This is a genomic window from Mesorhizobium sp. WSM3879, from assembly GCF_002294915.1.
In the GTDB taxonomy this organism is placed as follows: domain Bacteria; phylum Pseudomonadota; class Alphaproteobacteria; order Rhizobiales; family Rhizobiaceae; genus Mesorhizobium.
This window is the reverse complement of sequence record NZ_NSFZ01000015.1, coordinates 1-56415: the sequence shown is the minus strand read 5'-3', so window position 1 is coordinate 56415 and position 56415 is coordinate 1. Positions and strand designations below refer to the sequence as shown.

At 63.4% G+C, this 56415-nt stretch carries 54 protein-coding genes, 1 tRNA gene, 1 pseudogene and 1 riboswitch (1 of these 57 only partly in view); of the genes and pseudogenes, 27 read left to right on the top strand and 29 right to left on the bottom strand.

All coding sequences use genetic code 11. The annotated features are described in order from the left end of the window. A protein-coding gene (gene dnaE, locus CK218_RS25900) for a DNA polymerase III subunit alpha (protein WP_095829346.1) crosses the window boundary here: on the bottom strand, positions 1-1583 show its 5' end (the start). 1945 nt of this gene lie to the left of the window's left edge; only the first 1583 of its 3528 coding nucleotides appear in the window; it begins with the start codon at positions 1581-1583; the stop codon falls past the left edge of the window. Positions 1584-1700: 117 nt separating this feature from the next. Continuing rightward, positions 1701-3713, bottom strand: a complete 2013-nt coding sequence (locus CK218_RS25895; RefSeq protein WP_095829345.1) for an acetyl/propionyl/methylcrotonyl-CoA carboxylase subunit alpha — start codon at positions 3711-3713, stop codon at positions 1701-1703. 266 nt (positions 3714-3979) lie between these two features. On the opposite strand from CK218_RS25895, the gene CK218_RS25890 reads away from it, so the two are divergent. The 10 genes from CK218_RS25890 to gcvP all read left to right on the top strand — a co-directional run bounded on the left by CK218_RS25890 (position 3980) and on the right by gcvP (position 13561). Continuing rightward, positions 3980-5107 carry an S-(hydroxymethyl)glutathione dehydrogenase/class III alcohol dehydrogenase gene (locus CK218_RS25890; RefSeq protein WP_095829344.1) on the top strand — a complete coding sequence of 376 codons (1128 nt, stop codon included), beginning with the start codon at positions 3980-3982 and terminating at the stop codon, positions 5105-5107. 67 nt (positions 5108-5174) lie between these two features. Further along, the gene (gene gfa, locus CK218_RS25885) at positions 5175-5744 is read left to right on the top strand and encodes an S-(hydroxymethyl)glutathione synthase (RefSeq protein ID WP_095779248.1); all 570 of its coding nucleotides are present in this window, start codon (positions 5175-5177) and stop codon (positions 5742-5744) included. 62 nt (positions 5745-5806) lie between these two features. Then, complete coding sequence (locus CK218_RS25880; protein ID WP_095779247.1) at positions 5807-6274, top strand: YaiI/YqxD family protein; 468 nt, start codon at positions 5807-5809, stop codon at positions 6272-6274. A gap of 24 nt (positions 6275-6298) precedes the next feature. Continuing rightward, positions 6299-6976, top strand: a complete 678-nt coding sequence (locus CK218_RS25875) for a DUF1345 domain-containing protein (protein ID WP_095779246.1) — start codon at positions 6299-6301, stop codon at positions 6974-6976. Positions 6977-7079: 103 nt separating this feature from the next. After that, complete coding sequence (locus CK218_RS25870) at positions 7080-7961, top strand: cytochrome b/b6 domain-containing protein (protein WP_067000217.1); 882 nt, start codon at positions 7080-7082, stop codon at positions 7959-7961. 1 nt (position 7962) lies between these two features. Beyond that, on the top strand, positions 7963-8754 hold the full coding sequence (locus tag CK218_RS25865; RefSeq protein ID WP_095829343.1) for a molybdopterin-binding protein: 792 nt from the start codon (positions 7963-7965) through the stop codon (positions 8752-8754). After that, positions 8754-8882: a hypothetical protein gene (locus CK218_RS31445; protein WP_259979720.1), complete on the top strand. Its 129-nt coding sequence runs from the start codon at positions 8754-8756 to the stop codon at positions 8880-8882. The genes CK218_RS25865 and CK218_RS31445 overlap by 1 nt, the downstream gene beginning before the upstream one ends. A 139-nt stretch (positions 8883-9021) precedes the next feature. Next, positions 9022-9108: riboswitch (glycine riboswitch) on the top strand. 149 nt (positions 9109-9257) lie between these two features. Further along, positions 9258-10358: a glycine cleavage system aminomethyltransferase GcvT gene (gene gcvT, locus CK218_RS25860; RefSeq protein ID WP_095829342.1), complete on the top strand. Its 1101-nt coding sequence runs from the start codon at positions 9258-9260 to the stop codon at positions 10356-10358. Positions 10359-10365: 7 nt separating this feature from the next. Continuing rightward, positions 10366-10734 (top strand): glycine cleavage system protein GcvH, encoded by a 369-nt coding sequence (gene gcvH, locus CK218_RS25855; protein WP_067000208.1) that lies wholly within the window; start codon positions 10366-10368, stop codon positions 10732-10734. Positions 10735-10750: 16 nt separating this feature from the next. Continuing rightward, positions 10751-13561, top strand: a complete 2811-nt coding sequence (gene gcvP, locus CK218_RS25850; RefSeq protein ID WP_095829341.1) for an aminomethyl-transferring glycine dehydrogenase — start codon at positions 10751-10753, stop codon at positions 13559-13561. Positions 13562-13575: 14 nt separating this feature from the next. On the opposite strand, the gene CK218_RS25845 is transcribed toward gcvP, so the two are convergent. From CK218_RS25845 to cpaB, 9 genes are all read right to left on the bottom strand, one after another. Continuing rightward, a complete protein-coding gene (locus tag CK218_RS25845) occupies positions 13576-14748 on the bottom strand; it encodes a GGDEF domain-containing protein (protein WP_095829340.1) in 1173 nt (390 codons plus the stop codon). Between the two features lie 172 nt (positions 14749-14920). Then, positions 14921-15394: a hypothetical protein gene (locus tag CK218_RS25840; RefSeq protein WP_095780694.1), complete on the bottom strand. Its 474-nt coding sequence runs from the start codon at positions 15392-15394 to the stop codon at positions 14921-14923. Positions 15395-15527: 133 nt separating this feature from the next. Continuing rightward, positions 15528-16490: a type II secretion system F family protein gene (locus CK218_RS25835; protein ID WP_067000198.1), complete on the bottom strand. Its 963-nt coding sequence runs from the start codon at positions 16488-16490 to the stop codon at positions 15528-15530. A 1-nt stretch (position 16491) separates the two neighbouring features. Further along, positions 16492-17457, bottom strand: a complete 966-nt coding sequence (locus tag CK218_RS25830; RefSeq protein ID WP_095829339.1) for a type II secretion system F family protein — start codon at positions 17455-17457, stop codon at positions 16492-16494. Between the two features lie 3 nt (positions 17458-17460). Beyond that, positions 17461-18882 carry a CpaF family protein gene (locus CK218_RS25825; protein WP_067000192.1) on the bottom strand — a complete coding sequence of 474 codons (1422 nt, stop codon included), beginning with the start codon at positions 18880-18882 and terminating at the stop codon, positions 17461-17463. Continuing rightward, a complete protein-coding gene (locus tag CK218_RS25820; RefSeq protein WP_095829338.1) occupies positions 18879-20093 on the bottom strand; it encodes a response regulator/pilus assembly protein in 1215 nt (404 codons plus the stop codon). The genes CK218_RS25825 and CK218_RS25820 overlap by 4 nt, the downstream gene beginning before the upstream one ends. Before the next feature lie 13 nt (positions 20094-20106). Further along, on the bottom strand, positions 20107-20382 hold the full coding sequence (locus CK218_RS25815; protein ID WP_095829337.1) for a hypothetical protein: 276 nt from the start codon (positions 20380-20382) through the stop codon (positions 20107-20109). A gap of 4 nt (positions 20383-20386) precedes the next feature. Next, positions 20387-21781, bottom strand: coding sequence for a type II and III secretion system protein family protein (locus tag CK218_RS25810; RefSeq protein WP_245435196.1), 1395 nt, complete (start codon positions 21779-21781; stop codon positions 20387-20389). Between the two features lie 81 nt (positions 21782-21862). After that, entirely contained in the window at positions 21863-22801 is a 939-nt protein-coding gene (gene cpaB / locus CK218_RS25805; protein ID WP_095829335.1) for a Flp pilus assembly protein CpaB, read from the bottom strand. A 254-nt stretch (positions 22802-23055) separates the two neighbouring features. Here cpaB and parE point away from each other — a divergent pair, with 254 nt between their 5' ends. Then, entirely contained in the window at positions 23056-25110 is a 2055-nt protein-coding gene (parE, locus tag CK218_RS25800) for a DNA topoisomerase IV subunit B (RefSeq protein WP_095829334.1), read from the top strand. A gap of 43 nt (positions 25111-25153) precedes the next feature. Then, on the top strand, positions 25154-27220 hold the full coding sequence (locus tag CK218_RS25795; RefSeq protein ID WP_095829333.1) for an FUSC family protein: 2067 nt from the start codon (positions 25154-25156) through the stop codon (positions 27218-27220). A gap of 72 nt (positions 27221-27292) precedes the next feature. Here CK218_RS25795 and CK218_RS25790 read toward each other — a convergent pair whose 3' ends face one another. Further along, entirely contained in the window at positions 27293-28414 is a 1122-nt protein-coding gene (locus CK218_RS25790) for a DUF2336 domain-containing protein (protein ID WP_067328054.1), read from the bottom strand. Between the two features lie 150 nt (positions 28415-28564). Between CK218_RS25790 and CK218_RS25785 the strand changes: the two genes are divergently transcribed. Then, positions 28565-29017 carry a MaoC family dehydratase gene (locus CK218_RS25785; protein WP_067000165.1) on the top strand — a complete coding sequence of 151 codons (453 nt, stop codon included), beginning with the start codon at positions 28565-28567 and terminating at the stop codon, positions 29015-29017. Next, positions 29017-29898, top strand: a complete 882-nt coding sequence (locus tag CK218_RS25780) for a CoA ester lyase (RefSeq protein ID WP_095829332.1) — start codon at positions 29017-29019, stop codon at positions 29896-29898. Before CK218_RS25785 ends, CK218_RS25780 begins: the two co-directional genes overlap by 1 nt. Before the next feature lie 62 nt (positions 29899-29960). Here the strand turns inward: CK218_RS25780 and CK218_RS25775 are convergent, their stop codons facing one another. Continuing rightward, positions 29961-30569, bottom strand: coding sequence for a flavin reductase family protein (locus CK218_RS25775; RefSeq protein WP_095829331.1), 609 nt, complete (start codon positions 30567-30569; stop codon positions 29961-29963). Position 30570: 1 nt separating this feature from the next. Continuing rightward, complete coding sequence (locus CK218_RS25770; RefSeq protein WP_095829330.1) at positions 30571-31155, bottom strand: nitroreductase; 585 nt, start codon at positions 31153-31155, stop codon at positions 30571-30573. A 163-nt stretch (positions 31156-31318) separates the two neighbouring features. Between CK218_RS25770 and CK218_RS25765 the strand changes: the two genes are divergently transcribed. Continuing rightward, complete coding sequence (locus CK218_RS25765; RefSeq protein WP_095829329.1) at positions 31319-32284, top strand: hypothetical protein; 966 nt, start codon at positions 31319-31321, stop codon at positions 32282-32284. 4 nt (positions 32285-32288) lie between these two features. Here the strand turns inward: CK218_RS25765 and CK218_RS25760 are convergent, their stop codons facing one another. From CK218_RS25760 to CK218_RS25740, 5 genes and pseudogenes are all read right to left on the bottom strand, one after another. Continuing rightward, positions 32289-33230 (bottom strand): lysophospholipid acyltransferase family protein, encoded by a 942-nt coding sequence (locus CK218_RS25760; RefSeq protein WP_095829328.1) that lies wholly within the window; start codon positions 33228-33230, stop codon positions 32289-32291. A 95-nt stretch (positions 33231-33325) separates the two neighbouring features. Next, a complete protein-coding gene (gene thrS, locus CK218_RS25755) occupies positions 33326-35299 on the bottom strand; it encodes a threonine--tRNA ligase (protein ID WP_095829327.1) in 1974 nt (657 codons plus the stop codon). A 226-nt stretch (positions 35300-35525) separates the two neighbouring features. Next, positions 35526-35717 (bottom strand): annotated as a pseudogene (locus CK218_RS25750) (class D beta-lactamase); the annotation flags it as partial. A 142-nt stretch (positions 35718-35859) separates the two neighbouring features. After that, positions 35860-36234 (bottom strand): membrane protein insertion efficiency factor YidD, encoded by a 375-nt coding sequence (gene yidD / locus CK218_RS25745; protein ID WP_095780707.1) that lies wholly within the window; start codon positions 36232-36234, stop codon positions 35860-35862. A gap of 180 nt (positions 36235-36414) precedes the next feature. Beyond that, positions 36415-36861 carry an iron-sulfur cluster assembly scaffold protein gene (locus CK218_RS25740; RefSeq protein ID WP_095780708.1) on the bottom strand — a complete coding sequence of 149 codons (447 nt, stop codon included), beginning with the start codon at positions 36859-36861 and terminating at the stop codon, positions 36415-36417. Positions 36862-37097: 236 nt separating this feature from the next. On the opposite strand from CK218_RS25740, the gene folE reads away from it, so the two are divergent. From folE to CK218_RS25725, 3 genes are all read left to right on the top strand, one after another. Further along, positions 37098-37724, top strand: coding sequence for a GTP cyclohydrolase I FolE (folE, locus tag CK218_RS25735; RefSeq protein ID WP_067000141.1), 627 nt, complete (start codon positions 37098-37100; stop codon positions 37722-37724). 93 nt (positions 37725-37817) lie between these two features. Beyond that, positions 37818-38276, top strand: a complete 459-nt coding sequence (gene hisI / locus CK218_RS25730; protein WP_067000908.1) for a phosphoribosyl-AMP cyclohydrolase — start codon at positions 37818-37820, stop codon at positions 38274-38276. An 84-nt stretch (positions 38277-38360) separates the two neighbouring features. Further along, positions 38361-39332 (top strand): patatin family protein, encoded by a 972-nt coding sequence (locus CK218_RS25725; RefSeq protein ID WP_067000906.1) that lies wholly within the window; start codon positions 38361-38363, stop codon positions 39330-39332. 13 nt (positions 39333-39345) lie between these two features. On the opposite strand, the gene recJ is transcribed toward CK218_RS25725, so the two are convergent. The 5 genes from recJ to CK218_RS25700 form a co-directional block, all read right to left on the bottom strand. Beyond that, positions 39346-41130 carry a single-stranded-DNA-specific exonuclease RecJ gene (gene recJ / locus CK218_RS25720; protein ID WP_095829325.1) on the bottom strand — a complete coding sequence of 595 codons (1785 nt, stop codon included), beginning with the start codon at positions 41128-41130 and terminating at the stop codon, positions 39346-39348. 140 nt (positions 41131-41270) lie between these two features. Further along, positions 41271-42254, bottom strand: coding sequence for a class II fructose-bisphosphatase (gene glpX / locus CK218_RS25715; RefSeq protein ID WP_082980638.1), 984 nt, complete (start codon positions 42252-42254; stop codon positions 41271-41273). 148 nt (positions 42255-42402) lie between these two features. Further along, the gene (locus CK218_RS25710) at positions 42403-43716 is read right to left on the bottom strand and encodes a homoserine dehydrogenase (RefSeq protein ID WP_095779222.1); all 1314 of its coding nucleotides are present in this window, start codon (positions 43714-43716) and stop codon (positions 42403-42405) included. Between the two features lie 47 nt (positions 43717-43763). Further along, complete coding sequence (locus CK218_RS25705) at positions 43764-44981, bottom strand: LL-diaminopimelate aminotransferase (protein ID WP_095779221.1); 1218 nt, start codon at positions 44979-44981, stop codon at positions 43764-43766. Between the two features lie 49 nt (positions 44982-45030). After that, the gene (locus tag CK218_RS25700) at positions 45031-45441 is read right to left on the bottom strand and encodes a hypothetical protein (protein WP_164748201.1); all 411 of its coding nucleotides are present in this window, start codon (positions 45439-45441) and stop codon (positions 45031-45033) included. Positions 45442-45538: 97 nt separating this feature from the next. Here CK218_RS25700 and phaC point away from each other — a divergent pair, with 97 nt between their 5' ends. The 5 genes from phaC (at position 45539) to CK218_RS25675 (ending at position 50331) form a co-directional block, all read left to right on the top strand. Further along, the gene (phaC, locus tag CK218_RS25695) at positions 45539-47380 is read left to right on the top strand and encodes a class I poly(R)-hydroxyalkanoic acid synthase (protein WP_095829324.1); all 1842 of its coding nucleotides are present in this window, start codon (positions 45539-45541) and stop codon (positions 47378-47380) included. A gap of 270 nt (positions 47381-47650) precedes the next feature. Beyond that, complete coding sequence (locus CK218_RS25690) at positions 47651-48883, top strand: YcbK family protein (RefSeq protein ID WP_245435195.1); 1233 nt, start codon at positions 47651-47653, stop codon at positions 48881-48883. Between the two features lie 138 nt (positions 48884-49021). Beyond that, positions 49022-49096 (top strand) — tRNA-Glu (locus tag CK218_RS25685). An 81-nt stretch (positions 49097-49177) separates the two neighbouring features. Beyond that, positions 49178-49678 (top strand): hypothetical protein, encoded by a 501-nt coding sequence (locus CK218_RS25680; RefSeq protein WP_095829322.1) that lies wholly within the window; start codon positions 49178-49180, stop codon positions 49676-49678. A gap of 107 nt (positions 49679-49785) precedes the next feature. Then, on the top strand, positions 49786-50331 hold the full coding sequence (locus CK218_RS25675; protein WP_143749705.1) for a hypothetical protein: 546 nt from the start codon (positions 49786-49788) through the stop codon (positions 50329-50331). Here CK218_RS25675 and CK218_RS25670 read toward each other — a convergent pair. Then, a complete protein-coding gene (locus CK218_RS25670) occupies positions 50304-50846 on the bottom strand; it encodes a hypothetical protein (protein WP_095829320.1) in 543 nt (180 codons plus the stop codon). The genes CK218_RS25675 and CK218_RS25670 overlap by 28 nt on opposite strands. A gap of 993 nt (positions 50847-51839) precedes the next feature. On the opposite strand from CK218_RS25670, the gene CK218_RS25660 reads away from it, so the two are divergent. Beyond that, a complete protein-coding gene (locus CK218_RS25660) occupies positions 51840-52307 on the top strand; it encodes an SAM-dependent methyltransferase (RefSeq protein ID WP_245435194.1) in 468 nt (155 codons plus the stop codon). On the opposite strand, the gene CK218_RS25655 is transcribed toward CK218_RS25660, so the two are convergent. Then, positions 52280-52939 (bottom strand): hypothetical protein, encoded by a 660-nt coding sequence (locus tag CK218_RS25655; protein WP_143749704.1) that lies wholly within the window; start codon positions 52937-52939, stop codon positions 52280-52282. The genes CK218_RS25660 and CK218_RS25655 overlap by 28 nt on opposite strands. Before the next feature lie 828 nt (positions 52940-53767). Here CK218_RS25655 and CK218_RS25650 point away from each other — a divergent pair. Next, a complete protein-coding gene (locus CK218_RS25650) occupies positions 53768-54046 on the top strand; it encodes a hypothetical protein (RefSeq protein ID WP_095829317.1) in 279 nt (92 codons plus the stop codon). A gap of 345 nt (positions 54047-54391) precedes the next feature. Here the strand turns inward: CK218_RS25650 and CK218_RS25645 are convergent, their stop codons facing one another. Further along, positions 54392-54712 carry a hypothetical protein gene (locus CK218_RS25645; RefSeq protein ID WP_095829316.1) on the bottom strand — a complete coding sequence of 107 codons (321 nt, stop codon included), beginning with the start codon at positions 54710-54712 and terminating at the stop codon, positions 54392-54394. A 36-nt stretch (positions 54713-54748) separates the two neighbouring features. Continuing rightward, the gene (locus CK218_RS25640; protein WP_095829315.1) at positions 54749-55414 is read right to left on the bottom strand and encodes a hypothetical protein; all 666 of its coding nucleotides are present in this window, start codon (positions 55412-55414) and stop codon (positions 54749-54751) included. Between the two features lie 90 nt (positions 55415-55504). Here CK218_RS25640 and CK218_RS25635 point away from each other — a divergent pair, with 90 nt between their 5' ends. Beyond that, the gene (locus tag CK218_RS25635; RefSeq protein WP_095829314.1) at positions 55505-55747 is read left to right on the top strand and encodes a helix-turn-helix transcriptional regulator; all 243 of its coding nucleotides are present in this window, start codon (positions 55505-55507) and stop codon (positions 55745-55747) included. Between the two features lie 64 nt (positions 55748-55811). Then, a complete protein-coding gene (locus CK218_RS30380; protein WP_143749703.1) occupies positions 55812-56012 on the top strand; it encodes a hypothetical protein in 201 nt (66 codons plus the stop codon). A gap of 8 nt (positions 56013-56020) precedes the next feature. Here CK218_RS30380 and CK218_RS25630 read toward each other — a convergent pair whose 3' ends face one another. Further along, positions 56021-56275, bottom strand: coding sequence for a hypothetical protein (locus CK218_RS25630; RefSeq protein ID WP_095829313.1), 255 nt, complete (start codon positions 56273-56275; stop codon positions 56021-56023). Between the last annotated feature and the right edge of the window lie 140 nt (positions 56276-56415).

The following is a 56415-nucleotide window of genomic DNA, read 5'->3' as shown; positions in this document are numbered from 1 at the left end:
GGCTCCTTTTCCGCCTCCTCGGCGAAGCGCGGCTCGTTGGCGATGGCGTCCGCCAGCTTGACCGGGTTGGCCGGGTTCTGCGGCACCATCTTGGAGAGCTTGTCGACCTGGCCATAGGGCATCTGCAGCACGCGGCCGACGTCGCGCAGCACGGCGCGCGCCTGCAGCGTACCAAAGGTGATGATCTGCCCGACCTGGTCGCGGCCGTATTTCTGCTGGACGTAGCGGATGACCTCCTCGCGCCGGTCCTGGCAAAAGTCGATGTCGAAGTCCGGCATCGAGACGCGGTCCGGGTTGAGGAAGCGCTCGAACAGCAGCGAGAAGCGCAGTGGGTCGATGTCGGTGATGGTGGTCGAATAGGCGACAAGCGAGCCGGCGCCCGAACCGCGCCCCGGTCCGACCGGGATACCTTGCGCCTTCGCCCATTTGATGAAGTCGGCAACGATCAGGAAGTAGCCCGGGAACTTCATCTTCTCGATGATGCCGAGCTCGAATTCGAGCCGCTCGCGATATTGCTCGACCGTGTAGCCGGGCGTCGGTCCGTGCGCGGCAAGCCGCGCCTCCAGGCCCTCGCGCGCCTGGCGCGCGAGCTCGGCGGCTTCCGCCTTCTCGGCGGCGTCCTTGTCGGCGGAGTCGGCGCCGGTGAAACGCGGCAGGATCGGGCTGCGGTTCTTCGGATAATAGGAGCAGCGCATAGCGATCTCGACCGTGTTGTCGATCGCTTCCGGCAGGTCGGAGAACAGACGCGCCATCTCGGCCTGGCCGCGCAGGAAATTGTCGGGCGAAAGCCGCCGGCGATTGTCGGCGGCCACCACCGAGCCTTCGGCGATCGCAATCAGCGCGTCATGCGCCTCATAGTCTTCGCGCTTGGAGAAGAAGGCCTCGTTCGTCGCGACCAGCGGCAGTTCGTGGGTATAGGCAAGGTCGAGCGTCGACTTTTCGACCATGCGGTCATAGCCGGCGACCCGTTCCAACTCGACATAGAGACGGTCGCCGAAAAGCTCTTTGAGGAACAGCAGTCGCTGTTCGGCAAGGTCGCGGCGGTCCGCCTTCAGCGCGCTGCCGATCGGGCCGCGCGGGCCGCCGGTCAGGCATAGCAGGCCATCGCAATGGCTCTCCAGCATGGCGCTGGTCATGTGCACCGGCTCGCCGGGCGGCGTTTCCAGATAAACCTTGCTGATCAGCCGGACCAGATTGGCATAGCCGGCCTCGCTGGCGGCGATCAGCACGATCGGCGACGTCTCGGGACCGTGCCGGCGGCGGTCGCGTTGGGCGTCGCTCGTTTCGCCGGAAAAGACGAGGTCGACCTGGCAGCCGATGATCGGCTGGACGCCGTCCTTGACCGCTTTCTGGGCGAATTCGAGCGCGCCGAACAGATTGTTGGTGTCGGTCACTGCGATCGCCGGCGCTTCATCCTTGACCGCGTGGCCGACGATGGCGCCGAGCTGCAGGGCGCCCTCGAGCAGCGAATAGGCTGAATGCACGCGCAGATGGATGAACCTCCGTGCAGGCGTCTCCGGCTGCGTGGCCTTCACGAGAGCTTCGCGCTGCAAAGGGTCGCGTGGAAGTCGTTCATCCGCCATATTTTTTCGCGCTATCTCAAGGACTCATCCGTGCAGATGTATTGTCCCGGACGCTGCGATGCCAGTCCAGTACAATCGATCGCGAACCACAAGCTTGCGGCCACTGTCGCCCTGTGCTCAGGCGAACTCCATGATCACAGCGTCGACCGCCAAGCTGTCGCCCGGTTTGGCGTTTAGCTTCGCCACGGTGAGGTCGCGCTCCGCGCGCAGCACATTCTCCATCTTCATCGCCTCGACCACGGCCAGCGTCTCGCCGGCCTTGACTTCTTGGCCCTCGGCGACGGCGATCGACACCACCAGTCCTGGCATCGGGCAAAGCAGCATTTTCGAGGTATCCGGCGGCAGCTTTTCCGGCATCAGCCTTTCCAGCTCCGCCGTCCGCGGCAGCATGGCTTGAGCCGTCACCGACATGCCCTTCCAGGCGATACAAAGGCCGTTCAGCACCGGCCGGACTTGCGCCGCGATCCGGCTGCCGCCGACCGTGCCGCGCCAGATCGCGTCCCCTGGCCGCCAGTCGGAAGCGACCGTCAGCGGCTCGCTGCCATCGATCGACAGATCGATCTCCATCGGGATCGAGACCATGCCGTCCAGGATGCCGGCGCAAAGATAGTCCGCGCCGATCTTCACCACCCAGTCGCGCTTGAGATGGCCCGAATGCGGTGCCAACCGGCCGCTGAGCCGGTCGAGCCGGTCCCGCCGCAGCAGCTCGATTGCGGTGGCGATCGCGGCGAATACCGCCCTCTCCTCACCGTCCGGTTCGACCGGCGCGAAACCGTCCGGATACTCCTCGGCGATGAAGCCGGTGGAAAGCCGCCCCTCGCGCCAGCGCGGATGCTGCATCAACGCAGCGAGGAACGGAATGTTGTGCTCTATGCCGTCGACGACAAAACCGTCCAGTGCTTCGGACATGGCATCGATAGCCTCGAGCCGCGTCGGCGCCCAGGTGCAGAGCTTTGCCACCATCGGGTCGTAGAACATCGATATCTCGGCGCCTTCGGCAACGCCGGTGTCGTTGCGGATCACCACATCGCCGAACATGCCCTCTTGCGGCGGCCGGTAGCGCGTCAGCCGGCCGATCGAGGGCAGGAAATTGCGGAACGGGTCCTCGGCATAGAGACGGCTTTCCACCGCCCAGCCGTTCAGCTTCACCTCGTTTTGCCTGATGCCGAGCTTTTCGCCGGCGGCGATGCGGATCATCTGCTCGACCAAATCGATGCCGGTGACGAGCTCCGTCACCGGATGCTCGACCTGTAGTCGCGTGTTCATTTCAAGGAAATAGAAGTTCCTGTCCTTGTCGACGATGAACTCGACCGTGCCGGCGCTCTGGTAATCGACGGCTTTCGCCAGCGCCACAGCCTGCTCGCCCATGGCCTTGCGCGTCTTGGCGTCGAGGAACGGCGACGGCGCCTCCTCGACCACCTTCTGGTTGCGGCGCTGGATCGAGCATTCGCGCTCACCCAGATAGATCGCATTGCCATGCGCGTCGGCCAGCACCTGGATCTCGATATGGCGCGGGTCAACGACGAATTTCTCGATGAAGACGCGGTCATCGCCGAAGGAGCTTTTCGCTTCCGAACGCGCGCGCTCGAAGCCGTCGCGCACTTCCGCGCTGCTCCAGGCGATGCGCATGCCCTTGCCGCCGCCGCCGGCCGAGGCCTTGATCATCACCGGATAGCCGATCTCGCCGGCAATCCTTTCGGCGTGGTCGGCATTTTCGATGACGCCCAGCCAGCCGGGCACGGTCGAAACCTTGGCCTGGCTGGCGAACTTCTTCGATTCGATCTTGTCGCCCATTGCGCGGATCGCCTTGGGCTTCGGTCCGATGAAGATGATGCCTTCCTTTTCCAGCGCTTCGCAGAAAGAGGCGCGTTCCGACAGGAAGCCATAACCCGGGTGCACCGCTTCGGCGCCGGTTTCCTTGCAGGCGGCGATGATCTTCTCAGGCACTAGATAGCTCTGCGCGGCCGGCGACGGGCCGATATGCACAGCCTCGTCGGCCATTTCGACATGCACGGCGTCGCGATCGGCGTCCGAATAAACCGCGACCGTGGCGATCCCCATCTTGCGCGCCGTCTTGATCACGCGGCAGGCGATCTCGCCGCGATTGGCGATCAGGATCTTCTTGAACATTCGGATGTCGTTCCTCCGGCGAAGCGGTCCAGTTCTATGGACAATCCCGACGCGCCTCAAGTGTCTCCAACCCCTGCCCTTCGGCACTCGATGCTTTTGCAGAAACGGCGTCGAAAAACGTCGCAACAGACGTTGGCCGCCACCTTCGAACCCGGTAAGGTGGTGGCGAGCGCAAGAAAATGGCAGGCGGTATTCGCCTCGCCGGGCAGGCTCGGCGGCCTGCCATAAAGCTGAGACTTTTAAGATTGCCTTGGGAGGAATGCCTCATGAAAACGCGTGCCGCAGTTGCCGTTGGTGCCGGAAAGCCGCTGGAGATCATGGAGGTAGACCTTGAGGGGCCGCGCGAGGGCGAGGTGCTGGTCGAGGTCAAGGCGACCGGCATCTGCCACACCGATGAGTTCACGCTCTCGGGCGCCGATCCGGAAGGCATCTTTCCGGCGATCCTCGGCCATGAAGGCGCCGGCATCGTCGTCGATGTCGGCAAGGGCGTCACCTCGGTCAGGAAGGGCGACCATGTCATCCCGCTCTACACGCCCGAATGCCGGCAGTGCCCGTCCTGCCTGTCGCGCAAGACCAATCTGTGCACCGCCATCCGCGCCACGCAGGGCCAAGGCCTGATGCCCGACGGCACCTCGCGCTTTTCGGTCGGCGGCGAGAAGCTGTTCCACTATATGGGCTGCTCGACCTTCTCCAACTTCACCGTGCTGCCGGAGATCGCGGTCGCCAAGGTCAATCCGGACGCCCCCTTCGACAAGATCTGCTATATCGGCTGCGGCGTGACCACTGGCATCGGCGCCGTCATCAACACGGCCAAGGTCGAGCAGGGCGCCACCGCGGTCGTCTTCGGCCTCGGCGGCATTGGCCTCAACGTCATCCAGGGCCTTCGCCTGGCCGGCGCCGACATGATCATCGGCGTCGACTTGAACAACGACAAGAAGGCCTGGGGCGAGAAGTTCGGCATGACGCATTTTGTCAATCCGCAGGAGATCGACGGCGACATCGTGCCTTACCTAGTCAACCTGACCAAGCGCGGCGCCGACCAGATCGGCGGCGCCGACTACACCTTCGACTGCACCGGCAACACCAAGGTGATGCGCCAGGCGCTCGAGGCCTCGCATCGCGGCTGGGGCAAGTCGGTCATCATTGGCGTTGCCGGCGCCGGCCAGGAGATTGCGACGCGGCCCTTCCAACTGGTCACCGGCCGCACCTGGATGGGCACCGCCTTTGGCGGCGCGCGCGGCCGCACCGACGTGCCGAAGATCGTCGACTGGTACATGGAGGGCAAGATCCAGATCGATCCGATGATCACCCATACGCTGACGCTCGACGACATCAACAAGGGTTTTGACCTCATGCATGAGGGCAAGTCGATCCGCAGCGTCGTGGTTTACTGAAGCAATGCCGCATCGGTCGTGGGCTGGAGCCCGCAACCTTTGCGGCTCAACATGGGAGGAAGGACGAATGGCGGAAAAATTGCATCCGAAGATCGACAACGGGCTGCCGAAGGAAAGTGCTGCCTTTTCCGGCGGGACGCTGGTCTGTCTCTGCACCAGCAATCCGGTGAAGGTGAAGGTCAAGGGCCAGATCGCCCACAACCATGCCTGCGGCTGCACCAAATGCTGGAAGCCGGAGGGGGCGGTGTTCTCGGTCGTGGCCGTTGCCGGCACCGGCGACGTCACTGTCACCGAGAATGGCGACAAGCTGAAGGTGGTCGACCCGGCAGCGCTGATCCAGCGCCATGCCTGCACCAGCTGCGGCGTGCACATGTACGGCCCGGTCGAGCGCGACCATCCCTTCAAGGGTCTGTCCTTCATCCATCCCGAGCGTTTCGAGGAGGACGGCTGGTCGCCGCCCGGCTTTGCCGCCTTTGTCTCCTCCATCATCGAAGCCGGCGTCGACCCGAGCCGCATGGACGGCATCCGCGGCCAGCTGAAGTCGATCGGGCTCGAACCCTATGACTGCCTCAACCCCGCCCTGATGGACTACATCGCCACCTGGACGGCGAAGAAGTCGGGAGCCTTGGCGGCCTGACAATTGCGGGATTTCTGGTAAAGGGCCGGCCAACGCCGGCCCTTTGCACATTTGGAGAGACGATGCCAGCACCCATCATCTATGTCGATGCCGATGCCTGTCCGGTGAAGGCCGAGGTCGAGAAGGTGGCGGAGCGGCACGGCGTCGTGGTTACCTATGTCTCCAATGGCGGCCTGCGCCCGTCGCGCGATCCGATGATCCGCAATGTCGTCGTCTCCAAGGGCGCGGATGCCGCGGACGACTGGATCGTCGAGAACGCCAAACCCAACGATGTCGTGGTGACGGCCGATATCCCGCTTGCCGCGCGCACGGTGGCGCTCGGCGCGCATGTGCTGGGACCTACGGGCCGTCCCTTCACGCACGAGACCATCGGCATGGCGGTGGCGATGCGGGATTTGAAGCAGCATCTGCGCGAGACCGGCGAAAGCCGCGGCTTCAACGCCGCCTTCACGGCGAAGGACAGGTCAAACTTTCTCGGCGAGCTCGACCGCATCTTGCGGCGGGCGCTCAAATCCGCCACACCCGGCTGACCCGAAGCCCTTTGAGAACCGGCCATGGGCGACGACATATCCCTCAACACGCCGATCCACCGGCACGTGCAGTTCGCTTTGGCTGCGGCCATCGGCATTGTCGCGCTGCTTCTCGCCCTGATGCTGGGGGCGCCGCTGCCCTACTCCATCGGCGCCAACCTCTTCTTCGCCGCTTACACTCTTCTGGTGCTGGTCGCGATGCCGAGGCTCACCGGCCGTTACCTGAGCAAGAACGCGCGTGCCACGGACCTGCCGGTGCTGCTGATTTTTGCGGTCACGCTCCTGGTCGTCGGCCTCGCCATCGGCTCGCTGTTTCAGCTCATCAACCAAAAGGCTGCCGCGCATCCGCTGGAGGTTCTGTTCGCGATGCTGTCGATCCCGCTTGGCTGGTTCACAATCCATGCCATGGCGGCGCTGCATTATGCGCATGTTTACTGGATGGACGGCGACGAGATCGACGAGAAAACCAGGAAGAAGAATCCGGTCGGCGGCCTCGATTTTCCCGGCGGCAAACGCCCGGAAGGCTGGGATTTCCTGTATTTCGCGACCGTCATCGGCATGACTGCGCAAACCGCCGACACTGGGATAACGACCTCGCGCATGCGCCAGGTCGTGCTCGTCCATTCGATCCTGAGCTTTTTCTTTAACACGGTGATCGTCGCCGCCGCGGTCAATCTCGCGGTCAGCCTGGGCAGTCCATAATAAATCCGTGATCGGATGAAACAACGCTTGGGCCGGAGACGTATTGGGAGGAGAACAAGGCTCTGAGAGGCCGCAGACGAGCGAGCCGGGAGGACATCCAGATATGGAGACCGTCGCCAGAAGCGAACCCTCCACCGAGGTAGAAGCATCCACGCCGAAGGACCCGACGCTGATTTACCGGCAATCGGGCTGGACGCGCCTGACCCATTGGCTCTGGGCGTTCTCGCTGTTCTTCATGCTGCTTTCGGGCCTGCAGATCTTCAACGCGCGCCCGCAACTCTACATCGGCAAGGAATCGGGCTTCCAATACAACAATACGATCCTCGAGATCGGCGCCGAAAACACAGACGGCGGACCGCGCGGCTTTGCCAAAATCTTCGGGCATCGCTTCGACACCACCGGCGTGCTCGGCTGGTCCGGCCCTCCCGGACAGGAAACGCCGCGCGCCTTTCCGTCCTGGGCGACGATCCCGTCCTACTACGACCTCGGCACGGCCCGCGTCGTGCATTTCTTCTTCGCCTGGGTGCTGAGCGCAACCCTGCTCCTTTGGCTGATCGCGAGCCTGATCAACGGCCATATCCGCCGCGATCTTGCCCCTCGCCTGGATGACTTGCGCAAGTTGCCGCGCGACATCGTCGACCATGCGAAGCTGAAATTCCACCACGCGCGCGAATACAACACGCTGCAGAAAATGGCCTATGGCGGCGTGCTCTTCGTGCTGTTGCCGCTGATGATCATCACCGGGCTTGCGATGTCGCCGAGCATGAACTCGGTGCTTCCCTGGCTCAATGAAATCCTGGGCGGTCGGCAGACGGCTCGCACCATCCACTTCATTGTCATGGTGCTGCTCGTGCTCTTCTTCGTCGTCCATATGCTGATGATCGTGGCTGCCGGCCCGATCAACGAGCTGCGCTCGATCATCACCGGCTGGTACCGCACCGACCCGCCCGCAAAGCACGACCAGGCAACCGAGAGGAGCGCCTGACATGGCAAAATTCCAGATTAGCCGCCGGAAGTTCTTAACCTCCGCCAGCCTCGGTCTGTCAGGCATCGCGCTGTCGGGCTGCGATGCCTTCGACAGCGGTCTGGGCGTCGGCAGCGGGCTGCGCAGCTTCCTCGAAAATGCCAACGGGCTGACATACCGCGCACAGCGCCTGCTTGCCGGCCGGGACGCGCTGGCACCGGAATTCAGCGAGGCCGACATCCGCCAGCCGCAGCGGCCGAACGGCGTCACCGCGCCTGACGACGACACCTATAAGGGTCTTCTCGCCAATAATTTCGCCGACTGGCGCCTGGAGGTGACCGGCCTCGTCGAAAAACCGCTGTTGCTCACCCGCGAGCAGTTGCAGAACATGCCGAGCCGCACCCAGATCACCCGCCACGACTGCGTTGAAGGCTGGAGCTGCATCGCCAAATGGACCGGCACGCCGCTCTCGCTGGTGCTCGATCAGGCCATCGTCAAGCCGCAGGCGCGCTACGTCATGTTCCATTGCCTCGACACGATCGAGCAAAGCCTGTCTGGCGACATCAAATATTACGGCAGCATCGACCTGATCGATGCCCGCCATCCGCAAACGATCCTGGCCTACGGCTTGAACGGCAAGCCGCTGCCGGTCGAGAACGGCGCGCCGCTGCGGGTGCGGGTCGAGCGCCAGCTCGGCTACAAGATGCCGAAATATCTCTACAAGATCGAGCTGGTCGACGGCTTCGCCAATGTCGGCGGCGGTCGCGGCGGCTATTGGGAAGACAATGGCTACGACTGGTATGCCGGTATTTGATGGCGCTTCGCCTGCAGGCCGAGCACGATCTTGCGTCAGCCGAGTTCAACGCGATTGAGAAAAGCCTCACGGCGACAATCGGCCATTCCAACATCATCCTTTGCAAGACGATGGCCTCGGGCGACTAGGCCGCCTTGCTGGGCCGCCGTTCAGACCAGATCGGGTGTTGTCATCGGCGTCGGCTGCCGAGAGATATGTCGCTGGGAGGTGACAAGGTGTCGCCGACGGGCTATGGATGGCGCGTCGAGGGCTCAGGTGACTGAGTCCTACCTGTTTGCGGGAGAGAACAGCGCAAGCTGTCGCCGAAGGGGAAATCGCCCGAAATCTCTCAGGCAAAAGAACCGTGGACGGGAAAGACAACTCTGGAAAGTCGGGAATCTTCCCGCGCCGAAGGTGTAAGCGCTGCCGACAGAGTTACGGGGCGCGAGTCTCTCAGGCTTCAGACAGAGGGGCACGGACTGGACCGCCAATGGCGGTCGATTGCGTGCGACTCTGGAGAAGACATGACCGGCGAAGACACTAAACATCTACCCCTCGAGGATTTGCATAGCGCCGCGGGCGCGCGTTTCGGCGCTTTTGCCGGCTGGTCGATGCCGCTGACCTATCCGGCGGGCGTGATGAAGGAGCACCTCCACACGCGCGAGCATGCCGGCCTGTTCGACATCTCGCATATGAAGCTGTTCGAGGTCGGCGGCCCGGGCGCCGCCGCCCTACTCAACCGCGCCTGCCCGCTCGACGCCGGCGCGCTGGAGATTGCCCAATCCAAATATACCTTCTTCCTCAACGAGGCCGCCGGCGTCATCGACGACTTGATCGTCACGCGTCTTGGCGATAGCCGATTCATGGTGGTGGCCAACGCCGGCAATGCGGCCGAGGACGAAAGGCATCTGCGTGCGTTGGCCGCGGATTTCGATGCCAAGGTCGAGCCGCTCGACCGCGTCTTCCTGGCGATCCAGGGCCCGGATGCCTGGGCGGCCCTTTCGCGAGCCGGTATCGAAACGGGCTCGCTGCTGTTCATGCATGGTGTCGAGCCCCGGCAAAACTGGTTCATGAGCCGCTCCGGCTACACCGGCGAGGATGGATTCGAGATCGGGCTGCCGGAAGCGGATGCCCGCGATCTCGTCGGCAAGCTGCTGCAGGATGAGCGCGTGCAATGGATCGGCCTTGCCGCCCGCGATAGCCTGCGGCTCGAGGCCGGGCTCTGCCTGCATGGCCAGGATCTGACACCCGAGATCGATCCGGCGAGCGGCGGTTTGATGTGGGCGATCCCTAAGGAGCTCCGCGCTTCCGGTCACTTCATCGGCGCCGACGCGCTGCGCTCGATCCTCGAGCGTGGGCCGTCGCAGAAGCGCGTTGGCCTGAAGCCCGATGGTCGTCAGCCGGTGCGCGCCGGCGCCGCGCTTGTCGATGCCGACGGCAATGCGGCAGGTCACGTGACCTCGGGCGGCTTCGGGCCGTCGACGGGCCACCCGGTCGCCATGGGCTATGTCGACAATGCGCTGGCCAAGCCCGGCAACAGACTGTTCGCCGACGTCCGCGGGACCAGGATCCCGATCGACGTCACTTCGCTGCCCTTCACGCCACATCGCTACCGCAAAGGATGATATTCCGATGGCAAATACCTATTTCACCGAGGATCATGAATGGCTGCGCGTCGAAGGCGGCGTCGCCACCGTCGGCATCACCGACTATGCGCAGGAGCAGCTCGGCGATCTCGTCTTCGTCGAGCTGCCGGAAATCGGCCGCAAGCTCGCCAAGGGCGACACTGCAGTAGTCGTCGAATCCGTCAAGGCGGCCTCTGACGTCTACGCGCCGGTCGACGGCGAGATCACCGAAGCCAACACAGCACTGTCGTCGGACCCTTCATTGGTCAATTCGGCGGCGACCGGCGATGGCTGGCTCTGGAAGATGAAGCTTTCCAACGCAAGCCAACTCGACAGCCTCATGGACGAGGCCGCCTACAAAGCCCATATCGGCTGATACCAGGATCTTTGAAATGACCGCAGCACCCATTCCTTTCTCGGCCCGTCACATCGGCCCCAGCGTCAACGATGTCAGGGCAATGCTCGCCACCATCGGCGTTCCATCCGTCGAAACGCTGATCAGCCAGGCCGTGCCGAGATCGATCCGCCTCGACCTGCCGCTCAACCTGCCCACTCCGGCCAGCGAGGCCGAAGCACTGGCCGAATTGTCGGCGATGATGGCGAAGAACACGGTGCTGAAGAGCTTCATCGGCGCCGGTTATCACGGCGTTCATGTGCCGCCGGTCATCCAGCGCAACATGTTCGAGAACCCGGCCTGGTACACGGCCTACACGCCTTACCAAGCCGAGATCAGTCAGGGCCGGCTGGAGATGCTGTTCAATTTCCAGACCCTGGTTGCCGAGCTGACCGGCCTGCCGGTGGCTTCGGCATCGCTGCTCGATGAAGCCACCGCCGTTGCCGAAGCGGTCGGCATCGCACTGCGCCATCACCGCGACAAGCGCACCAAGGTGGCGCTTGCCGGCACGCCGCATCCGCAGACGCTCGATGTCGTGCGCACCCGCGCCGAACCGCTCGGCACCGAGGTCGACGGCGAGACCATCGACGACAACACCGCTGCGCTGCTCGTCTCCTGGCCGGACACTTTCGGCGTCTATGGCGACCACAAGGCGGCGATCGAGAAGGCCCGCGCCGCCGGCGCTCTGGTCGTCTTCATCGCCGACCCGCTCGCGCTTACGTTGACGGATGCGCCGGCCAAGCTCGGTGCCGACATCGCCGTCGGTCCGATGCAGCGCTTCGGCGTGCCGATGGGCTTTGGCGGCCCGCACGCGGCCTATTGCGCCGTCTCCGAAAAGCTCACCCGTCTTATGCCCGGCCGCCTCGTCGGCCAGTCGACCGACAGCAAGGGCCGCCCGGGCTATCGCCTGGCGCTGCAGACGCGCGAGCAGCACATCCGCCGCGACAAGGCGACCTCCAATATCTGCACCGCGCAGGCGCTGCTCGCCAACATGGCGACGGCCTATGCGATCTGGCACGGTCCCGCCGGTTTGCAAGCGATCGCCGAGCGCGTGCACACTCTCGCCGACCGCCTTGCGGCGGGGCTGAAGACAGCGGGCGTGGCCGTTCTCGGAGCACACCGCTTCGACACCGTGACGGCCGAAGTGAAGGGCAAGGCAGCGGCAATAGCCGCAGCCGCCGAGAAGACCGGCCGGCTGCTGCGCGTCATCGATGCCGACCGCGTCGGCATCGCCTTCGACGAGACCTCGACCGAAGCCGACCTCGAAGCGATCGCGGCGCTATTCGGCGCCAAGCCCGGCACGGTGGCAGCCGGCTCGATGCCCGGTAAGCGGCGCGGCAAGGAGTTCCTCACCCAGCCGGTTTTTCACGAGAACCACTCCGAGACCGAGATGATGCGCTTCCTGCGGCGGCTGGCCGACAAGGACCTCGCGCTGGACCGCGCCATGATCCCGCTCGGATCCTGCACCATGAAGCTCAACGCCGCCGCCGAGATGATGCCCGTGAGTTGGGTGAATGTCGCCAACCTGCATCCCTTCGCGCCGGCCAGCCATTCGGCCGGCTATCGGGCCATGGTCGGCGACCTGGAGGCCTGGCTGTCGGAGATCACCGGTTTCGACGCGGTCAGCCTGCAGCCCAATGCCGGCAGCCAGGGCGAATATGCCGGCCTGCTCGCCATCCGCGCCTATCACCGCGCGCGCGGCGAAGGCCACCGCACCGTGTGCCTTATCCCGTCCTCCGCGCATGGCACCAATCCGGCGAGCGCGGCGATGGCGGGAATGAGTGTCGTCGTCGTGCGCTGCGCCGAGGACGGCAGCATCGACATGGATGACATGCGGGCCAAGGCCAACGAGCATTCCAAGAACCTCGCGGCGCTGATGTTCACCTATCCCTCGACGCATGGCGTCTACGAGGAAGGCGCGCGCCATCTCTGCGCCCTCATCCACGAGCATGGCGGCCAGGTCTATTTCGACGGCGCCAACCTCAACGCCCTGGTCGGCCTCGCCCGCCCCGGCGATATCGGCGCCGACGTCTGCCACATGAACCTGCACAAGACCTTCTGCATCCCGCATGGCGGCGGTGGCCCGGGCGTCGGCCCGATCGGCGTCAGGGCGCATCTGAAACCCTATCTGCCGGGCCATGTCACGGAAGGTTCGGCGCATGCCGTCGCCGCCGCGCCCTTCGGCAGCGCTTCGATCCTGCCGATCACCTGGATGTATATCCGCATGATGGGCGGCTCCGGGCTGAAGCAGGCCACCGAGACGGCGATCGTTTCGGCCAACTATGTGGCGACGCGGCTCGCGCCGCATTTCCCCCTCCTCTACAAGGGCAGGAGCGATCGCATCGCCCATGAGTGCATTCTCGACACCCGCGTGCTCAAGGAGAGCGCCGGCATCAGCGTCGACGACATCGCCAAGCGCCTCATTGACTACGGCTTCCACGCCCCGACCATGTCATTCCCGGTCGCCGGAACGCTGATGGTCGAGCCGACGGAATCCGAGCCCAAGCGCGAGCTCGACCGATTCTGCGAGGCGATGATTGCGATCGCCGGCGAGGCGGCGAAGGTGGCGAAGGGCGAATGGCCGCTCGACGACAACCCGCTGGTCAACGCCCCGCACAGTGCCGCCGAGGCATTGGCAGGCGCGTGGCCGCATCCATATTCGCGGATGGAAGCAGCGTACCCAGCGGGCGACGTAGATCTGGCAGCAAAATACTGGCCGCCGGTTTCGCGCATCGATAATGTCGCCGGCGACCGTAACCTGGTCTGCTCCTGCCCGCCGCTGTCGGAATATCTCGGCGCCGCAGAGTAGACGGTCAGGGCAAGTTAGGCCGAGCGCAGGGCTGGCCCGCTATCGGGCTGGTCCTCCCGGCGTTGGGCGATCACGCGGTTTCGCCCGGCGCGCTTTGCGGCGTAGAGCGCGGCGTCCGCCTCAGCCAGCACCTCGTCCAGGGTGCGACCATCGGCGGCACCAAATCCCATGCCGCCGCTGACGCTGCTGCGCAACGGACCACGTTGGGTCGGGACGATTTCGGTGCCGAAAGCGACCCCGATCCTGCTTGCCATATCGTGCGCCCTTTCAGGCGTCATGCGCGATAGGACGAGCGCGAACTCCTCACCGCCGAGCCGAAAGGCATCGACCCCGGCCCTGCCATATTTCTTGATCACCGCCGCGAACCGGCAAAGCACCTGATCGCCGACGGGATGGCCGAAGACATCGTTGGTCGTCTTGAAATGGTCGAGGTCGAACATCGCGATCGCCATGAACGGACCGAAGCTGCGACCGCCGTAAAGCTCGCTGAGCGCCCTGCGGTTCATCAGGCCGGTGAGCGGATCGGTCATCGTCGCGGCCTTGAGCTCGATCTGCGCCTGCAGATGGTGCAACGAAAGCGTCAGCGCGCCGAGGCCGGTCATGCAGGCGACCGCGACGACGGAGTTCAACCGCTCCGCCCAGTTGTCGGGCGCGGCGCCGAGAACCCATTGCCCTTGCACCAGCAGCACCAGGCCGCACAGGCCGAAGGATATCCCGCAGGCGCCGCTGAGAAACGAAACGACGAGCAGTATCCGGCGGTCGTGATCGCCCTTGATCCAGAACATCGTTCCGATCGCGGCGAGCAGAGCCGTCACCGTCGAATAGGTGATCAGAAAGCCGACGCCATCGAAGCCGAAATAGGTGACGAGGGCGCAGGCCGCCATCGCTGCCAGCGCCGGCACGATGGCGCGGCGATAACTGCGGATGCCGAGATACTGCATCGCCGACAAACAGATGACGAGGAACCCCAGGCTGAGCAGGGCAAGCACCATCTGGCAGAGCCACGGGTTGGCGTCCTTGGTATAGCGCCAGAACAGGACGACATGGGCAACGAGTACGAGTATGCCGCAGGCGACCGTAAGCACGAAACGCGCCCGCGGCGCGCTGAACCAGATCGCGAGCATGGTGACGCTGAGGCATGTGCCCGACAGCGCCGCCGCGAGCAGGAGCGAGCTGAAATCCAACATCTCTGAGGTTCTCGATGGGGAGTCTCGTTGCTTCCTCAATGTAGCCTGTAGACGCGTGGCGCAAACCGTTTTCGGCCGGTGTCCGCTGCTCGCTCGACAAAGGGTTTACAAAGCGTCGACATGTCCGCTGAAACTACGGCACGGTTCCGCGGCGGGACGAACCGGAAGCGGATCAGCTCTTGTCGAGCAGCGCCAGGTTTGCGTTGACCACCGTCTGGTCGGCGAGACCGGCCTTGGCTTCTAGCAGCAGGGCCCTTGCCTTCTTCTTGTTGCCGCGCAGGAGCTGCGAATAGCCCATATTGTTGACGATCTGCGGCTTGCGCCCGGCGACCCTCAGCAATTGCGCATAGGCGCGGTCGGCGAAGTCGAAGCGGCCGAGCTCGTCATAGGAGGCGGCAAGCCCCATCCAGGCTTCGGCATTGTCTGCCTTGAGCTCCACCGCTTTGCGGAAATGCTGTTCTGCGAGACCGAAATTCGCCTCCCGGAATTGCGCCTTGCCCTCCGTCAGGTCGGCGGCACTGATATCCTTGGCCGTCGCCTGGATTGCGGTGGTCTTGGTCGTGTCGACGCTGCTATTCGTCGTGCAGCCGGTGATCATCAAGACGGCCGCCGATACCGCCGCTGCCGTGGAAAGTCTGTGACGCATGCCCTGCCCCGTCGCCCGATTTGCCGGGTCGTTCTTCAGCAAGGACCATACAGGAGAGCGATTAAGCTTCGGTGCCGAAATGCGCCTAAATTTCAGTTGCTTGCAAAGGATGCGTTAACCAGCACCGCCGGCCTCAGTGCGACGTCAGCCTTACGACGATCGGGATGATGGCGACCATCAGCACCACCGGCAGGATGCACACCGTCACCGGCACCGACATCTTGGCCGGCAAGGCATGTGCCTTCTCCTCGGCAAGCGACATGCGCTTGTGGCGCATTTCGTCGGAAAAGACACGCAGCGCTCCCGACAGGCTGGTGCCGAGCTCCTTGGACTGCTGCAGGAGCGTCGCGAAGGAGCGCACTTCGTCGAGGCTGAGGCGATCGGCGAGCGCCTTCAGCGCATCGTCGAGGCTGCGGCCGGCCCTCAGCTCCAGCGACACCAGCTGCAGGTTCTGGCTGAGCGACGGATAGGTCCTGGCGAGTTCCTTCGAGACCCGCTCGATGCCGGCCTCCATGCTCATGCCCGCGTCGGAGCAGACGATCATCAGATCCATGAAGTCGGGAAAGCCATTGCGGTATTCGCGCATCTTTTCCCGCACCTTCTGCGTCAGCACCAGGCCGGGCAGGAAATAGCCGGCCGCTCCCGACAGGATGATGAAGGTCCAGCGGCTGGTCACGGTCGATTCGGCGCTGGCCGCCCAATGGTTGACCAGGAATGCCCCAAGCGCCATTCCGACCAGCGCGGCAAAACGGATCAGGAAGAACGTCCCGACGGCGCGCGGCTCCATGTAGCCGGCCTGGATGAGCTTCATGCGCAATCGCGCGACATTCTCCGGATCGCTCTTGGCATAGAATTCCTGCGCCCGCCTCACCGCCTTCTCGCGCACGGCGTTCGCGTTTTTCCTGGGTGCCGGCTCGGGCTGCTCGATCGGCTGCGCCGCCTCGACCTTCAGCCGGCGCTTGACCTCGTTGCGGTCGCCCTGCGCAACGACCAGCGGCCATGCCACCGCGCCGCCGCCCATCACCAGCAGCAGCACCGCCACCGGCATCAGCGATGTCGGCGCTAGCGAGGCAAGGAAGCGGATGACCTCTTCCATTTCAGAACCTGAAATTCGACATCTTGAACATGATGGCATTGCCGAGCAGGAGCCACAGGATCGAGCCGCCCAGCATGTACCAGGTCTTCGGTATCCCCCACACTTCGCGATAGAATTGCGGCATCAGCACCATGATGGCGGTGAACAGAAGTACCGGCACGGCGGTCAGGATATAGGCCGACATGCGGCCTTCGGTCGAAATGGCGCGCACCTTGCGCCGCAGCTTGCCGCGCTCGCGGATGGTCGACGACAGCCCGTCGAGGATCTCGCGCAGATTGCCGCCGGAGCTGCTTTGGATCGACACAGCGGTGACGAACAGCGGCAGGTCCTCATGGCCGACGCGATCGAACAGGTTGTTGAGCGCTGAAACCAGGTCCGAGCCATAAGTCACCTCGTCGGCCACGACGCCGAACTCGGTGCCGATCGGATCGGCCATCTCGCGCGCCACCATCGCGATCGCCACCGGCACCGGGTGGCCGGCCTTGAGGCCGCGCGTGATCAGCTCTAGCGCTTCCGGCAGTTGCATGCCGAAGCGCTTATGCCGGCGCTTGCGCAGAAAACGCATCGCCATTACCGGCAAGACCGGCACCAGCACCAGAAGCAGGATCAGCCCGAACAGCAAAGGCAGGCCGTACCAGACGGCCAAAAGCGTCAGAGCGAACGCTATCCCCGACGTGATCGTGAGGAATTTGGGCATCGGCATGATCATGCCGGACTGCGTGCGCAAGGCGCGAAAGCGATCGAAGGAAAGGAGGGGCGTGCCCTCTTCCATGCCGCGCTCCTTGCGCAGCTGGATCAGCACCTGCTCCTGGCTGATCTTGTTCTCCGCCAGCTTCATGCGGCGGTTGATCGCCGTGCGCTTGTCGCTGCGGCCGGCATAGAGCAGGTAGCAGCCTTCGGCGATCATGATGCCGGTGAGCGCCGCCGCGGCGTAGACGGCGTAGATCGGGCTGAATCCCTCGAGCACCGGCTACTCCTGCGGCCGGCCGGGTTCGAAATACTTGCCCGGAAATTCAATGCCCATGTTGCGCAGGTCCTCGAGGAAGCGCGGTCGGATGCCCGTCGCCTCGAAATGGCCGACGATCTTGCCGTCCGCCTCCATGCCGGTGCGCACGAAGCGGAAGATCTCCTGCATCTGGATCACATCGCCTTCCATGCCCGTGACTTCGGCGACGCTGGTCACCTTGCGCTTGCCGTCGGACAGGCGCGTCAGCTGCACGATGATGTCGATGGCGCTCGCGATTTGGCTGCGGATCGACTGCACCGTCATCGGCATGCCGGTCATGCCGAGCATCTGTTCGAGGCGCGATATGGCGTCGCGCGGCGTGTTGGCGTGGATGGTCGCCATCGACCCTTCATGGCCGGTGTTCATAGCCTGCAGCATGTCGAAGGCTTCCTCGCCACGGCACTCGCCAAGGATGACGCGGTCGGGCCGCATGCGCAGCGCGTTCTTGACCAGATCGCGCTGCTTCAGCTCGCCATGACCCTCGATGTTTGCCGGGCGCGTTTCCATGCGCGCGACATGCGGCTGCTGCAGCTGCAACTCGGCGGCGTCCTCGATGGTGATCAGGCGCTCGTCCTCAGGAATGAAGGCCGACAAGGCATTGAGCATCGTCGTCTTGCCGGTGCCGGTGCCGCCGGAGATGATCGTCGTCTTGCGCGCATGCACGGCCGCCGCCAGCACCTCGGCCATGTTCTGGGTGATGGCGCCGAACTCTACCAGTTTGTGCAGGCCGAGCTTGTTCTTGGAGAATTTGCGGATCGATACCAGCGGCCCGTCGACGCCGACCGGCCTGATCGCGGCGTTGAAACGCGATCCGTCGAGCATGCGGGCGTCGACCATCGGCTGCGATTCATCGACGCGGCGGCCGACGGCCGCGACGATTTTGTTAATGATCCGAAGCAGATGCGCCTCGTCCTTGAACGGGATATGGACCTGCTGCAGCTTGCCTCGCTTTTCGACGAAACAGTTCTGATGGCCGTTGATCAGAATATCGTTGATCTCCGGATCCTTGAGCAGCGGCTCCAGCGGGCCGAGGCCCACCATCTCGTCGACGATGTCATCCACCAGCGCGTCCAGCTCGGCGGTGTTGATCGCCATTCGCTCCTGACGCGTCTTTTCCGAGACGAACTCATGCACCTGGCGGCGCATTTCGTCCTTGGGCAGCCGCTCCAGCGCGACGAGGTTGATTTCTTCGAGCAGCATGCGGTGGATGCGCACGCGCGCGTCGAGCACCTTGTTGGCGCTCTTTGCGGGTGCTGCTTCCGGCTTCGGCGGCGCCGGCTTGCGGGTCGTCGGAATGACCACGGCGTGATGCGCAACGGGCGCGGGTTCGGGCGCCCGCAGCGGACGAACATCGCGATTCTGCAGGTTGGAGAAGCGGCTGCTCATCCTGCTTTCCTCTTCAAGAGGCCCTTGCCGAGGCCGAACAGCGACTTCGATTTTGCCGTCGTCGCCACCGCCTCCTCGGGCAGGATGATTTTCTTCAGGTCATTCACAACATTGGCGTTCGGATCGATGTCGTGCAGCGGCACGCCGCGGTCGACGGCCTCGCGCACCAGCCGGTAGTTGTTGGAGATGCCGCCGACGAAGTGCTCGCCGAGGATATCCTGGACGTCGGCCTGCTTGATGCCGCTGTCGAACATCTTCTGCTCGAAACGGTTGACGATGACGTTCGGCTTCACTTCCTTGCCGGCCGTCTCGTAGATGGCCTGGATGAGACGCTGCGTGTGGCGCAGGCAAGGTACCGTCATCTCGGCCACGATATAGAGCTTGTTGGAGCCGAGCAGCACCGTCTCGGTCCACGGGAACCAGGTGCGCGGCATGTCGATGACGACATTGTCGAAATAGGCCGAGACGAGGTCGAGCATGCGCACCACGACATCGGTCTTGAACGAGCGCATTTCCGAAGGGCGCGTCGGCGCCGCCAGCACGCAGAGCCCGCTTGCATGCTTGGACAGCATGACGTCCAGCAGCTGCCGGTCGAGGCGTTCGGGCTGGTTCTCGATTTCGGTGATGTCGAAGCGCGGCTCGAGGTCGAGATATTCGGCGCAGGCGCCTTGCTGGAAATTGAGGTCGACCACGCAGGTCGAGGCGCCGCGCGTCACCGAATGGTGCAGCTGGAAGGCGGTCTGCAGGGCAAGCGTGGTGGTGCCGACACCGCCGGCGGCCGGCATGAAGGTGTAGATTTGCGATTCGGAGTTTTCCTCCCGCCCCGGCCCCTGCAGCGCGCGAATGACGGAACGCACCAGATCGGCGGTGGTGATCGGCTTCACCAGGAAGTCGGCGACTTGGAGCTGAACCAGGATGCGCACCGCCGCCGCATTGAATTCCTGCGTGACGACGACCACGGGCACGCGGCCTTCGATCCGGCGCATGATGCGCTGCAGCGACTCGATCTCTTCGAGTTTGGCCGCGTCCATGTCGACAATGACGGCGCCGAAATCGGTCTCCTGGACCTCGCCGCGCAGTTCGTTGACGCTTTTCTCGACCGTCAAAAGCTCGATGACCTCGGATGCAGCGAAAGCCGTCCGCGTGTCCTGCGAAAACGCCCGGTCGGTCGAAACGAGCAGGATCTTCTTGGTCTTGGTGCCCGATGCCATGGTCGTCAGCCCATCAGTCTGCTGTCGTTGATACCGATGTCGTTGAAGCCGGCGCCGCGCCGCCCTTCGCGCCCGCGGCAGTGGCCGTGGAGCTCATGCTTGGAGCCGGCACCAGAAGCCTGGTGTTCTGGACGCCGTACTGCCAGGGATCGACCATCTGCATGGCCGTGTTGGACGCCTGCGCATTGCCGGCGGCCGGAGACACGCCTTCGGTGCGCACATAGTCGTCGCTGGTGCAGCCGGAGAGCGCGCCGGCGAGCAGCAGAGCGATGCAAGGAGCCAGACGCATGGCTTCAGTCCTTCGGCAGATCGAGGAAATGGCCCGACGTGGTCGCCGCCACCGGACGGGCCCCGCTGCCGTCGGCCAGCGCCAAGGGGCGCTTGGGAGCGGAAGCGTCGACTTCCTCGGTGTTGTTCAGGAAATAGTCGGCATTGCTTGGCGGCCGCGTTCCGTCGGTGGGCTCGACCATCTTCTTCGACGGGTCAACCGGTTTGACCAGGTAGGGCGTGACGATGATCACCAGATCGGTCTCGCGCCGCTGATAGGATTTCGAGGAGAAAAGCGGACCGAGAACCGGCAGCTTGCCGAGCCCTGGCAGGCGCGACGTGGTGATGTCGTTCTGCGACTGCAGAAGGCCCGCGATCATGAAGCTCTGGCCGTTTTTCAAGTCGACCGACGTCTTGGCGCGACGCACGATGAAGGCAGGAATGGAAATGCCGCTGCTGACTTCGATCGACGCGGAGGGATCGATCGACGAAACTTCCGGCGCGATATCGAGGCTGACCAGTCCACCCTTGAGCACGGTCGGCGTGAAATCCAGACCGACGCCGTATTTCTTGTAGCTGACGCTGATCTTGCCGTTGTCCTCGGACACCGGGATCGGGAACTCGCCGCCGGCAAGGAAGCTCGCGGTCTGGCCCGAGCGGGCGATCAGGTTCGGCTCGGCCAGTCGCCGGGCGAGACCGCGCTCTTCCAGCGCCTTGATGGCGATGTCGATCGAAACCCCGTTGGAAAGCAACCGGCCGATGATCTCGCCGGTCCCGGCGGTTGGCACGGTGCCCGGGTCGATGATGACGTCGCGACCGCCGACGCCGAAGGCAAAATTGGCCCCGTATTTGGCGCCGAGATCCTGTCCCGCCTGCCGGTTGATCTCGACGAAACGGACATTGAGCTGAACCTGCTGCGAGGACGAGATGTTGACCGAGTTGATCACTTCCTCATTGCCGGAGAAGCGCGACGCGATCTTGCTCGCCTTGTCGGCCGCGACCGCGTCTTCCGCCTCGCCCGAAAGCACCACGCGGCCGTTGGCCGAACCGACCTTGATCTTGGCATCCGGCACGCTGGCGCGGATGGTGTTGGCCAGTTGGTCGGTGTCCAGCGTCACCTCGATGTCGATGGTGCCGACGAGCTGCTTGTTCTGATCGAACAGCGCGATGCCGGTGGTGCCGAGATTGTTGCCCAGCACATAGAAGGACTTGTCGGTCAGCGGATTGACGTTGGCGATCTCCGGATCGCCGATGACGATCTGATAGAAGGCCGCGTTCGTCATGATCGTCTTGGGCTTGCCCTTGGCGACTTTGATCGAGGCGTTCTTGGTCGCCGAGACGTATACGACGTCGTTGTTTGCCTGGGCCGGCGCCCCAAAGGCCAGCATTCCGGCGGCTGCCAGAAAGGCGCCCGCCACCATAGCACGCAGAAGGCGCAGCCCTCTCGTGGTCCGTTCTTTGTTCAGCACATGCATTGTCCCGTTCCCGCCGGTCCCCACCGGCTATTGTTCTTGTTCGTTGGAAGGAACGACGTCTCCGTCGGCGGGCTTGGAGGGAACCTTATATTCCTCCACCTTCGTGCCGCGCGACACGATCACCGTCTTGAACTTCGGCTCTTCCGGCTCCTTCGCCACCGCCTTGACCAGCGAGGCGGCGCTTGCCTCGGCGCCCGCGGCAACCGAGCCGCCGAAGGACGAGATGGTGGTAAGTCCGTTGCCGCTGGCGCTGGCATCGGCGGCGGACCGCAAAGACAGCGACAAGGAGCCGACGGTGCGGGCGAGCGCTACCTTCTGCGCCCCTTCGTTCGTGACCTCGAGGGTCACGGAATTGGCGACCTGCGGCTCGGTCTTGCGCTCGTCCGCGCCCTGCCCGACCGAAAGCACCTTGGCGTCGGACACGACGATTTCGGACGTGACCGTCGAGCCGGCTGCCCCTTGCGCGTTCTTGGACACTTCCTGGATTTCGCCGGCATCGCGCGTCAGCACGACGTCAACCCGGTCGCCCGGCGTGATGAAACCGCCGACGCCGGCGATCTCGTCGGTGCGGATGGTGACGGCCCGCATGCCCGGAGACAGCATGTTGGAAAGTGTGGCGCGGCCGTTCGGTCCCGACAGTTTGGCGAGCAGCACCGGCTCGTTGACTTCGATCGGCGACAGCACAACGCGGCTGCCTTCTGCCAGCAGCTTGTCGATTGTCGGGAAGGCGCCTTGCGGCAGAGAATCCTGCGGCCACGGAATTTCGGTGAGTTGCGACCGGTCGAGCTGCATGCCGTAGCGTAGCGGCGCATTCGCCACGACGATGGTCTTGAACTCGACTTTGGGCTCGTGCGGCACCACGATCGATGCCGTCTTTTGCTCGGACTGGGCCCTCGCCTGGCTTTTGACCCAGAAGTCCGCGGCAAAGATCGAGATCGCGCCGAAAACGGCTGCGATGCCGATCATGGTTATGGCCCTGCCCTTCACAACGAAACCCCTGACGCCCCGTGGTCTTTTGTCGTTGAGGCTCACGCTAGGCGTTAATGTTAAAGAATCAGGAATCCAAAGGGGTGGAGCCCGCCCTATTTCCGGCGGCTTGGTTATCGAATGGTTTTGGAATAAGAGACAGTTTGATCCCTGAACGGAACAGGAACTCGTTCGCCCGCCAAAAGCGTGGCAGTATCGAGGAGTGATTCGCAGTACTGGACTTAATGGCTAGCATGGACGACACCAGCGATCTTTTCGGCAACCCGGAAAAGCAGCCCCAGCAAGTACGCGCGCCCTCGCGGCCGGCCGATCCGCTGGTGCAGGCCGCGAAGCGCTCGGCCGCCGCCCGCGACGGCAGCGAGAGCTACAGCGCCGCCGACATCGAGGTGCTTGAGGGGCTGGAGCCGGTGCGCCGTCGCCCAGGCATGTATATCGGCGGCACCGACGACAAGGCGATGCATCACCTCTTCGCCGAGGTCATCGATAATTCGATGGACGAGGCGGTGGCCGGCCACGCGACCTTCATCGACGTCGAGCTTTCGGCGGACGGATTTCTTACCGTCACCGACAATGGCCGCGGCATTCCGATCGATCCGCATCCGAAGTTCAAGAAGCCGGCGCTCGAAGTCATCATGACGACGCTGCATTCGGGCGGCAAGTTCGACTCCAAGGTCTATGAGACTTCCGGCGGTCTGCACGGCGTCGGCGTATCCGTAGTCAACGCGCTGTCCGATCACCTCGAGGTCGAGGTCGCGCGCGGTCGCCAGCTCTATCGCCAGCGCTTCTCGCGCGGCGTTCCGGTGAGCGGGCTGGAGCACCTCGGCGAGGTGCACAACCGCCGCGGCACCAGGACCCGCTTCCATCCCGACGAGCAGATCTTCGGCAAGGGCGCCGCCTTCGAGCCAGCCCGGCTCTACCGCATGACACGCTCGAAGGCCTATCTGTTCGGCGGCGTCGAGATCCGCTGGACCTGCGATCCCTCGCTCATCAAGGAAAAGGATCAAACCCCGGCCAAAGCCGAGTTCCATTTCCCGGGCGGCCTGAAGGACTACCTCAAGGCCACCCTCTGCGACGAATTCCAGGTCACGCGCGAAGTCTTCGCAGGCAAAAGCGACAAGCAGGGCGGCCACGGCTCGCTGGAGTGGGCGGTGACCTGGTTCGGCGGCGACGGCTTTCTCAACTCCTACTGCAACACGATTCCCACTCCCGAGGGCGGCACGCATGAGGCGGGCTTCCGCAACGTGCTGACGCGCGGGCTTCGCGCATATGCCGATCTCATCGGCAACAAGCGCGCCTCGATCGTCACCACCGAGGACGTCATGATCTCGGCCGCCGGCATGCTGTCGGTCTTCATCCGAGAGCCGGAATTCGTTGGCCAGACCAAGGACAGGCTGGCCACCATCGAGGCGATGCGCATCGTCGAAACCGCCATCCGCGACCCGTTCGACCACTGGCTGGCCGACAACCCGCAGGAAGCCTCGAAGCTTCTCGAATGGGTGATCGCGCGCGCCGATGAGCGTGTGCGCCGGCGTCAGGAAAAGGAAGTCTCGCGCAAGAGCGCCGTACGCAAGCTGCGCCTGCCGGGCAAGCTCGCCGACTGTACCCAGAATGCCGCGGCCGGCGCCGAGATCTTCATCGTCGAGGGCGACTCGGCCGGAGGCTCGGCCAAGCAGGCGCGCGACCGCGCCAGCCAGGCGGTGCTGCCGCTGCGCGGCAAGATCCTCAACGTCGCCAGCGCCGGCAACGACAAGCTTGCCGCCAACCAGCAGATTTCCGACCTGGTTCAGGCGCTCGGCTGCGGCACGCGCTCGAAATATCGCGACGAGGACCTGCGCTACGACCGCGTGATCATCATGACCGACGCCGACGTTGACGGCGCGCATATCGCTTCGCTTTTGATCACCTTCTTCTTCCAGGAGATGCCTAACCTGATCCGAGGTGGCCATCTCTATATGGCCGTGCCGCCGCTCTATTCGATCCGTCAGGGCGGTAAGGTGGCCTATGCACGTGACGACGCGCACAAGGACGAATTGCTGCGCACCGAATTCACCGGGCGCGGCAAGGTCGAGATCGGCCGCTTCAAGGGCCTTGGCGAGATGATGGCCTCGCAGCTCAAGGAAACCACGATGGACCCGAGGAAGCGCACGCTTCTCAGGGTCGACGTGATCGATGCCGAGCAGGCGACCAAGGACGCCGTCGACGCGCTGATGGGCACCAAGCCCGAGGCCCGCTTCCGCTTCATCCAGGAACGTGCCGAATTCGCCGAGGCCGACGTGCTGGATATCTGAACGCGGACTGGTCCATAACAGGCTCCGGGACGGAGACTTGCATGTGACCTGGACGCGGCTGAAGGATCTAGCCGGGACACCGTTAAGTGAGCTGACCCAGCCGACGCGCTCGGACTGGATCTTCGCCCTGCGCACGGTTTCTGCCGGGCTGATCGCGCTGCTTGCCGCTTACGCCTTAAAGCTCGATCATCCGCAGTGGGCGATGATGACCGTGTTCATCGTCGCGCAGCCGGTCGCCGGCATGGTGCTGGCGAAAGGCTTCTACCGCCTGCTCGGTACGCTGGCCGGCGGCCTGGCGGCGATCGGCATCACATCGCTGCTCGGCACCAATCCCTGGCTCTTGGTGACGGTGCTGGCACTATGGATCGGCGTCAGCACCCTCGTTTCCTCGCTGCTGCGCAATCCGGAAGCCTATGGCGCCGCCCTTGCCGGCTATACAGCGATGATCATCAGCCTGCCGGCATTCGGGCAGGCGCATCTCGTCGTCGATCTCGCTGTCGCGCGCTGCGCCGAAATTGTGCTCGGCATCGTCTGCGCCGGCGTCACCAGCCGGCTGATCCTGCCGAAGCTCGCGGCGGACGCCATCATCTCCAGGCTGAAACGCAGCATTCTCGATCTCGCCGACTACGCCACAGGCGCCTTTTCCGACGGCGATCCGGCCGGTCTTGCCGCTCTCCAGCGCAAGCTGATCACCGATGCCCAGACACTTGCCGAAATGCGCGCCTATGCGCGCCTCGAAGCGCCGAGCTTCGCGACCCGCGCCCATCCGGTCCGGCGCACGATCGGACAGCTCCTGTGGGCGCTCTCGGCGGCCCGCGCGCTGCATACCCATGCCGCGCCGGAGAATGCGACGCTCATCCCTGTTCGCAGCGAGTTGAAGGCAATCGTCGGGGAACTCGCTACGACGCGCGACGCGTTGGACGACACCGGCCCATGGGTGGCCCGCCTCGAGGCAATCGCGATCAGGGCAAGAGAAACGGCGCCGGTGGCCACCGATCCCGGTGAAGACAAGGTCGGCACCATCACCCGCCTCACCATTGCCGCCGATTTCGCGGAGGCGCTGAAGCAGGTGATGCGCGGCTTGGATGCGCTTCGCTCGCCGGTTTCCCGAACGTCTCGTGAGCGGCAGCAGCCGGCCCTGGTCGTGCACCGCGACTATCATGCGGCCTGGCGCAATGCGGTGCGCGCCGCGCTCGCCACGCTTCTGGTGGCCGCCTTCTGGCTGACCACCAAATGGTCGGAGGCGGCGGGCACCGTCATTCTCGTCGCCGTCGTCTCCAGCCTGTTCGCGGCACGTCCCGATCCGGTCCAGTCGGCCTGGGGCTTCTTCACCGGAACGCTCCTCGCTTTGCCTTTCGCTTTCCTCGTCGGCCAGATCGCAATGCCGGCGCTGCCCGGCTTCGGCTGGTTCACCCTCTTTGTCGTGCCGATCCTGGTGCCGGCAGCGCTCGGCATGGCCAATCCGCGGCATGTCGGCGTGGCCACCGCCTTCGCCATCAATTTCCTGGCTTTCCTCAGCCCGCACCAGATGATGACCTATGATCCCGGCCCGTTCTTCGCCGGATCGGCATCGATCCTGGTCGGCATCCTGATCGCCATCGGCGTCTTCATCGTCGTTCTGCCGGCCAATCCCTGGGCCACTGTTGAGCGCATCTCGAAGGCGATGCGCGAGGACTTGGCGCGCCTTTGCCTGCATGAGCGCGTCCCCAGGCGTTCGGCCTTCGAAAGCCTGGCCTATGACCGGATCAACCAGTTGATGCCGCAACTGCAGCAGACCGGGAGGAAAGGCGACCCTATTCTTGGCGGCAGCATTGCCGCCGTGACCGTCGGCCTCGAAGTGCTCCGGCTGCGCCAGGCGCAACTGAACTCCACCGTGCCACGCGAGACGGTCGAGTCGATCGGCAACTTCCTGCGCGGCCTGGCGCGGGAATTGCTGTTCAGGAGGCATGGCGAGCCGCAGACCTCGACCATCGCCGTGGCGCGGGAATATGCGGCGAGCATCGCCGGTCGCAGCGACCGGCCGGAAATGCTTCAGGTCGCGGCCTCACTGCGCATCATCGCTGCCGCGATGCAGGATTATCCGGATTTTTTCGCGAAGGGGCACCCTTAGACGGGCCGGGCCGGGATACGTGAGCATCGAGCAGGAAGCCGCCAGGCCGGCCACACCTGGCACCGACGTGCGCTAGGCGGCGGCAATTGCCAGCGCATGCCCGCGCGCGTTCTCGCGCAGCGCGTCGAGATGGATCGACTTCACCAGTCCGGCGAGATCGCCCTCGGCCGATTGCCCGCCGAGTTCCTTCAGCATCAGCCAGCTCACCTCCTGCACGCCGGCGACACGCTTGCCGTTGGCGACCTCGCGCCAGATCTTCAGCGCGCGAAGGATGATGCCGTGCGTGGCGGCGGCGAGGCCTGCGCTGCGGAACAGCGCCTGCAACGCAACGTCGTGCCCGCCGGCCAGCAACGCCCTCACCCGCTGCTCGGATTGCTGGGCAAGCGCCACCAGCGCCGAGCCGAAGAAGTCGACCTTGCCATGCGCGACGGTGCGGATGATGAAGCTCGCGGTGAGATCGCCGCGCAGTCTGAGATGCTCGATCAGCGCCGCGTGCTCCTCGGCGCGCGTGCCCTCGATCAGGGTCACCGAGGCCTTCACGCAGGCGTCGCGCATCACGCGGTCCGCTCGTGCCGCCCCCATCAGCGCCAGCACCAGCGGCGATCCCTTCAGCGTCTCGCCGAGCTTGACCAGAAGCATGTGCCGGCAGTCGGCGGGAAGCCGCGCGTCGGCGATCAGCGCCTCACGGACCAGCGGCAGGTGGCCGTGCCGTTCGGCCATGCGGCGGAAGCTCAGCGATGCAATATCGGCGCCGCTGTTGGCGATCAGCGTGGCGCAGGCTTCCGGCTCGCCGATCTCGGCGATGGCTGCCGCCAGCGACATCGAGACGACGGGACGGTTGGCTATCAGCTTTTGGGTGGCCTTCTGGCCGCAGGCGACGCGGTCGATGAGATCGGCATCGGTAAGCAAAGGCGAACGCGCCAGCACCAGCGCCGCCACTTCCGGCTGGTCGGAAGCGAGTGCTGCGATCACCTGCGGCGGGGCGTGATGGCTCATCGACAGCGCTTCGGCGAGCGCCTGCCGGACCTTGGCGGAAACGTCGTCGAGCAGCAGCGTGAGCGCCGCCTCGGCGGCGCAGCGATCCTCGAACGGCAGGTCGGAATTGATGTAGGCGCGGGCCAGCGCGCTCGCGGCGGCGGCGCGCTCGGAAACCCTTGCCTTATCGATCCACTTTAGAAAATGCGAAACAACCATGCCGATCAGCTACGCCCTTGCCGAAACGTTTCGGCCCCGTTGGGAACGGTAAGCTGGAAATGGTTTACGAACGGTTCACCATGTTTCTTAACCGGCTTGATGGCTTTGCAACCAACGCCTATCAAACAGGAATAGCGGAGGAGATCGACCATGGCCGGGCTTTATCTGGAGGAGTTCGTCGTCGGCCGCGTCTTCCGGCACACGCTGCGCAAGACCGTCACCGAAAGCGACAACATGCTGTTCTCGGTGATGACGCTGAACCCGCAGCCGCTCCACATCGACTTCGACTTCGCCGCGAAGAGCGAATGGGGCAAGCCCTTGGTCAATTCGCTGTTCACGCTCGGCCTGATGATCGGCATCTCGGTGAACGATATCACCGTCGGCACCACTGTCGCCAATCTCGGCATGAAGGAGACCGTCTTCCCGCACCCGGTTTTCCACGGCGACACCATTCGCGTCGAGACGACGGTCGTTTCGGTGCGCGAGTCCAGGTCGAAGCCCGATCGCGGCATCGTCGAATTCGAGCACCGCGCCTATAATCAGAACGATGTTCTTGTCGCCAAATGCACGAGGCAGGCGATGATGATGAAGAAGGCGTCCTGATGCGCTCGCTGCTCTTCGTGCCGGGCGATTCCGAGCGCAAGCTGGAAAAGGGCTTTGGCGCCGGCGCCGACGTGGTCATCGTCGACCTTGAGGATTCGGTCGCCGCCGGCAACAAGGCGGCCGCCCGCAAAGTCGCGGCGAACTTCGTCGCCGGCCACCGACAGCAGACCAACTCCGCCATCTACGTGCGCGTCAACGATCTGTCGACCGGTCTGACCGACGATGATCTTGCGGCGCTCGTCCCGGTGAAACCCGACGGCATCATGCTGCCGAAGTCGAACAGCGGACAGGATGTCCAGCAGCTCGCGGCCAAGCTTCGGGTGCACGAGGCCGAAAGCGGCTTGCCGGATGGCGGCATAAAGATCCTGCCGATCATCACCGAAACCGCATCCGGCCTGCTGGCTGCCGCGAGCTACGCCGGAGCAAGCAGCCGGCTTGCCGGACTTACCTGGGGCGCGGAAGATCTGTCGGCCGCAATCGGCGCGCGTTCGGCGCGCGACGAGAACGGCCGCTATACCGACGTCTTCCGCCTGGCGCGCGCGACGACCATCCTGGCGGCCGGAGCGGCGGAAATCGCCGCGATCGATACCGTCTTTCCGGATTTCCGCGATATGGCCGGTTTCGAAGCCGAATGCAGAGAGGCCGAGCGCGACGGCTTTACCGGCAAGATGGCGATCCATCCAGCGCAGGTGCCGGTCATCAACACCGCCTTCACGCCATCGCCGGAAGCGGTCGAACGATCGCGGGCGATCGTCGACGCCTTCGCGGCGGCGGGAAATCCGGGCGTCGTCGGCATCGACGGCAAGATGTATGACCGGCCGCACCTGCGGCTTGCGGAGCGGCTGCTGGCACGCGCGAGAGCGGCGGGACTTTCAGCCTGAACCGCCAATCACCAGACCATGGGGATCAGTTTGTAGCGGACGTGAGCGTGTACCCCTCCCGGTTAATCCTTGCTCCAGCGCGGCCGCCGCATCGAGAAAATCTCGTTGACGCTGGCATAGTCCATATAGCCAAGCCGGGCGACATTGCCGGCTCTGACGATGTCGAACAGGCCGTCCCTGAGATAAGCATCGTCGATGTGGACCCCGACGACCTCGCCGGCGACGACGATGGCGCTGGTCTCGGCGCCGTCCAGTCCCCGCGGCCGAAATATCTCGGTCACCTTGCATTCGAGGGCGGCGGGCGCTTCCGCCACGCGCGGCGGCGCGACGAGGCGCGACGGCGCCATGGCGAGATCGGCATAGGCGAACTCGCTGACGCCGCGCGGCGCATCGACGGCCGTGCGGTTCATTTTCTCGGCAAGCTCGCGGCTGACGAGATTGGCGACGAATTCGCCGGTTTCATCAGCGAAGGTGGCGCTGTCCTTCGCGCCTTCGGATGAGAACCAGACGATGAAGGGACGAGTCGAAAAGGCGTTGAAGAAGGAATAGGGCGCCAGGTTGATCTCACCGGCCTTGTTCAATGTCGAGATCCATCCGATCGGGCGGGGTGCAACGATCGCCTTCGACGGATCGTGCGGCAGGCCGTGCCCCTTGGATGGCTCGTAGAACATGTCAGCCGGCCCACGGCCCGGCGTAATCGGCATAGAGCTTAGCCGGATCGGGCCGCGGCCGCTCCGGCGCCGGTCCCTGGTACGAGCCGATATGGACGAAGCCGATGACGCGCTCCTGCGGCGACAGCCCGAGGATCGCCCTGCCCTCCGCAACGTCGGAATACCAGTTGCTGATCATGTTGGTGCCATAGCCCAGCGCGTTGGCCGCGACCATCAGATTCATAGCCGCCATTCCGCCCGACAGGAACATCTCCCATTGCGGGATCTTTGGGTTCTCCCGCGGCACGGAGACGACGCCGATCACCAGCGGGGCGCGCGAGAAGCGCGCCAGTTCCTGGTTGCGGCGCCCCTCCGGCAACGGTCCTTCGCGCTGCTCGGCAAGCGCCGCGAGCTTCTTGCCAATCTCGACCCGCGCCTCGCCGCGGTAGACGATAAACCGCCACGGCTCGAGGCGGCCATGGTCTGGCACCCGCGACGCCGCGGCGATCATCGTGGCGATTTCCGCATCGCTCGGCGCCGGCTCCTTGAGGTCGGGAATCGGCGCTGAATTGCGGGTCAGCAGGAAGTCGATGATCGGCGACGCCATGGGCGCAAGTCTCCTAGCATTTCAATTTTGAGCTGAAGCGCGCCATCGGGAGGTCGGGCGGCTCGGGCAATGGCGCAATTATACGCCGGATAAAGAGCCCTGGCGGAGGGCGGCAGGCTCTTGAGCCTTGAAATTGCCACCGCCTTGGGCTTCAACGCAAGGCATGTTTGAGGGGACTCTGCGCCTTTTCGTGATCGGGCTCGTCGCCGCGTTGTTTGCGGTGCCGGTTTCGTTCGCGCTGGCCCAGAACGCCAACGATGTCGGCAATATCAAGTTGCCGGGCATTTCGAGCTATGCGACGCCGAAGAGCGAGCGGTCGCTGGCGCTTGGCAGCGGCGGAGCGATCACCCTTTCTGCGCAACTGACCGACAAGGGCGCCGACATCACCCGCGGCATCGTCTGGCGCGTCTTCAAGCCGGAACCGGCCAGCGACGGCAAGCTGCCGATGGTGGCGTCCGCGCATGGCGGCACGGCGGTGTTCCAGCTCGACCCCGGCAGCTACCTGGTCCACGCCTCTTACGGACGGGCCGGCGCCACCAAGCGCATCACCGTCGGCAAGGACGCAAAGCGCGAGAGCCTCGTTCTCGATGCCGGCGGCTTGAAACTCGACGCGGTGACGTCCGGCGGCGCGCACATCGCGCCAAAGAAGCTCCGCTTCGCGATCTATGAGGGCCAGGCCGAGGCCAATGGCGACCGCGCGCTGATCGCCCCCGATGTCGAGCCGAACACGGTGGTGCGGCTGAATGCAGGCACCTACCATGTCGTCTCCACCTATGGCGCAGTCAACGCCGTGATCCGCTCCGATATCCGCGTCGAGGCCGGCAAGCTGACCGAGGCCACCGTCGAGCACCGCGCGGCTGAGATGACGATGAAGCTGGTGCGCGAGCCCGGCGGCGAAGCCATTGCCGACACCTCCTGGTCGCTGCTCAATGAATCCGGCGATCCGATCAAGGAAGCCGTCGGCGCCTTCGCCTCGATGGTGCTGGCCGAAGGACAATACACCATCATCGCCAAGAACCGCGACCGCATCTACCAGAAGGATTTCACCGTCGTGGCCGGCCAGAACCAGGAAATCGAGGTCGTGGCCAACGAATCGTCCGCCATCGATCCCGAGGAGGGCGCGGACTAGCTGCTCAGGCGGCTTTGCGCATCCGCTTGGTTAGAAACGGCGTGCGTCCGCGCCGCGCAGCCGCCGGAGCGAGATTGAAAACCGCTTGGTAGAGCCGGTCGAGCAGCGCCTTGCGGTCGCGCAACGGTTCGAGCTCGCTCCACTTCAGCACATCGCCGATGCGCACCTCGATCGCCTTGCCCGACAGCCGGGCGAATTCGCGGATTAATAGGGAGGTACGCAGCGTCAGCGACGCCTTGCCGACGAATTTCGCCACGCGGTTGTCGCGCTCGGCCATGTTCATCGGCCCACTGACGAGGTGGAACAGACGGCCGTTCTGGCCGGAGAAATGCAAAGGAATGACCGAGGCCTTGGCCTCCTGGATGAGCTTGGCCGGAAACATCTTCCACGGCAGGTCGATCGCCCGGCCGAACCCCTTCGGCGCCGTGGCGACGCCGCCGGCCGGAAAAACGACGATGGTGACGCCTGCCTTCAACAGCCGCACCGCCTCGTGGCGCACGGCCATGTTGTTCTTCAGCGCTTCCTTGGTCTCGGAAAAATCGATCGGCAGCGAATAGGCTTCCATCTCGCGGATCCTGAGCAGGTCCTTGTGGATCATGACCCGGAACGGACGGCCGAGCTGCTCGGCGAGCGACAGCACTGCAATGCCGTCGCCGATGCCGAAGGGATGGTTGGCGACGATCACCAGCGGACTATCCGGCACATTTGCCGGCGGCCAACGGCCGGCGTGGTGCACCCTGACGTCGATCAAGTCCAGCATGCGGCTGAACACACGGTCGCCCGTTGGAGCGACCTGGCGCCGCCACAAGTCGTAGAGCACGGCAAAGCGGTCGCGGCCCGACAGGCCTTCGACGGAATGGATGAACCACCGCGTCAGCGCCGGCTGATGCCGGTTGGCGTAGGAGAGCTCGGGAAACGGCCTTTCCCGCGGTTTCAGCTTGAGCATGGCGGCTCGGTTACAAGGTTGGCGTGACAGGCGTGTGAAGATGGCGGTGGACTATGTGCCACCGCCATTCGAGAAGCGATTGGAGATTAACGATTTTAGGCCGCGCGGCGCTTGCGGTCCGGAGAGACGGCCTCGTCTGCCAGCAATTTCACGGCGTCGCCGAGCTTCAGCGATTCCTGGTCGCGGGAGCCGAGACGGCGGACATTGACGGTTTCCTCTTCCGCCTCCCGCTTGCCGCAAACGAGAATGACCGGAACCTTGGCCAGGCTGTGCTCGCGCACCTTGTAGTTGATCTTCTCGTTGCGCAGATCGGTTTCGGCGAGCAGCCCCGCAGCCTTCAGCCGCTCGACCACCTTCATTGCATACTCATCCGCGTCTGAGGTGATCGTCGCCACCACCACCTGCAGCGGCGCGAACCACAGCGGGAAATGGCCGGAATAGTTCTCGATCAGGATGCCCAGGAAGCGTTCCATCGAGCCGCACACCGCGCGATGCACCATCACCGGCTGCTTCTTCTCCGAATCCGAGCCGATATAGAAGGCGCCGAAGCGTTCCGGCAGGTTGAAGTCGACCTGCGTGGTGCCGCACTGCCATTCGCGACCGATGGCGTCCTTCAGCACATATTCGAACTTCGGCCCGTAGAAGGCGCCCTCGCCCGGATTGACCGAGGTCTTGATGCGATTGCCGGAGCGCGTGCGGATCGTCTCCAGCACATTGCTCATGATCGCCTCGGCATGGTCCCAGGCCTCGTCTGTGCCGACCCGCTTGTCGGGCCGCGTCGACAGCTTCACCGCGACCTCCTCGAAGCCGAAATCGGCATAGGTCGACAAGATCAGATCGTTGATGCGCAGGCATTCCGCGGCGAGCTGCTCCTCGGTGCAGAAGATATGCGCATCGTCCTGGGTGAAGCCGCGCACACGCATCAGCCCATGCAGCGCGCCCGACGGTTCGTAGCGGTGCACATTGCCGAACTCCGCAAGCTTTACGGGCAGTTCACGGTAAGACTTCAACCCATGCTTGAAGATCTGCACATGGCCGGGGCAGTTCATCGGCTTCAGCGCGAAGACGCGGTCGTCGTCGGTGTCGTCACCGGCAACCGTCACCTTGAACATCGCGTCGCGATACCAGCCCCAGTGCCCCGAGGTCTCCCACAGGCTCTTGTCCAGCACCTGCGGCGCGTTGACTTCCTGGTAGCCGTGCTCGTCGAGGCGGCGGCGCATGTAGTTGACCAGGTTCTGGAACATCTTCCAGCCCTTGGCGTGCCAGAAGACGACGCCCGGTCCCTCCTCCTGAAAATGGAACAAATCCATCTCGCGGCCGAGCTTGCGATGATCGCGCTTCTCGGCTTCCTCCAGCAGCATCTGGTATGCCTCGAGCTGCGCCTGGTCGGCAAAGGCGGTGCCGTAGATGCGCGTCAACATCGGGTTGTTGGAATCGCCGCGCCAATAGGCGCCCGCCACCTTCATCAGCTTGAAGGCGTTGCCGATCTGCCCGGTCGAAGCCATGTGCGGACCGCGGCAGAGGTCGAACCAGTCGCCCTGCGCGTAGATCTTGATATCCTGATCCTCGGGGATAGCGTCGATCAGCTCGACCTTGTAGCGCTCGCCCTTCTCGGCAAACACCTTCTTCGCCTTCTCGCGCGACCACACTTCCTTGGTGAAGGGCCTGTTGCGGGCGATGATCTCGCGCATCTTCTTCTCGATCACCGGGAAATCGTCCGGCGTGAACGGCTCGTTGCGCGCGAAGTCGTAATAAAACCCGTTCTCGATCACCGGCCCGATCGTCACCTGCGTTCCCGGCCAAAGTTCCTGCACGGCCTCGGCCAGCACGTGCGCCGCGTCGTGGCGGATGAGTTCCAGCGCGCGCGGATCCTCGCGGGTGACGATCTCGACCTTGCCGGACCCGCCTAGCGGATCGGAAAGATCGCGGACAGTGCCGTCGAGGCTGTAGGCAACAGCCTTTTTCGCCAGCGATTTGGAGATCGATTCGGCAAGGGCGGCGCCGGTCATCGCGGCGTCGTACTCGCGGACGGAACCATCGGGAAATGTCAGGAAGACGGAATTCAGCATCAGAGTTGTCCTATCCAGTCCCGCAAACGAGCGCGGGTGGTGAATGCATGTCGCAGGAATGTGCTGGAGCATGCAGGGTTGGCCGGAGGCGCCAATCACTTGGACGCTGGCGAGCGGCAGTCTTTTATGAGGAGTTTCCGCCGCCGTAAAGCCGCAAGCCGTTCTATTTGATGAGCCCCGGAAGATCCTTCAGGAAAGCCGCCCGCGTCAGCCCCTTCGGCAAGATCGAAGCCGGGCTCGCGCGCTGGTCGCAGACGCCCTCCTGGCAAAGCGTCACGCCGCTCGCCGAATCCTCGACCAAAATGCAGTGGATGTCCTTGAGCGGCGCCGACTGCGCCCGCATCGGCAGGCCGAGCATCCAGGCCAGCAGGAACAGAATAATGGCAATGAAGAACGGATAGCGGTCCATATGGCGCATCGAAGCTCACTCCGGGAAAGGGATTACGCGGAGCGGCTTAGCGAGGCGTCTTGTCTCGATTTTGTCTCAAATTGGCAGTGTTTGTGCAGGCTGACGTTAACCCTACCGGATCGTAAACACGGGCTGCGAAACGCTGCCGCAGTCAGCCATCTGCGTCATCGCGCTTCCTGCCGATTTGCCAATAGCGCCACGGCATGAACCAGACATAGCGCGGCGCAAGCGTCTCCGGCACGCGGTCGATGCCATGCGTCCCGAACGGCCCGCAACGCGAGACCCGGAACAGCGCCAGCCAGCCCCCGGTCCACAATCCATGGCGGGCGATTGCCTCATGCGCGTATTCGGAACAGGTCGGCAGATGCCGGCAGCTATTGCCGACGAAGCCGGAAAGCGTCAACTGGTAGAGGCGCACGAGCGACGTGCCGAGGACGCGGCCCGGCGTCTTGCGCCAGGGTCCCTGCCAGTTTCGCCCATGCCGGACCGGCCGGACACCATGGATATGTCCTGAATGGTCTCCCATCCGCACTTCTCCGCAGCCAGCTTCCTTGTGCGTTAGATGTGGGCTTCGAGCCGGGAACGCAACGACCTTTTATCGGTCATCGCCGGGAAGGCCGGACGGGACGCCGGTCGGTCCACTCGACATGGCGCCGGGATACCAAGCGAGTTCGCCATAACAGGCAAGCAGCCCAGGAGATCGCCCTCAAGCAGCCTGGCCGGCGCGCTTCTTCTCGATCTGGCCGATCGCGTCGACCACCGCGTCGAAGGTCAGCATGGTCGAGGCGTGACGTGCCTTGTAGTCGCGCACCGGCTCCAGATATTTCAGATCGGCGAACCGGCCCTCCGGCGGCGCGCCGTTTTCCTTGAGCATCTTCAGCATGGTCTCGCGCACCGCGCGCAGCTCACCGGCGTTCGCGCCGATGACATGCCGGGCCATGATCGAGGAGGATGCCTGACCAAGCGCGCAGGCCTTCACGTCATGAGCGAAATCGGTCACCACGTCGCCATCCATTTTGAGGTCGACGGTGACGGTCGAGCCGCACAGTTTGGAGTGCGCTCTGGCGGTCGCATCGGGGTGGTCGAGCCGGCCGATCTTGGCGATGTTTCCGGCGAAGCTCAGGATTTTCGCATTGTAGATGTCGTCGATCATTTTTTTCCAATCCGTCGCCGCCAAGCGAACAGGCTTTGCCGCTGTTGCGTCTTCCTTTCGCTGTGCACGACCATATATAATGATGGCAGCCGGGCATCGACAAGGCAAACTCAAACCATTGTCATTGCTCATCTGTTCACGCCGCTTACGGGCTGGAAACCGGGCGAGTTTCACCCGAAAGGTCGTGGTCCGTTCAACTCGTCCCACCTCTGAGTGGGACTACGGGAGACGCCTTTATGGATGCCGTCATCAAGAAACTCATGCCCCCTTCCTCCTATATGGAGAAGCCTGTCACCGATCGCCCAAGCGAGGCCGAGGTCCAGGCCGCCGTGCGCACGCTTTTGCGCTGGACCGGCGACAACCCTGATCGCGAGGGCCTTGTCGACACGCCGAAGCGCGTCACCAAGGCTTTTCGCGAGATGTTCAACGGCTATGACATGTGCCCGGCCGAGGAGCTTGGCCGCACTTTCGAGGAAGTGGCCGGCTATGACGATCTCGTCATCGTCAGGGACATCAAGTTCCACTCCCATTGCGAGCACCACATGGTGCCGATCATCGGCAAGGCGCATGTCGGCTACCTGCCGGACGGCAAGGTCGTGGGTCTGTCCAAGATCGCGCGCGTCGTCGACATCTTCGCCCATCGCCTGCAGACGCAGGAAGCGATGACGGCGCAGATCGCAGGCGTGATCCAGGACGTGCTCAACCCGCGCGGCGTCGCCGTCATGATCGAGGCCGAGCATATGTGCATGGCCATGCGCGGCATCCGCAAGCAGGACTCGACCACGCTCACCTCTACCTTCACCGGCGTCTTCAAGGACACGCCCGAGGAACAGGTGCGCTTCGTCACCATGGTGCGTGCCTGATCGCCGGCTGCTGCCGGCCTTCAGACCATGGTCCCGAAAAGCGGGACCCGGTTTTCAGATAAGATCATGGTCCAACAAAAAGACGAACCGGCAATGTCGGCACTGCAATTTCCCAAAGCCCCGGCAGACAAGAAGGCGCTGGAGGAAGGCACCGTCCTTTCTCCGCGCTTCGATGCTGCCGGCCTCGTGACCGTCGTCGTCACCGACGCCGGCGACGGCATGCTTTTGATGGTCGCGCATATGAATGCCGAGGCGCTGGCGCTGACGCTCGAAACCGGCATCGCCCACTATTGGTCGCGTTCCCGCAACGCGCTGTGGAAAAAGGGCGAGACCTCGGGCAACGTCCAGCGCGTCCTCGAGATGCGCACGGATTGTGACCAGGACGCGATTTGGTTGAGCGTCAAAGTATTGGGCCAGGACGCAACTTGTCACACCGGTAGGCGTTCCTGCTTTTATCGGACGGTGGGGCTCAGCGACGGCAAGGCGGTGCTTGCCGACGATGGCAGCAAGCCGCTGTTCGATGCGCAAGAAACGTATCGGAAGCCGGCGTGAACCATTCGATATTCACAAACCACTCATATTCACTATTCTCAAACATCCTTGTGATAGAAGGGACACGGGACAAGGGAGATCATGATGCTCGAATGGGCGTCATTGCGCAGCAGACCTGACGTTCAGGAGGCCAACGGCCTTGCATCGTCCGGCGGCGTGCTCGATCCGAAATCGGCGAAGAAGATGGGCATCTCGCTAGCGCTCGGCGGCGGCTGTGCTCGTGGCTGGGCCCATATCGGCGTGCTGCGCGCGCTGGACGAAGCCGGCATCGAAGTTTCGATGATAGCGGGCACCTCGATCGGCGCGCTGGTCGGCGGCTGCTATCTCGCCGGCAAATTGGACGAACTGGAAGAGTTCGCCAGAAGCCTGACCAAGCGGCGCCTCTTCGGACTGCTCGATCTCAATCTGCGCGGCAGCGGCCTGTTCGGCGGCATGAAGCTCGATGCGCGGCTGCGCGAACATGTCGACGGTATCCGTTTTGAGGAACTGTCGAAGCCCTTCGTCGCCGTCGCTTCCGAAATCCGCACCGGCCACGAAATCTGGCTGTCGAAAGGTTCGCTCATCACCGCCATGCGCGCGTCCTACGCGCTGCCCGGCGTCTTCGAGCCCGTGAACTGCAACGGGCGCGTGCTGGTCGACGGCGCGCTGGTCAATCCGGTGCCGGTCTCGGTCTGTCGCGCCTACGAGCAGCCGCTGGTCGTGGCCGTCAACCTCCACTACGATCTGTTCGGGCGTGCCGCGGTGATCAAGCACAGCGCGGGTGAACTCGTCATCGAGAACGACGCGCCGCGTCCCGGTCAGGTCAATCCCCAGCACCCGCCGCACCAGACCCGCCTCGGCATCACCGGCGTCATGGTCGAGGCCTTCAACATCATCCAGGACCGGATCTCGCGCGCCAGGCTCGCCGGCGATCCGCCCGACATGTCGCTGCAGCCGAAGCTCAGCCATATCGGACTGACCGAGTTCCACCGCGCAGACGAGGCGATCCGCATCGGCTATCAGGCGACCATGTCCCAGATCAGCGAATTGCGGCGGCTGCAGACGGTGCTCGCCTGATCCGAAGCGTCAGTCAAGCAATCGCGGCATCTGTGATGCGGAATTGCACTGAGCGGTTGCCGTTCCAGTAATTGCCCGACAGCGAACCGGCTATATGCACGGTCTTGCCCCTGTTCTTGAACAGGAATTCGCCGAGCGCGGTGTCGACGGCGCGGAACGCGATCGCCTGGAGGTTGCCGCCGCTTTGCGACTGCAGGTCGGCGCGGATGTGGTTGGTGCCGATCGGCCGCGCATCGATGAGTCTGTGGCGCGGCAGCACAAACACCGGCGCGATGTGTCCGGCGCCGAACGGGCCGGCTTTCTCCAGCGCATCGAGCAGCGCCAGCGTCGCGCCCTCCGCGGCTAAGGCGCCGTCGATCGCCAGGCTTTCCTCGCTCTGCAGCCGGAACACATCCGCCGCCGCGCGCTCCTCGAAGAAAGCCCGAAGCGCGCCGAGCTTGGCACGTTCGACGGTGATGCCTGCCGCCATGCCGTGGCCGCCGCCCTTGGCGATCAGGCCGGCCTGCGCCGCCTCGCGCACCAGCCGGCCGAGATCGAAACCGGAGACCGAGCGCCCCGAGCCGGTGCCGATCCCATTGGCATTGAAGGCGATGGCGAAAGCGGGACGGCGCGCATGGTCCTTGAGCCGCGAGGCCAGCAGCCCGACGATGCCGGGGTGCCAGCTGTTGCTTGCGGTCACGACGATGCCAGGGCCGGTGCCGCCGGCAAGCTCCGCATCGGCCTCGGCGCGCGCCTGCGCCAGCATCTCCAGTTCCATCTGCTGCCGTTCCTGGTTCAGCCGATCGAGCGTCTCGGCAATGCTTGCGGCTTCAACGGGATCCTCGGTGGCAAGCAGCCTGCTGCCGAGCGCGGCATCGCCGATGCGCCCGCCGGCATTGATGCGCGGCCCGATCAGATAGGCAAGATGGAAGGTGTTGATCGGCTCGCCGATGCGCGAGACCCGCGCAAGAGCCGCCAGCCCCTCATTCTTCTGCTGGCGCGCCACCTGCAGCCCCTTGACTACGAAAGCGCGGTTGACGCCGGTGAGCGGCACCACGTCGCAAACGGTCGCCAGCGCGGCGAGGTCGAGCAGCGAAAGCAGATCGACCGGCGCGACGTTTGGCAAGCGTTCGCGAAGCACCTTCGCCGTCTGCACCAGGCACAGGAAGACCACACCGGCGGCGCAGAGATGCCCCTGCCCCGAAAGGTCGTCCTCCCGGTTCGGATTGACCACCGCATCCGCCGCCGGCAGCGGTCCGCCGACTTGGTGATGGTCGAGCACCACGACATCGGCGCCGGCATCTTTCGCCGCCTCGATCGACACGGCGCTGTTGGTGCCGCAGTCGACGGTGACGATCAGCTTCGCGCCGCGCGAGATCAGCTCGCGCATAGCTTCCGGATTCGGGCCGTAGCCTTCGAAGATGCGGTCGGGGATATAGATCTCGGACGGCACCGAAAAATGCGCCAGAAAGCGCTTCAGCAGCGCCGACGACGCAGCGCCGTCGACATCGTAGTCGCCGAAGATCGCCACCTTCTCGCCGGCCACGACCGCATCCGCGATGCGCGCCGCCGCCCTCTCCATATCGGTCAGCGAGGCCGGGTTCGGCAAAAGCTCGCGAATGGTCGGATCGAGGAAGCGCTCGGTCTGCTCGACCGTCACGCCGCGGCCAGCCAGCACCCTTGCGACGATGTCCGGCACGCCATGACCCTGCGCGATGGCCAAAGCGGCCATGTCCTGCCGCTCGGTCAGCCGGTGCTCCCAGGAAACACCGGTCGCCGACTGCCTGACATCGAGGAAGAAGCGTCTCTCGCCCATCATGAGACGCGCCGTCTGCACACCATCCTTCGGCAGATATCAAGATGCGACAGCCCTAGCAATTCCGGGAAAGCGAACCACCCCGGAAAACTGTGGAAGGGCGCTCCGACCGTAATTGCGCGAAAGTGTCTACAAGGACGAAATCAGAACTTTTCCAGATCCTGGTGGCGCGCCTTGATCTCGCGCACTGTGCGCGAGGACGAGCGCAGCACGATGGTGTGAGTGGTGATGAAGGTGCGCCCGAACTTCACTCCGCCGAGCAGATTGCCGTCGGTGACGCCGGTCGCCGCGAACAGCACGTCGCCGCGCGCCATGTCCTGCGCGCGATAGACCCGCTTCGGATCCGAAATGCCCATCTTTTCGGCCCGTGCAATCTTCTCCGGCGTGTCGAGGATCAGCCGGCCCTGCATCTGTCCGCCCGTGCAGCGAAGCGCCGCCGCGGCCAGCACCCCTTCCGGCGCGCCGCCGGTGCCGAGATAGATGTCGATGCCGGTCTCTTCCGGATCGGTGGTGTGGATGACGCCGGCGACGTCGCCGTCGCCGATCAGCCGGATGGCGGCGCCCGTGGCCCGCACCGCGTCGATCAGCTTGGCATGGCGCGGCCGGTCGAGGATGCAGGCGGTGATGTCGGGCACCGCCACGCCCTTGGCCTTGGCGAGATTGGCGATGTTCTCGGCCGGCGGCGCGTCGATGTCGATCAGGCTGTCCGGGTATCCCGGCCCGATGGCGATCTTGTCCATGTAGACGTCGGGCGCGAACAGCAGGCTGCCCTTTTCCGCGATGGCGATGACGGCAAGCGCGTTGGGAAGGTTCTTGGCGCAGATCGTCGTGCCTTCGAGCGGATCGAGCGCGATGTCGACGGCCGGGCCTTTGCCGGTGCCGACCTCTTCGCCGATATAGAGCATCGGCGCCTCGTCGCGCTCGCCCTCGCCGATGACCACGGTACCCTTGATGGCCAACCGGTTGAGTTCCTGGCGCATCGCATCGACCGCGACCTGGTCGGCCGCCTTCTCATCGCCGCGACCGCGCAGCCTGGCAGCGGCGACCGCGGCCCTTTCGGTCACACGCACCACTTCCATGGTGAGGATACGATCGAGGCCGGCTACGATGTTTTGGGCCATGTTCATGGATGGGCATTCCTCGTTGAAACTGCGCTTTGCCTCCCGCCAGAAGCGCGCTTCTTCTGGCAAAGCTCCATGACAACGGCAAGACTTGCCATGTCAATTTTTGAAATGGCAGCAATATCAATCGATTAAAGGTGAAATATGACTCGAACTATTCCGCCCGCTCGATACGGATCACCTGCGGCTTGTCGGTAAGATGGCCGTCCTTGGTGACGCCTTCGACCGCCTTGCGCACCGCCGCTTCCGTTGTCTCGTGGGTGACGAGGATGACGGTCTTCTGCGCTTCGGTAGCCGGCCCGGCGGCCTGCTGGACGATCGATTCCAGTGAAATATCGTTGTCGGCCATGCGCTTGGCGATCGCCGCGAAGACGCCGATGCGGTCGTGCACGGTCAGCCGGATGAAATAGCCGCCGGCATGGCTGCGCATCTGCGCTTTCCTGTAGGGCTTCAATTCCTTCGCCGGCCAGCCGAAGACCGGCCCGTGCTGGAAGCCCGGCCGGCTCTTGGCGATATCGGCAATGTCGCCGACCACCGCCGAGGCGGTGGCATTGCCGCCGGCGCCGGGGCCGGAGAGCAAAAGCTCGCCCAGGATGTCGGTCTCGATCGCCACGGCATTGGTGACGCCATGCACCTGCGCGATGACCGAGGCCGTCGGCACCATGGTCGGATGCACGCGCTGCTCGATGCCGCTGTCGGTGCGCTGCGCGACGCCGAGCAGCTTGATGCGGTAGCCGAGCTCGGCTGCGGCGCGAATGTCGGCCTGGGTGATGTTGGAGATGCCCTCCATGTAAATGTCGTTGGCGGCGATCTTCGTGCCGAACGCAAGGCTGGTCAGGATCGACAGCTTGTGCGCCGTGTCATGGCCTTCGATGTCGAAGGTCGGGTCCGCTTCGGCATAGCCGAGGCGCTGCGCGTCCTTGAGGCAGGCATCGAAAGAGATGCCTTCGGCCTCCATGCGGGTCAGAATGTAGTTGCAGGTGCCGTTGAGGATACCGAAGACGCGGGTGACCTGGTTGCCGGCCATCGCCTCGCGCATCGTCTTGATGACCGGGATGCCGCCGGCCACCGCAGCCTCGTAGTTGAGCAGCACGCCCTTCTTCTCGGCGACCTCGGCGAGTTGCACGCCGTGCTTGGCCAACAGCGCCTTGTTGGCCGTCACGACATGGCGGCCGGCCTCGAGCGCCGCCTTGACCGATGCACGCGCTGGCCCTTCGTCGCCGCCGATCAGCTCGACGAAGACATCAATGTCGGCCTTCTCGGCCATCTTCGCGGCATCGTCGAACCATTTGGTGCCGCCCAGATCGACACCGCGGTCCCGCTTCGGATCGCGCGCCGAAACCGCTGCGACGACAATGTCGCGACCGCATTGGCGGGTGAGCTCGGCGGCCTTGTCGTTGAGCACGCGCGCCACCGAGGCGCCCACCGTGCCAAGGCCGGCAATTCCAACACGCAACGCTTCAGCCATGTCCGGCGACGCCCCTCAAAGATTGGTCGGTGTGATGTGCGGTAAATTCAGCGGCGCGCGGTGAGCGGCACAACATTGTTGGGCTGCTTGGCGGTCGAGGCCAGGAAGCGCTTGATGTTGCGCGCCGCCTGGCGGATCCGGTGCTCGTTCTCGACCAGCGCCACACGAACAAAATCGTCGCCATGCTCACCGAAGCCGATGCCCGGCGCCACCGCGACGTCGGCGTGCTCGATGAGCAGCTTGGAGAATTCGAGCGAGCCGAGCTGGCGGAACTGTTCCGGAATCGGCGCCCAGGCGAACATCGAGGCCGCCGGCGCCGGAATGGTCCAGCCGGCACGGCCGAAGGAATCGACCATCACATCGCGCCGCTTGTGATAGATCTCGCGCACCTCGGCGATGTCGGCGCCGTCGCCGTTGAGCGCATGCGCCGCCGCGACCTGGATCGGCGTGAAGGCGCCGTAGTCGAGATAGGATTTGACGCGCGTCAGCGCCGCGATCAGCCGCTCGTTGCCGACCGCGAAGCCCATACGCCAGCCGGGCATGGAAAAAGTCTTCGACATCGAGGTGAACTCGACGCAGACATCCATCGCCCCTGGAACCTGGAGCACCGAAGGCGGCGGATTGCCGTCGAAATAGATCTCGGAATAGGCAAGGTCCGACAGGATGATGATGTCGTTCTTCTTCGCGAAGGCGACCACGTCCTTGTAGAAATCGAGCGAGGCGACAAGCGCTGTCGGGTTCGACGGATAGTTGAGGATCAGCGCCAGCGGCCTCGGAATCGAGTGGCGGATGCCGCGCTCGACCGCCGGGATGAAGCCGTCATCCGGTTCCACCTGCAGCGACCGGATGACGCCGCCCGACATGATGAAGCCGAAGGCGTGGATCGGGTAGGTCGGATTGGGGCACAGGATGACGTCGCCGGGCGCGGTGATCGCCTGCGCCATGTTGGCAAAGCCCTCCTTCGAGCCGAGCGTCGCCACCACTTGCGTGTCTGGATTGAGCTTCACGCCGAAGCGGCGGGCATAGTAGTTCGCCTGGGCGCGGCGCAGGCCCGGAATGCCGCGCGAGGACGAATAGCGATGCGTGCGTGGATCGCGCACCACTTCGCATAATTTGTCGACGATGGCCTTCGGCGTCGGCAGGTCCGGATTGCCCATGCCAAGGTCGATGATGTCGGCACCGCGCGAGCGGGCGCTGGCCTTCAGCCGATTGACCTGCTCGAACACGTAAGGCGGAAGCCGGCGGACCTTGTGAAATTCTTCCATTGGAGTTCCAGACGAGCAAAGGGGGCGCTTTTCGGCGCGCGATATAGACCTAATTGCAGTTAGGGTCGAGGGCGGGATCGCATTTGCCTTCGATCTGCTTCAGCGCGTCGTCGCCATGCGTCCTGGCGAGCGCGTTCAGCGCTGCCGTATTGGCGGCTGGCTTCGCGCCGCCGCCCTTGGCAAGCTGCGCCTGCTGCTCGGCCTTGAGCTGGGCAAGCTTGGCGGCAGTCTCTTCCTTCGTGAGCTGCTTGGCGGCTACCGGCGGCGGAATGTTGAGGTTCGGATAGGAGCCGGTGTCCTTCGGCCCCTCGGTCACCGCGGTCGGCCTTGCATTGCTGGCGTTGCTGCTGGTCTCGCAGCCGCCCGCGAGCAACGGCGTGCACAGCACCGCGGCTGCGGCGGCGATGCGGCAAATCGAACCGGCGCCGAGAAAATAAGTCCCGCCAAAATTAATCGTCATATTGTTTTCCTGGCAGCCGGGTTAGAGCGTGTTGGACCCGGTCAGATGTCCCATGGTAATATGTCAAGAAAACGCTCCGGGAGGAACCCCGCGAACCATGTCCAAAGCGCCCGATTCGGACAAAGCGGAAAATGGCGGACCTTCGACCGTCGAGCAATATCTGGTGAAAGATCCCGAACGCTTCGCGTTGAACATGGCGCGCATGATCGAGCAGGCCGGCAAGGCGGCCTCCGCCTGGGCCGAGCCGCGCGAAAAGGGTGAGGTGCGCGACCACGTCGCCGAACCCGTGGTCGACATGGTCAAGACCTTCTCCAAGCTCTCGGAGTACTGGCTGGCCGACCCGCAGCGCGCGCTTGAAGCCCAGACGCGGCTTTTCGCCGGCTACATGACGGTCTGGGCGAACGCCATCCAGAAGGTCAGCCCGAGCCCGAACGCCGAAGCCCCCGAGGACGCGGTCAAGCCCGAGCGCGGCGACAAGCGCTTCCAGGATCCGGAATGGGGCCGCAATGCCTTCTTCGACTTCCTGAAACAGGCCTATCTCGTCACCTCGCGCTGGGCCTCCGATCTCGTCGATCATGCCGAGGGCCTGGACGAGCACACCCGCCACAAGGCGAGCTTCTACGTCAAGCAAGTGTCCAACGCCATCGCGCCGTCGAATTTCATTCTGACCAATCCCGAGCTGTTCCGCGAGACCGTCGCCTCCAACGGCGAGAATTTGGTGCGCGGCATGAAGATGCTGGCCGAGGACATCGCCGCCGGCAGGGGCGACCTGAAGCTGCGCCAGGCGGACTACGCGCCGTTCGAGATCGGCAAGAACATCGCCACGACACCCGGCAAGGTCATCGGCCGCAGCGATGTCGCCGAGATCATCCAATACGATCCGACGACGGAGACGGTGCTGAAGCGTCCCCTGCTCATTTGCCCGCCGTGGATCAATAAATACTATATCCTCGACCTCAACCCGCAGAAGTCCTTCATCCGCTGGGCGATCGAGCAGGGCCACACGGTCTTCGTCATCTCCTGGATCAACCCGGACGAGCGCCACGGCGCCAAAGGCTGGGAGGCCTATATCCGCGAGGGCCTGCAATATGGCCTCGACATGGTCGAGAAGGCGACCGGCGAGAAGGAGGTCAACGCCATCGGCTATTGCGTCGGCGGCACGCTATTGGCCGCGGCGCTCGCGCTGCTGGCACAGGAAGGCGACCACCGCATCAGGTCGGCGACCTTCTTCACCACCCAGGTCGACTTCACCTATGCCGGCGATCTCAAGGTCTTCGTCGACGAGGACCAGGTTGCCGCGGTCGAGCGCTCGATGAGCGAAAAGGGCTATCTCGACGGCACCAAGATGGCGACCGCCTTCAACATGCTGCGCTCGGGCGACCTGATCTGGCCTTATGTCATCAACAACTATATGCGCGGCAAGGACCCCCTGCCCTTCGACCTCCTCTACTGGAATGCCGATTCGACCCGCATGGCGGCGGCCAACCATTCCTTCTATCTGCGCAATTGCTATCTCGAGAACAATCTCTCCCGCGGCACGATGGAGCTTGCCGGCCGCACCGTCTCGCTGGCCGACATCACGATCCCTGTCTACAACCTCGCCACGAAGGAAGACCACATCGCGCCGGCGCTTTCGGTGTTCCTCGGCTCGCGCTATTTCGGTGGCGACGTCGAATATGTCATGGCGGGCTCCGGCCACATCGCCGGCGTCGTCAATCCGCCGGCGGCGCACAAGTACCAGTACTGGACCGGCGGCAAGCCGGTGGGGGATTTCAGCACCTGGTTCGCCGGCGCGCACGAGCATGCCGGCTCATGGTGGACGCACTGGCAGCACTGGATCGAAAGCCAGGACAACATCCACGTGCCCGCCCGCAAACCGGGCAAGCGTATGAAAACCTTGGGGGACGCGCCGGGCACCTATGTCAAGGTGCGTGTGTAACCGGCTGTAATGTCTGGTGAGTTGACGGGCCGCCCAAACAGGGCGAAATGGTGATGTTAATCGTTTTCGTAGCCTCAGCTCGCCTGCAGACACACAATAAATCCGAGGCTTTGCAGATCGATATAGATCCCGTTTCCGGTTCGGGAACAGGAGGTCGCCGCCAGAGGCACTGGAGTGCTGCGGCGACGATGTACGGACCGGATGCCGAGGGGGAATTTTATTTTGAAATCAGCGGGTTGGCGCCTTGCACGAAGGGAAAGCCGCAGCATCGTGGCAGCGCTTTTATCCGTGCTTCTGGCCTCCTGCACCTCGACCGGCGACCCGACGATGTCGGTCGTCACGCCGGCCTACAATTCAACCGCCACAGAGATGAGCGCGGCTTCCAGCGCCCAGTCCGCGGCGTCGGCCGATTCGACCTCGCAGGCGGCGTCGACCTCCCCGGCATCCCCAGAGGCGGCATCGACCGTGATGGGCGAAGACGACAAACCGTTGCCTGAAAAAGTTGCCTATGTGCCGGAAACCCGGCCCGGAGCAGCCTTCCCCGCGGTAGCGGTTCCTGCTGACGCCGGCTCGATCGCCGGCAACACGCCGCAACCGCTGGTACCGCCGCCGCAGACGGCAGAGGAGACGAAAGCGGCCGCCACCAAGGTCGCTGCCGGCGATGCCGCCGCGGTCGCATCGCAAGCGCAGGCGACCGTGCAGGCGATGAGCAAAGGCGTCTACGTGACAGCGGGCGAGCCCCAGCAGCAGCCGATCGCCGCGCCGAAGAAGGGGCTGTTCGCTTCGCTGTTCAGCACCACGCCGGCCTCGGCCGCGCCTGCTCCGCTGATCAACACGCGCTCCAGCGACCAGCCCGCCGCCCAGGCCAAGACCACGCCGCCGCCGACAAAGCCGATCGTCACCCTCGCCTCCGCGACCCCAGGCGACAAGCCGGTGCAACTGGCTTCCCTCGGTGACGACAGCAGCAACCACATCACCGGCGCCGATGCCTTGCCCGGCGTGCGCCAGACGGCGCTGTTCGAGATCAAGCGCAAGTCCGGCATCGACGACGAGAGCGACGTCGATCTCAACGAGGACGAAGGCGGCGGCTCCTACCAGGTGGCGTCGGCCGCCGGCATGGCAAGGCTCGCGCCCAACGGCCTCTTGAGACAGAACGAAAGCGTCGACGTCGCCTGCCTGAAGCCTTCGCTGGTGCGCGTGCTGAAGACGATCGAGGGTCATTTCGGCCGCAAGATGATCGTCACCTCCGGCTATCGCGACCCTGCCCGCAACCGCCGCGCCAACGGAGCCAAGAACTCGCTGCACATGTATTGCGCCGCCGCCGACATCCAGGTTCCCGGCGTCTCCAAGTGGGAGCTGGCGAGCTATGTGCGCTCGATGCCCGGCCGCGGCGGCGTCGGAACCTACTGCCACACCGAATCCGTCCATGTCGACGTCGGCCCCGAGCGCGACTGGAACTGGCGCTGCCGCCGGCGCGGCGGCGGTGGCGGTGGCGACAACTAAGCGGCTTACCTGCTTCAATCGAACTGTTTTCCGGTTGCCGAACATGCGTTTTGCAGGCTCGCGAAAAAAGTTGTCGCATGTGGCGGCAGATGGGTTGCCGGTTGCGAACAACGCAATTATAAGCCGCTTCGTCTGAGCGCGCCCATCGTCTAGCGGTTAGGACACCGCCCTTTCACGGCGGTAACAGGGGTTCGATTCCCCTTGGGCGTACCAGAAATTTCAAGCACTTAGTAAGTTTCTAGCCTGATGCGTCGAATATGCGTCGAATAAACACCGGCGAACCAGGGTGAACAAATGGCCTTGAGTGACTGGGTCAATGTTGGCGCGCTCGTCGCCACTCTACTCGCCTTAGGCCTGTCGCTGCATTTTTGGAGACGACAGTTTCGGCCGATCGTGTCGGCGATGGTCAAAACGCACTCCGGCGGCAACATGGGTATCTCTTACGACCTTGTCGTCCTCAATTCAGGTTCAATTCCAGCTCGTGACGTTTGGCTAGAGGTCGCCGACCATAAGGCCCTGCATGCGTCGTTCGGATCAGGCGCGGACGATGACAACAAGAAGGACTGGCTTTCGTGCTTCGACAGGAAGGACATGATACCTGTCTTGCACAATGGATCTCAGGTGTCGTGCTCGTTCGGGCACACCAAACCAGCAGACCGAGGGTTCTGGAAAGCTGGTGCTGAGTTCCCCATCCGAATTCACTATCGAGGATGGTTCGGCAAAAGCTACCTTGGCGAGCCTCATACATTGCGGATCGTCGACACCGACTCATTCACGGGGTTCATGTGGGGATAAAGCGACAAGGCGGCCTCGGAGGCAAAGGCGCCCCCAGAAGGACTGTCTCGAACCCGCAGTATAAGCTGGACGAGCCGCTCGCAGCCGAGAAAGGCATCATCGACCACGTGAAGCGCTACTTCGGCGCCATCGTGGCGGCCGTGGCTGGACTGGCAGTCATCCTTGGTGGAGTAGCGGCCGCCTACTCACACCGCGACCTATTTGGCTTTGCATCATCGCATGTGACGGTCCGCCCAATAGCGTCGACCAAGGACTACATGCGATTCCTGGCCGAAAACGACGGCAACCGGGCGGCTTCGATCGGCAGAGTAAGCGGGGAGTTCCGCTTTTCAGGGACGCTGCGGTCTGCCTTTAGCGGAAACCTACGGCTCGATCTCGAACAGGACGATACCTTCGTTCCCGCCGGCGGATCACAGACATTGCGCGTGCACTTCGCCGATCGCGCGCGATGGCAGACGCTGGAGAGCTATCTTTCGAGCGTCGGGGAGCTGAAGACGTCCGAGTGCACGTTTGGCTTTGAGGTCGTCAACTATGACGGCAACCGTGAGCGCCTTCAGGCCGCGTTCGACTGCGGGCAATTCCTCGGGCAATACCTGAACATTGGCAACCGCAACCTTCCGCTCCGCTATCCAGCAGGTGAGCCACCGCCCTGAGGAAGTGGTCCTCCTCTACTCTCAATTTGCTTCCCGGCACAACTGGCAAGCGATACAGTAAGCTGGGGCGAGCGGGAGGCGATCATGTTCGCTTTCGCCGCGGCGCACTTGTTCTGCCTTCTTATCGCAGCCCCATCAGAAAGCGGCTTGAAAAGGGTATCACCGCCTTGGCCTACCCAGACAAGCGACACCCCGGAGGTGATAGGAAACCACATTTCGAGGTCAGGATCGTCGAGGTTCGCTCTGCCAGGATGGTGCAGTTTGTACACCAGGTAGCTCGAAATGATGAATGCGTGTGCTGGGTTGGAGGTGCGGACGATGCATAGCTTTTTGTTTTTGATGGCCTCGACAATGGCCGGATTGCCCCTCGCAATTACATCCCTTCGGACGTTCTGGAGCATGCGGCGCCAAGTCTCGTGCTTCTGGAAATGCTCCCTCTCTTGGTGATCAAGCGCCCCGAACTCCGCCTCGAACTTGCGGAGGGCTTTCTCGCCGTCCTTCCGTATCGAGCCCACGTTCGCATATGCTTGAAGTTGTCTGGCACGCGCTTCCACTGGAGGTAGGTATACAGCGCCAGCAACTGGCGCTCGCCAGCATGAGGAGCCACGTCCTGGCCCTGCCTTGCTCCCTGAACGATTCGGTCAACCATAGGAGCGAGAACGCCTTCCAGGTTAGCAAACGCTAGCGCAAGATCGACGTTCTTCGACAGGTCTTTCTCATATGCGGTGTAAAGCTGGCTTTCGAACAAGACCTTTTCAGAGCTGGCTGCAACAGCAGCTCGTCCAGCGAGTGGAGGCCAATCGCTACAGGCAGCTATGACGCCCGTTTCGAGCGAGCCAAGGCAATCTGCAATGGTCGCGCGGCCGAGACGCAAGTTTCTGCAGGTCGACTATGGATCGCCGGCGCGGTTGCATCAGGCAGCACCTTCCGCGCATGCATGGCCGAACAGGGCTTTGAGCCGAAACGTTAGGCAAGGCAGCTTCCTTCGCCGGCTTGTTCTAATTACTCTAACCGCAGCAGAGACCGGGCGCGCTACTTCAGTCCGAACCGGGGTCTGGTGGGCCATTCCCTCGGTCAGCCGGACGCCCTTCGAGGAAGTGAAGAGCAGCCCGGATCATGTTCGGCAGCATGTCGGACGCGCTACCAAACTGTTCGCATTCCTCAGGGGCAAAACGAAGGCGACGGCCCCCTCCAAGCGAGATCGCCGGCGGATCCCGTGACATTAAAGGGCCTGCTCGCGCAATGTCTTTTGCCAACGTGGGAATAAAAGAAAATCCAAGCAATCAGCCAGCAAGCTTCGGTAAAGGTTCGTGGGCCACTATAGGGCAACGGAGATTCGCATGCAGAACACTTCACATGCGGTTATGGCTCAGCGGCGAGAAGCAGCCGACAGTGCCGACGACTTTCCAACCCCGCCATGGGCAACTAGAGCACTCGTTGAACACGTTATAGGACGCGATGAAGTTCGAGGACTCACGTGCCTCGAGCCGGCGTGCGGACGCGGGTATATGGCGAGGGCCCTCGCCGAATTTTTTCGATCGGTCGAAGCGGCCGATGCCTATTCCTATGGATTCGGCAAAGTTAGGGACTTCCTTAGCTTTCCCTACGAAGCGCAGTCCCACGACTGGGTGATCACTAACCCGCCATTTCGGCTGGCCGAGGACTTCATAGAAAGAGCGTTCATTGTGGCCCGTAAAGGCGTGGCCATCCTTGCACGAACCGTGTTCCTAGAGAGCGTGGGACGATATGAAAACATCTTTGCCGCGAACCCGCCGGTGAAGTTCGCACAGTTTACCGAGCGCGTTCCGATGGTGAAAGGAAGGCTTGACGCCAAGGCGAGCACGGCTACCGGGTACGGCTGGTTTGTCTGGGAAAAGGGGAGGAGTGTCTCTCTGCCGCGGCTTATGTGGGTTCCACCTTGTCGCAGGGCACTGGAAAAAGCCTCGGACTACGGCTTTGCTTCAAGCAAGGCGTGAAGCCGGTCCTTGAAGTAGTCATTCGCCTTCTCGACAAGCTCGATGATAGGGAAACCGAAGTGCTGGTCTAGCTCAGACTTATCCAGCGACCAAGGGCGAGGCAGCGATCGAATTCCGTAATAGAAGATGATCCTAGATTCAGCGCCCATGGGCTGAAACTTGCAGAACTCCCCATAGCTTCTCAGAAGCACCTGAATGCACATGAGATCGCGGCGGATCGACCGAATCTTGCCAGCGTCAAAATGCCCGTTGCCTCGTTTAATCTCGTAAGCTCGCATGGTCCTGTCGGCGTTGTCGAACGCCAGCAGGTCGATCTGGAGCGTTCGAACCGCGTCCCCGTAGGGAAGAACGCTCTTGGCGCACTCATCCAGGCTGAGAGAGCTTGCCAGCCCGTCCGCCGCACGAGACACCCGGAAAATGTCATCCTGCCAAACGCTGTGTCGGTTGCTCTCGCGCAAGCCTTCTCGGATGGCGGTCTCCAGGATCTTACCGTGGCGCTTATAGGCGGAGCTGATGATGCTTGTCGCGCGAGAGTATTTCACCCCGGCGATTGGGTCTTCAACAAACTTGGTCCCCGCCAGCGTTGCTATCGTCTCGTCGACCACAGGAGCAACGCGGTCCATAAAACCCATGACAATCCCCGCCTCTGCCGCAACTATTGTCGCAGGAACCATTTAAATCCATGTGGACGAAGATGGTGAGTGATTGCTTAAGAATGGCTAGGTCGATGTGACGAACGGATTAGCGGTTTAGACCTCCTTTCTGCCGGTGCACTTAAGTAAACCGTATCTTCTTCCGCGCGGGCTTGGTGCATTCCGCGCTATCTTCTCGCTGGACCTTGACCATCTACTTGTCCTCTTGTTTCGATCGGCCCAACCCGCCGCAGGCCTGCGCACTTGTTCTCCGGCCCGAGCGGTTTAAAGCACCGGTCTTGAAATTTGCTCACTGGCGTCCCTGCCCTTCCCGCTTCGTCACGGCAAATCCTTGCCTGTCAAGGCTTTCAGCAGCTCCGGCGGCTGCTTTGTCCCTAACCGTCCTCGCCCATACCGTAGCATTTAGTTGCAAAAAGCGTAGCAGCACGTTCCTGGCACGTTCTTGAATTAGCGGACACTAAAAAGGCCCGGAAGCCTAAGAAGGCCGCCGGGCCAAGAGAGCCCCAAAGAAAGCTCAGGTGTGACGTATTTCAACTGTATCCTGAGATCCGGTTGAGCGCCACAAACGTGGGGTTGCCCTGTCAGCCTGTTTTCATGAACATCAAGTATCCGACGGCGTGGTCGATCATGACGCGATAGGGCTCGCCGTGGATGGCTTCCATCTTCTCGGCGAGGATGCGGGCCAGCACTTCGATCTCGTCGCGCCTTTGGCCTTTGCTTCGGCGATGGATAGGCCGCTACGTCTCGAAACAAATTCAGTCCAAGCGCGTTTATCGGGAGTGTTTTCTACGAGCCCACCAAAGGCGCATGCCCATTTATCACTTTCATGTCGACAACGGTGAGTTCGTTCCCGACGCGAACGGCGTCGAGCTCCTTGACTTGGCCGCCGCTCAGGTCGAGGCAGTGCGCGCTGCGGGGGAAATGATCAATGAGGCAAAGCAGTCCTTCTGGAACCATCAGACGCCCTGGATCATGCACGTGACGGACGGTGAGAACCGCCTCTTGTTCACACTCCAGTTCGGGGCAAAGATTCCCTCGGGCGATGCCATTTACGTCCCGACAGCCGAAAACGGCCCCGCCGCATAGATGGCAAAGAAAAGGTCCGGAAGCCGAAGCCACCGGACCAGTTAGAGAAAGTGAGTGCGACGCGCACTCTAACCCGGAAACCGGTTGAACGCACATCACACATCCGCGATTGCTTAAAGAGCCCGGCCACCGAAGCAGCCGGGCCAAAATGAACCCCAACTTGGAGAGTTCAGGTGTGTGGGCGTCATCGTATCCCTGAAGCCGGTTGAACGCCATCACCCAAGGATTGCGAGGAACAATACGTCTGACAGCGCATTTAGGGTCCGTGTCAATCTCCTCTTCGGTTTTTGACATCTGGGAACGGCGATCAGTGGCTGCGCCATGTTCACTGGTCGCCGTTCTCGTTCAGAACCCCTTCGCCGCCCAATAATGCGCCCGGAGGTCCATTGCGTCGGGATCGAGCAGCGGGACCGGCAACGGCAGCACTGGGTTGACCTTCGGCTTTTCCAAAGCAGAAACGGTGCCGATGTCGCCTGAGGGTAAGCGCTTGGCCTTCTCTCCGAGCATCTTCTCGGCTATGACGCGACCTGAGCCGTCACCGTCAAAGGGTCCGTCAGTCTCGTCGCCGTTCGGCTCCCGTTCATCGTCATGCTCGCCCCAGTCCAGAGCGTCCTCGCCCTTGCGCCAGCCTGTGCCGTGCCCGACAAAGCCGAGATCGGGCTCCAAGTCTCCCGAAGGGCTGCAGGCTTGTGATGAGGGCGTTCATGCTGCACCGCCTTCCACCATCCGCCTGATGTCGTCTGCTACCGAGGCGAACGCATCGTCATGGTCTTCCAACCGATCGCCCGCGCGCAGCTTGATCATCATGCCGTCAAGGGTGTTGGCCGGTGTGTCGAAGATTCGCTTGCCGATCTCCCATACCTCGTCGAGGCGCGCTTCGTAGGCCCGTTCTGCATCGCAGAAGCCGCCCCGGCGGTTTATGGCCTGAACCTCTTCGAGCCAGGCATCCCGCAAAGCGTTATGGGCCGCCTTGCTCTCCTTGATCGCGTCGAAGTATGCGCGGACTTCCGGAGGATCGTCCTTCGGCCGGTTAAAGGGATGGGCGATGATATAGGCCAGTACGTCGTCTGGCATTTCCGAATCGTCCTTCCATTCCCCAGGATGAGGCGGATGCAGTTCGGCGCACCTGTCGTAAGTCTCCTTTTCAAGCTTGCAGGCCGCTTCCTTCCACGCGTTGGCTTCTGCCATTTCCGCGTCGAGCCGGAAGAGTAAGGCATCGGGATGCACGGCTGGCGCCGCTACAGCGCCCGCTATGGCCGGAATAGAGGCTACTGCGCCGACGAGCATGGCACGCCGGGTAAACCGCCCGGTGATGAGTTCGGCAGCGGGCATAGCTTCGCCGGCTGCCGGAACAATGGTGTTCGGCATTGTGATCTCCCGTTGAGATTAGCGTATCAACGTGATACTAATGGCTCAGCGCAAGCCGATAGTCAATACTTTTGGATAATTGTAATACCAATGGACAAGCTGACTGGCCGACAAATTGCTGCTGCCCGCGCTCTCGTCGGCGTCACCCAGGCCGACTTGGCTGCGAAGGCGAATATTTCCGTCCCCACCCTCAAGCGCATGGAAGCCAGCCAAGGTGAAGCCGCCGGGATGGCGAACAACCTTGGCGCTGTGCGGTCGGCATTGGAATCTGTCGGTGTGGAGTTCATCCCCGAGAATGGCGGCGGCGCTGGCGTGAGGCTGAGGAAGCAATGAAGGCAGCCTTTCGGTTTGAGTGATCCCGCCCCGCCGGGCGCGGTCGGAACTGAGGAGAAAGCGCGTGTCCTTCAAAATCACCTATGAGCCTTTGAATCGGATTGCCGGTGTTCAGCCACAAATGGTCGAAAAAGAATCGGCGCGCGATGCGTGGATCGCCGTTGATGCGCTGATGAAAAGCGACGAGCGCGTCACTATTTCCGAAGATGGCCAGTCTATAACGTGGCAAGAGCTTCGAGACCGGGCACGGGGATCTGCGAACTAAGGGCCAGCTCACGGACCAGATGTCTTACGGTTGAGATCCTTCGGGCTGGTGTCCGGCGAATATGTCAGCGTGATACGCTTGCCGCCGCAGACCGCGCATTTCATCCTCGGCCGCAAATCCCACTCCATCGCCGGCGCATCAGCGCCGAAGCGATCGCGTACCGCCGGCAGATCGAGCTTCTGATGACGATGGCAATCCAGGCAGCCGCCAGTGACCGACATGCCCGCCTCGATAAGTTCCCGAAAGGTCCAGCCGTCGCTCATCCGGACGAAATAGGTTTCCGAGGTCAGAAGACCAAGAGTCCGCTCGTGAGGGGCGAGCGCCTCCTGTTGCCGCTTCGCGGCAATCTCCTCGTGCCACCGGGAATATTAGCGACCGGGAACATGGCTTGCTACGCGGCGTT

Bases quoted from the DNA above. Each gene is read 5' to 3' on its own strand.
- CK218_RS25895 (WP_095829345.1), bottom strand. From the start codon at position 3,713: ATGTTCAAGAAGATCCTGATCGCCAATCGCGGCGAGATCGCCTGCCGC.
- CK218_RS25890 (WP_095829344.1), top strand. From the start codon at position 3,980: ATGAAAACGCGTGCCGCAGTTGCCGTTGGTGCCGGAAAGCCGCTGGAG.
- gfa (WP_095779248.1), top strand. From the start codon at position 5,175: ATGGCGGAAAAATTGCATCCGAAGATCGACAACGGGCTGCCGAAGGAA.
- CK218_RS25880 (WP_095779247.1), top strand. From the start codon at position 5,807: ATGCCAGCACCCATCATCTATGTCGATGCCGATGCCTGTCCGGTGAAG.
- CK218_RS25875 (WP_095779246.1), top strand. From the start codon at position 6,299: ATGGGCGACGACATATCCCTCAACACGCCGATCCACCGGCACGTGCAG.
- CK218_RS25870 (WP_067000217.1), top strand. From the start codon at position 7,080: ATGGAGACCGTCGCCAGAAGCGAACCCTCCACCGAGGTAGAAGCATCC.
- CK218_RS25865 (WP_095829343.1), top strand. From the start codon at position 7,963: ATGGCAAAATTCCAGATTAGCCGCCGGAAGTTCTTAACCTCCGCCAGC.
- CK218_RS31445 (WP_259979720.1), top strand. From the start codon at position 8,754: ATGGCGCTTCGCCTGCAGGCCGAGCACGATCTTGCGTCAGCCGAGTTC.
- gcvT (WP_095829342.1), top strand. From the start codon at position 9,258: ATGACCGGCGAAGACACTAAACATCTACCCCTCGAGGATTTGCATAGC.
- gcvH (WP_067000208.1), top strand. From the start codon at position 10,366: ATGGCAAATACCTATTTCACCGAGGATCATGAATGGCTGCGCGTCGAA.
- gcvP (WP_095829341.1), top strand. From the start codon at position 10,751: ATGACCGCAGCACCCATTCCTTTCTCGGCCCGTCACATCGGCCCCAGC.
- CK218_RS25845 (WP_095829340.1), bottom strand. From the start codon at position 14,748: ATGTTGGATTTCAGCTCGCTCCTGCTCGCGGCGGCGCTGTCGGGCACA.
- CK218_RS25840 (WP_095780694.1), bottom strand. From the start codon at position 15,394: ATGCGTCACAGACTTTCCACGGCAGCGGCGGTATCGGCGGCCGTCTTG.
- CK218_RS25835 (WP_067000198.1), bottom strand. From the start codon at position 16,490: ATGGAAGAGGTCATCCGCTTCCTTGCCTCGCTAGCGCCGACATCGCTG.
- CK218_RS25825 (WP_067000192.1), bottom strand. From the start codon at position 18,882: ATGAGCAGCCGCTTCTCCAACCTGCAGAATCGCGATGTTCGTCCGCTG.
- CK218_RS25820 (WP_095829338.1), bottom strand. From the start codon at position 20,093: ATGGCATCGGGCACCAAGACCAAGAAGATCCTGCTCGTTTCGACCGAC.
- CK218_RS25815 (WP_095829337.1), bottom strand. From the start codon at position 20,382: ATGCGTCTGGCTCCTTGCATCGCTCTGCTGCTCGCCGGCGCGCTCTCC.
- CK218_RS25810 (WP_245435196.1), bottom strand. From the start codon at position 21,781: ATGGTGGCGGGCGCCTTTCTGGCAGCCGCCGGAATGCTGGCCTTTGGG.
- cpaB (WP_095829335.1), bottom strand. From the start codon at position 22,801: ATGATCGGCATCGCAGCCGTTTTCGGCGCGATCTCGATCTTTGCCGCG.
- parE (WP_095829334.1), top strand. From the start codon at position 23,056: ATGGACGACACCAGCGATCTTTTCGGCAACCCGGAAAAGCAGCCCCAG.
- CK218_RS25790 (WP_067328054.1), bottom strand. From the start codon at position 28,414: ATGGTTGTTTCGCATTTTCTAAAGTGGATCGATAAGGCAAGGGTTTCC.
- CK218_RS25785 (WP_067000165.1), top strand. From the start codon at position 28,565: ATGGCCGGGCTTTATCTGGAGGAGTTCGTCGTCGGCCGCGTCTTCCGG.
- CK218_RS25780 (WP_095829332.1), top strand. From the start codon at position 29,017: ATGCGCTCGCTGCTCTTCGTGCCGGGCGATTCCGAGCGCAAGCTGGAA.
- CK218_RS25775 (WP_095829331.1), bottom strand. From the start codon at position 30,569: ATGTTCTACGAGCCATCCAAGGGGCACGGCCTGCCGCACGATCCGTCG.
- CK218_RS25770 (WP_095829330.1), bottom strand. From the start codon at position 31,155: ATGGCGTCGCCGATCATCGACTTCCTGCTGACCCGCAATTCAGCGCCG.
- CK218_RS25765 (WP_095829329.1), top strand. From the start codon at position 31,319: ATGTTTGAGGGGACTCTGCGCCTTTTCGTGATCGGGCTCGTCGCCGCG.
- CK218_RS25760 (WP_095829328.1), bottom strand. From the start codon at position 33,230: ATGCTCAAGCTGAAACCGCGGGAAAGGCCGTTTCCCGAGCTCTCCTAC.
- thrS (WP_095829327.1), bottom strand. From the start codon at position 35,299: ATGCTGAATTCCGTCTTCCTGACATTTCCCGATGGTTCCGTCCGCGAG.
- yidD (WP_095780707.1), bottom strand. From the start codon at position 36,234: ATGGGAGACCATTCAGGACATATCCATGGTGTCCGGCCGGTCCGGCAT.
- CK218_RS25740 (WP_095780708.1), bottom strand. From the start codon at position 36,861: ATGATCGACGACATCTACAATGCGAAAATCCTGAGCTTCGCCGGAAAC.
- folE (WP_067000141.1), top strand. From the start codon at position 37,098: ATGGATGCCGTCATCAAGAAACTCATGCCCCCTTCCTCCTATATGGAG.
- hisI (WP_067000908.1), top strand. From the start codon at position 37,818: ATGTCGGCACTGCAATTTCCCAAAGCCCCGGCAGACAAGAAGGCGCTG.
- CK218_RS25725 (WP_067000906.1), top strand. From the start codon at position 38,361: ATGCTCGAATGGGCGTCATTGCGCAGCAGACCTGACGTTCAGGAGGCC.
- recJ (WP_095829325.1), bottom strand. From the start codon at position 41,130: ATGATGGGCGAGAGACGCTTCTTCCTCGATGTCAGGCAGTCGGCGACC.
- glpX (WP_082980638.1), bottom strand. From the start codon at position 42,254: ATGAACATGGCCCAAAACATCGTAGCCGGCCTCGATCGTATCCTCACC.
- CK218_RS25710 (WP_095779222.1), bottom strand. From the start codon at position 43,716: ATGGCTGAAGCGTTGCGTGTTGGAATTGCCGGCCTTGGCACGGTGGGC.
- CK218_RS25705 (WP_095779221.1), bottom strand. From the start codon at position 44,981: ATGGAAGAATTTCACAAGGTCCGCCGGCTTCCGCCTTACGTGTTCGAG.
- CK218_RS25700 (WP_164748201.1), bottom strand. From the start codon at position 45,441: ATGACGATTAATTTTGGCGGGACTTATTTTCTCGGCGCCGGTTCGATT.
- phaC (WP_095829324.1), top strand. From the start codon at position 45,539: ATGTCCAAAGCGCCCGATTCGGACAAAGCGGAAAATGGCGGACCTTCG.
- CK218_RS25680 (WP_095829322.1), top strand. From the start codon at position 49,178: ATGGCCTTGAGTGACTGGGTCAATGTTGGCGCGCTCGTCGCCACTCTA.
- CK218_RS25660 (WP_245435194.1), top strand. From the start codon at position 51,840: ATGGCGAGGGCCCTCGCCGAATTTTTTCGATCGGTCGAAGCGGCCGAT.
- CK218_RS25655 (WP_143749704.1), bottom strand. From the start codon at position 52,939: ATGGGTTTTATGGACCGCGTTGCTCCTGTGGTCGACGAGACGATAGCA.
- CK218_RS25650 (WP_095829317.1), top strand. From the start codon at position 53,768: ATGCCCATTTATCACTTTCATGTCGACAACGGTGAGTTCGTTCCCGAC.
- CK218_RS25640 (WP_095829315.1), bottom strand. From the start codon at position 55,414: ATGCCGAACACCATTGTTCCGGCAGCCGGCGAAGCTATGCCCGCTGCC.
- CK218_RS25635 (WP_095829314.1), top strand. From the start codon at position 55,505: ATGGACAAGCTGACTGGCCGACAAATTGCTGCTGCCCGCGCTCTCGTC.
- CK218_RS25630 (WP_095829313.1), bottom strand. From the start codon at position 56,275: ATGAGCGACGGCTGGACCTTTCGGGAACTTATCGAGGCGGGCATGTCG.